Below are 57671 nucleotides of genomic sequence, written 5' to 3' on the forward strand. Positions count from 1 at the left end.
AACCATTTCGTTCTTTTCACTCATGCATGCCCGCTTATTGGCATCTTTGATGCCAACTGCCGGCGCGTGATTTGGGGAAGCGAGCGATAGTGAGGCCCGGCAACGTTCAGCTCTTTTTGTTACACTGCTTCCAGTGATTAACAATGAAATCTATTATTGATCAATATATTCTATGCCAAAACTATTAGAAATTTATGCAGACGAGGCTTGGACTCAACAGGACCCGCTATATCGATATCATTGCTTTTTTGGTGGAATAATGGCGCCTCCAGAAACCATGGTTGATTTAGAGAATGGAATTAGAAAATTAAAGAAAGCGTATAAATTTAGGAAAGAAATAAAGTGGACTCGAACATCTCCACAAACTGAAACTTTTTTTATAGAGCTGATCGGTCTGTTTAAGAGGTTTATGTTAGCTGAGAGTACTAATCTAAAGTATCGGCAATTATTTCTTGATAGATCAATCTCTTATAGGGGAGAGCCAGAAACTACTCTCAAATCTCAATATAAGGTGTATTACCAATTTATAAAACATAGCTTTGGATTGCTATATGCAGATATACCTATTCATCTAATAATTAATCTTGATACTCACTCTAGTCATATGCATAAAGCAAGATTAATAGAGTTTGCAGACCAATTACCAAGAATTTTAAGAAAAGAAAAATCTCTTAAATTGGATATAAGGTTTGTTGATAGTACTCAATCTTTAGCATTACAGTTGTGCGATCTGTTGATGGGAGCTTCTGGGTATTATGGTAATAATTTGTATAACTTAAGAAAAGAGAATCAAAAGAGAATCTCCAAAAATCAATCAGCTAAAAAACGAATAGGAAAAGAGGTTTACGATACTCTTTGGATTATAAATAACAGAACAAGAGGTAAAAAAGCTTTTAATTGGTTTGAGACAACAGGGATTGATGGGGATAAAGCCAATCACTTCAAGCATAAGTTACGTATTTGGAAATTTGAGGCACATGAATCAATCGATAGGCCTGAATGGAGTGATAAAAACTTTCCAGGCATAAAAGCCCCTAGAGTTATCTATCCTAAGAAATGACAAAGGACATCTGATTAGATGTCCTTAAAATAGTATCGACGGCGTGTCATTGCCATAATGTTAATACTAGCTCTTATTGCTAAGAGTCTTAAAAGCCCCTTATGGGTTCATATACAATGTTATACGATTTAAACCAACTTGCAACTTTTTCCTTCGCTTCCTGAAAGCGAGTCTCATCTAATTTATTCATTACATTAATCTTACCTTTAGCGTTATATGTTTTTATTAGACTTAACCGCTCAATGGAAACTACAGTTATATAATTGCATTTGATATAGGATGATTTAGCACTATCTAGATCGGTTGGCGTCGGACATTCAACTTGAAATTCAGCCTGATTTCCGAAACTTTTTTTACTACTTATAGGCAAGACAGTAACCAATTTGGGATTATAACGATCTTTAAATAAAACGAGTACAGGTCTCTTTTTATTAAACTCAGGGACCTTATTTCCTGAAAAATCGCATATTAAAATACTGCCTTTTTTAGGTTGATATCTTAATCCTTTAGCCATCCCGGTCCTCTAAGCAAGTTTATAAACGAATAACTTTATCTCTTATAATGGTATGTTGACACACTTTATCTATTTAATTCTATTGAAGATATTAGAAATATAACAGACCATAAGTGTAGATCATTATTAGGTAAATTGTATTTTTGTATTCGGTTCCATAAGAAGTTTTTTGGGGCTGCAGGAGCCAACCATTTCGTTCTTTTCACTTATGCATGCCCGCTTATTGCATCTTCGATGCCAACTGCCGGCTCGTGGTTTTTGTGAACTTGGCAACTCGATCAACATTGGTTTAATAATCCTTATTTGATATATCTAATTGAATATAAGTAAGTTATATTGTGCTTTTGTTACCGTCGAAAGTGCTACCTTGAATAATAGAAGAGGCGTTTATGAACTTTATCCCTCAGTTGGTGCAATTTAAAGTACAGCAGGAAGAGAGCCTTGTTTGGAAATTATTACGAGCCGATAATGCACCCTATATTTTAGCTTTTATAAGCGCGCTTTTTTCGGAGGATAAGGAGATTTCTTATACGCAAGCCCGTTTAAAGTTAGATCACTATATTAAAGAAGGGCTACAGCAAAATTTTTGGAATGTGGGCGAACAGAGTGCTAGCGATTATTTACGAGCCTGGATCTATGAAGGTTGGTTGAGAGAATCGAATGATCATCTACTCACTACAGATGCGAGTGAAATTGCGCTTCGTTTTGTCTATTCACTACAAGAACGACGCTTAGGAACAACAGCCTCCCATTTTCGAATTGTGCAAGAAGCTGTACGGGACTTGACTATTACTTTGACGCAAAATGTAAAGGAACGTATTGCGTTGTTGCAAGCGGAGCAAATTGCATTACAGCGAGAAATAGATGATTTACAGCAATATGGTATTGTGCCATTAAAATCAGAAGAGAAGCGTGAAAAAATCTTAGAAGTCTTCTATTTAGCATCCCAATTAACGGATGATTTTCGCAAAATAGAGGAGGAGATTCGTCAATTAGATCAATCCATTCGGATGAAGATGATTGAACAAAATCGGACTAAAGGGGAGATTTTGACACAAATTTTAGAGGCTGAAGAGACACTATTTAATAAAACAGAAGCGGGCAGTTCTTTTGAGAGTTTTTATAAGTTGCTTTGCGATGCTCATCACTTTAATGAATTTCGATTACAACTACGCCATTTAGTAAAAAGTGAGCTAGGGCAATATCTTAAACCGACACAACAAAAATATCTCTATTCATTAGCACAAGTGTTAAGCCGCGAAGGAGAGAGAGTCCGGTCGATTCGACGTAAAACGACAGAGAGTTTAAGAACTTTTATTGAACATGATCTCTATGAGGATAATCAAGCAGTTGCAAAGCTAATAATGCGATTAGAGCGGCGATTGTTGCAATTAAAGAGTGAGGGAGTCGATGTGCGAAACCATCTATTACCGCTCTCTCTTCCTACCGGTATCCCCGTTATTACAAGCCCGATGTCGATGCGCCTGCGTACTCCTGATGAGGAGATAGAAGTGGGTAATATCGTAACTCAAAAGAATAGCCGTACGGTCAGTGCTACCATACTCAATTATCTAGAAACAGTGAACATTCTTGAGCTTGCGCAGAAAGTGAAGTCGCTATTAATAGAACGAAATACGGCATTAAGCATTGGTCAAATTTTAGAAGACTTACCACCCCGCTTTGGTTTAGAAGAGGTGGTTGCACATATTAGAATAGCAAGGCGCATTGGTGCTCCACAACTACCCCTACAAGAATCTGTCAGGGTAGCCGATCAATATGGGGATTTTGTTTTAAAGCTTCCTAAAATTGTATTAAGTGCCACACAATTTCCCGATGACTTTAATGAATGGATGGTTTAGTAATGACAATTGAAGAGCAAGATTTTTTTAGAGAGCTATTGGCAGATAAAGACGCTAGACAGCGCAAGGATCAGGAATTAGATGAAAGATCGGATGAAGGATCGGATGAAGTTGCATTAGATAAAGAGGTCTCATTTGAGTCTACAGCTGATAGACAATCATCCCAATGGGAGGATGCAGATGGTTTAGAGACAGCTGAACATGACCTTCAATCAATGTTGCTCCCCTCAGAAGTTCGTCGTGCATTGATCTATTTAATGCGTAATGGCGCCGTGTTTGATCAAGATAAACCCCATATTTATAAGACGTTGGCCCAATATGAGCGGGAAATACGACAGCATTTAGCAAATTTTTGTCTACAGATTATTCATGATTCTCAACAGAAGTATCTCTTCCTTGCGGATTATGATGGGGATACTGAAGAGGAAACCTTCCCCTCTTTGATTAGTAAAAGAACATTATCCCTCTATGACACGCTTATTCTGCTCATTTTACGCAAACACTATCAGGAGCGAGATCGTGCTGGAGAAGCTGTGATTATGATCGATTTTGAGAAGATTTTAGATGAACTACAACCCTTTATTGGTCTCATCTCTAATGAAAATCTTGAACGTAAAAAAATCTCAGCGCGGTTAGAGGAATTTACAAAACGTCGATTATTGCAAAAGGCAAGTGGTACGGATGAGCGCTATCAAATTACCCCCATTATCTGTTATGTGGTCAATAGTCATTTTTTGACAGAATTATTATCTGCTTATGAAGCAATTGCTCAGCAAACAGATCAACAGCCTGAAGAATTAGAAGTTGTTGATACCAAAGATGTAAGAAACTCAGATAAAAATCCTATAACTTTGGTGCAGAGTACTTTTGATATACCAGAATATGCAGAAAGTGAAGAGGTTCCAATAGATAAAGCCCTGTTTAAAGAGGATTGATAGAGATGACAAATTATGATCTTTTAGGAAACTCTCAAGTATTACTGACTGAATTATCCGTTTGTAATTGGGGATCTTTTACAGGGATACATACTGCACATATCAATTCTGGGGGAACGTTAATTACCGGCGATAATGGTGCTGGAAAGTCCACCTTAATTGATGGATTGATGGCACTTTTAGTTGCGCCAGGTAAAGCGGCATTTAATATTGCCGCCGCGCAAGGGGATCGTACCGATCGCTCGCTTTTGACCTATATGCGTGGAAGTTTTGGGGCAGATCACGATGGGAGTACAACGAAGACTAAAAATAAACGAAATCGTGGGGTTATCTCAGGCTTACGAGCACTCTATCGTTTTACAGATGGCGCTGAAATTACAATGGCAGCGCTCTTTTGGACTTCAAGTAGCAGCAATGATATGAGTGATGTTAAAAGGCTCTATATCGTCGCTCGGCAAAATATTACGCTAGAAGAGATATTAGCCGAATTTGAGAATGAGAACATCCGCAGATTAAAACAATTCTTAAAAAATCATCCTGCAATTTTATATGCTGATAATAAGTTTGGGGATTATCAAAATATCTATCGAAGCTGCTTACATATGGATAATCAAAATGCGCCGGGATTACTTTCTCGAGCATTAGGCTTGAAGAAGGTCGATGATTTGACAACCTTGATTAGAGATCTTGTATTAGAGCCGATTAATCTTCGAGAATCTGGTCAAAAGATTGTTGAGGATTTTGAGAATTTAAAAGCTCTATATGACACGATTGTGGATATTGAAGCACAAATTAAGCACCTTAATCCATTAGTTGAATATGATCAGCGGTTACAAACTGGAAAAGTACGAAAAGAGGAATTGTTAGAATCTCTTACGATACTACCTATCGCATATGCTAAAACCCAAGTAAGCATCTTGCAGGCAGATATCACTCAATTAATGGCTGAAGAGAAGGGGGCAGAAAGTGCTTTACGGGCATGTATCGATCAGTTAGATCAACAACGCTCATCACTAGAATCACTCAACTTGAAATATCATCAAGCAGGTGGTGGGCAACTTTTAACACTTAAGCAGCAATTAACTCAGACAAATAGAACCTTCAAAACGCAGCAAACTCAGGCCGCACATTATCAAAAATGGTGTCAGAGCTTAGGGATTGATGATACTTTAACGCGCTCTCAATTTGAGCTTCATCAAGCAAAATCGGTGGAGATGCTTGATCATATATCGCTAATGATTGAAGCGTTACAAGAGGCTGTTACGGAGGTTGCGATTGAGCTACAAAATCATCAGCAATCGGCCGAAAGATTACAGGAAGAAATCACTCAGTTAGCGGCATCCCCTGATTCTAATATTGATAGTCGATATCAGTCAATGCGTAGAGAGTTAGTATCGGCATTATCTCTTTCGGTTGAGGATTATCCTTTCATTGGAGAGTTGATCGATGTTAAAAAAGAAGAGAAAGAGTGGCAAGGCGCTATTGAGCGTGCATTAGGTGGGCTTCGTACAACACTTTTGGTTCCTGAAAGAAACTATCAGCAGATTACCGCCTGGTTAAATCAACATCATTTAGGGCTACATGTTCGGGTACAAGTAGTGCGTGAAGCTGATGATCAAATGAGTGAATTCAATCAACAAGGATTCTTAGCGAAGTTGATCTGGAAACAACATGCTTATCGAGGTTGGTTACAACAATTTTTACAGCGTTTTGATTTAACATGTGTCGATTCGGTCGAGCATTTAAATGTGACTGTTAACTCAATGACACAACAGGGATTAATTCAGCGACAAAAAGGGAGATTTGAGAAGCAAGATCAGCAAAAGGTGATGGATCAACGCTATTGGAATATCGGGTTTAATAATAAGATAAAGTTGATGCTTTTAAAGAAGACGCTCGACGAACAGATCACCTGCATAAAAGCTACAGAAGAAGAGAAGCAATCCCGGCAAAAAGCATTAAGAGAGGCACAAAATAATCATACTATTTGGCAAAAACTCTCGGAGATTCTCTGGGAGCAGATCGATATGGCTAAATCTCAAGCAGAGATAGCACATCTAACCTCATTAATTGCAGAGTTAGAAAATGAGAAAGGAGGTCTTGCAAGTATTCAGCACAACATTGATAACGTGAAAAAAGAGATTCAAACGTTAGAGCAGCGTCGGGAGTCATTGATCCGAAAAGGTGGGGAATTAGCGCAACAAAAGAGTGAGAAACAGCGGCAGTATCAGGGGTATCAGCAAGATGCCACAATGGAGATGAGCAAGGATGGATTACAATTATTGACCCCCTATATCGAGCGATATTCCTTACAAGATAATGTTGCTTTTAAGCAGATAAAATCAGAGATTGAGCAACATTTAACGAAGATTAATGATCTGATTCATAACACGAGTCGTAAGGTTGAGGGGATTATCACGAGCTTTATGGTGAAAGATCAATGGCGTTCTTTTTCATTAGAGTGGCCAGTGGGATTAGAGGCGCTTTCTAATGCTTTAATATATTTAGAGGCATTAGAAAAAGAGGGATTACCTGCACATAAACTACGTTTTAAGGAGCGATTGAATCAACATACAACGCAATCCTTAGCGGATTTTAATAATATGATGCGAGGCTCATTAGAGGAGATTGAAGATCGCATTCAGGTGATTAATCGAGTGCTAGCAAAAACTGAATTTCGGGAGGGGAGTTTTCTACGGTTAGGATATAAACGGGAGCGAATCGCCACATTACAAATATTTCAACAAAAATTAGATAGCGCCCTACACCTCATGCTAACGGAGAGAGAAGATGGTCATGAAGCCCGTTTTGTCGCACTTAATGAAGTTATTGTGATTTTAGATCGTGCTTGTAATATTGCGCCTAATACGCAAGAGAGTATTAAATTGCTAGATACCCGTTATCAGCTCTCCTTTTATGCATCAGAAATTGATCGTGAGAGTGGTGAAGAACGTGATGTGTGGGAATCTTCAAGTGGTAAATCAGGGGGTGAAAAAGAGGCATTTGCGGGTACAATCGTCGCGGCAAGTTTAGCTTATGTATTAACGCCAGAAGGAAGTGAGTTTCCTGTATATAGTACGGTGTTTCTTGATGAAGCGTTCTCTAATACTGCAGAAACGGTAAGTCGCCGAGTTTTGAGGGTATTTAAAGCATTACAATTGCATATTAACCTGATCACACCTTATAAAAATATTACGATTGCGCGAGAGTCTGCAAGTTCACTCTTAATTGTTGAGCGGGATAATGATCAACATGAGAGTCGTATTTTAGAATTAACTTGGGAAGAGTTAGATGCGCAGCGACAACAATTATTACAAAAGCGGGTAAATGATGAGATGGCGGGTCATTAGAGATGCTCCACGAGAAAAGCGCATTATCGCATCTATTATCTAATAGAGTTATCAATCGAGCTATCAATAGAATTATCAAATAGAGTAGGTATTGTGTATGCAAAAGGCACGATCGTGGGGTGTTTTACCTGAAACATTAATTAAGCGATTATGGCAACAAGAGTGGCAAAATAAGGGCCGCTTGAAATCGAGGTTGTTAGATTCGGAGTTTACCCTTATTGAAGTGGGCTTAAAGCCGCCGACAGAACAGATTATTTTACAGGATGTGTCGGCATTTCAAGCGTTTGTCGAGGCATGGCGGGAATGGGATGGAAAGATTGAAGTTATTCGAAAAACGTTTCATTATCCTCGCATTGGAAAACAATCCATTCCTATTAAAATCCGTATCTCTTCTCTTTTAGAGTTAGCGACTTTTCTAGGTGAGGAGGCGCTAGAGTTATTGGAAAGTTGGCGTACTACGATCGGGCGTTTTCTCTATGAGTTAACCCTGACAGATCAAACGCCTTCTTATGCGCTTTTTAGCGCTATTGTTAATTCCATAGAAGCACTCACAGCGCTCTCTCCTTTAGATCAAGAGAACATGTTAACGTTATTACCTCAATTATCTTATCGCATGGGAAGAGGGTGTTATCTTCGAGCGCTCAATGTGACCGGCATCGATACGAAGTTCATTGAAAATAATGAGACCTTAGTGGCAGCGTTATTAGCTGGGATCTATCCTTCAGCATCGTTAGACCTTAAGTCTACAACTGAAATCTCTAAAGAAGTGATTGGAGATATTACAAAAATAGGGCTCTATCAGTGGTTAGATGTGAAACAGACACCTAAAGATTGGTTATTAGTACGCTTGCTCTGCCCACAATTACAAGCGCAGTACCAAGGTTTAGATCTCTTAAGATTACCGGCAGCGGTATTAAGGGCACAAATCTTTGAGGTGAACCATATTCTGATTATTGAAAATGAACAGATCGCATTTAGCCTCCCTAATTGGGATGATCTATTAATTATTGCCGGCACGGGGAAGAATCTCAATTGGTTAAGTGCGCTATGGTTACAGGGTAAGAGGGTTGCTTATTGGGGAGATATTGATCTTGATGGTTTAAGTATGCTTAGTCAGGCTCGATCGCTCTTTCCCGAGATTACTCCTTTGATGATGGATGTATCGATTATTAACCGATATCGTAATTATATGGTGCCGGGAAGTCAGCAGTTGATCTATGACCCTCCTTTTTTAACTCCTGAAGAGGGAGTGCTGTTTCAACAATTGCGCACCAATTATTACGGAGCTTCTCGTTTAGAGCAGGAGCGCATCTCTCAAGATGAGATTATCGCTACAATTCATGATTGGATAAATGAAAAGAGTAATCTGTAGTAATCTCCGGCAACTCAACAGCTCTTTTGTTTCAATTTTGGGTGACAAATTTTAGGCAAAAAAAAGCCGAGCTCTTAAAGACTCGGCAAAATAACCACCAAAGGAGGATATGGAGGAGAACGTCTGATTGCTCAAACGTCACGCATATAGTAGTGCTTTTTTTAAAGGTTGTCAAATAATATCTTAAGCAAAAGATAAAAAATTTAGAAATATTTTCAAATTAGCAGTTTTTGTGAAAAAAGTAGCCATTTTTGCGGGAATATCGACGTAAAAAGCGATAAGTGAGCAGAAGTAGGAAGAGAAAACGTTTTCAAAGAGAGATCTTGAGATATGAAAAAAGACTCTAATTGATTAATATTTAATCATTATTAGAGCCTTTTTAGACTGAGTACATTGATCAATTAGTTAACCAATGAGCCAACTAATCAATCGGGAAAATTACATGCCGGCAATAACGGTATTGAATCCGCCATCAACAAAAGTGATCTCGCCCGTTACACCTGATGCAAGATCAGAAGAGAGGAATGCAGCAACATTACCCACTTCTTCAATGGTGACACAACGACCGATCGGCGCTGCTGCTTCAAATGCTGAGAGCATGCTCTTAAAGTCAGCAATTCCTGATGCTGCTAGAGTACGGATCGGTCCTGCTGAGATCCCATTAACACGAATACCCTCTTTACCCAATGCTAATGCCATGTAGCGAACATTTGCTTCAAGTGATGCTTTGGCTAAGCCCATCACATTGTAGTTTTGTACTGAACGCTCACTTGCAAGGTAGGTTAATGTTAAGAGTGAAGCATTTTCACGAAGGTAAGGGCGTGCAGCTTTTGCTAATGCGGCAAAGCTATAAGAGGAGATATCGTGAGCAATTTGGAAGTTCTCTCTTGTTACGGTATCGAGATAGTTACCATCGAGCGACTCTCTAGGTGCAAAGCCTACAGAGTGGATCACAATATCAAAGCCATCACTCCAAACATCTTTGAGTGATGTCATCAATGCTTCAATCTCACTATCACTTGCCACATCACATGGGAGGACGATGTCAGAGTCGAGCTCTGCCGCCATCTTTCTAACACGATCTTCTAAACGCTCACCATGAAAGCTAAATGCAAGCTCTGCACCTTGCTCACGCATCGCTTTTGCGATTCCCCAAGCGATTGAACGATTCGAGGCGAGACCGACGATTAATGCACGTTTACCTTTTAAAAAACCCATATTAAATCCTTTCTGCTTCTGTTTGATTATTGTTGCTGATCGATAGCGTATCGAAGCGCATCAAAGAATCAAAACGATATAAAAATAGTATAAAACACCATAAAAAAGCGTGTAAAGATCTGCCACTTTGCGACAGATTAAATAGCACCATATTACCACGAATCTTTGTAGGGGCATTGTGCTATTTCTCCCAAATTCCAGGAAGAATCACTACGATTATTATATTTAAGAGCGGTTTACCCTCAATAGTTAGGGCGCTATGAGTGTGATTTATCGATATTTGAGTATTGAGTATTGGTTTATTTTTGGGAGAAGGTTAGGGGGCGGATCGATGGTTTCAGTGATCTATACGAGAGCCTTAAGTGCGCTGCATGCGCCGGAGGTACGTGTTGAGGTTCATATTAGTAATGGCTTGCCGGCATTAACGATTGTGGGGATGCCGGAGACAGCGGTCAAAGAGAGTAAAGATCGGGTCGTTGCCGCTATTGTCAATTCTGGTTTTGAGTTCCCTAATCGTAAAATTACTATCAATCTCTCTCCGGCGGATCTTCCTAAAGAGGGTGGGCGTTACGATCTGCCTATTGCTCTAGGGGTATTAGAGGCTTCAGGGCAGTTACAAAATTCACCTAAAGCGTATGAATTTGTCGGTGAGTTGGCGCTTACCGGAGAGTTGCGACCTATCACAGGGTTATTGCCTACAGCCATTCAGGTGATGAAGCGCGAGGGGCGCTTAATTGTCCCATATGATGGGGCAGAGGAGATCGGTTTTCTGGGTTATCAACATTTTTTGATGGCGAAAAATCTCCGTGAAGTGGTCGATTTTATCGATGGGAGAGTCAAATTAGCAGAGCCACCTGTTCTACAGATTCAATCAGAGACCCCTATTCCCGATTTTTCAGAGGTTAAGGGGCAATTTTTTGCCAAACGTGCATTAGAGATCGCCGCAGCCGGTGGACATAATGTTCTTTTGATCGGCCCACCGGGTACGGGAAAGACTATGCTCGCCTCCCGTTTTGCCGGCATTTTACCAAAGATGACGCGAGAGGAAGCGATCGAAAGCGCGATGATCGCCTCTATTAGTCGGCAGGGATTTAGAGCGGAGCAATTTGGTGTTCGTCCATATCGAACACCCCATCACACCTCTTCATCTGTTGCCTTAGTGGGGGGCGGAACTTATCCAAAGCCAGGGGAGATCTCTCTTGCACATCACGGCATTCTCTTTCTCGATGAGTTGCCAGAGTTTAATCGCACGGTGTTAGAAGTATTGCGAGAGCCTCTTGAATCGGGGATGATCCATATCTCAAGAGCGATGCAACAGGTGGAATTCCCCGCCAAATTTCAATTGATCTCAGCGATGAACCCTTGTCCTTGTGGCTATTTAGGAGATCCTGTTCATGAATGTAGCTGTAGTGATTATGCGATTGCTCGCTATAAGGGGCGAATATCAGGGCCGATGTTAGATCGGATCGATCTTCATGTGGAAGTGCCTCGTATCTCCACAGAAGAGCTCCAAAGTAGTAAGAGAGGGGAACCCTCCTCAGAGATCAGAAAACGGGTTGAGGTTGCAAGAGCGGCACAATTAGCGCGACGTGAGAAGATCAATGCTGATCTTACCGTCAATGAGATTGAGTCTGACTGTCCCCTTGGAGAAGGTGAGTTGAAATTATTGGAGATGGCGCAAAAACGGCTCAATTTCTCCCCACGGAGTTATCACCGTATTTTACGAGTGGCGCGAACAATTGCCGATCTTGAGGAGAGCGAAAAGATCAGTAGCCGACATTTAACGGAGAGTCTCGCTTTTCGAGCGCTTGATCGCGGTTATCAAAAGAGCCCTTAGCTATAGATTATCCGTATTAATTTCTCGCTCTTTAAGAGATCCCTTTCGCTTGTGGGGCAAAGGAGGATATACTAGAGGGCTATTGAGCTCTATTTTAGTAAATTTTGGTGAGTATTGATGGGTGGTAAGAAAATACTATCGATCAGCACTTCACGCAGTAGATAACCGATCAGATCAAGCGATCGAAGGAGATTTAAGTTGAGTCAGTCACTTGTAGCGCCTACACAATCTATCGAAGAGGTGGTAGGGAAGATTGTTAATGGCTTTCAGTTTTTAGATGATTGGACCGCCCGTTATGAATATCTTATCGATTTAGGGCGCGCAATGCCTCCCTTTCCCGATGATCAGCGTATTGAAGAGAATCGCCTCTATGGTTGCCAAGCACAGGTTTGGTTGCTCTCTCAATATCATGAAGGGCGTCTCTATTTTCAAGCTACGAGTGATTCTGCTATTGTTTCGGGGCTTTTAGCGTTGCTTCTTCGTGTCTATTCAGGCCGTACACCGCAGGAGATCATCGATCATCCCCCAGAGTTTATCCGTGAAATTGAGTTAGAGCAGCATCTTTCGCTTTATCGTGCCAATGGTTTAGCGCAGATGATGAAGAAGATTCGTCTGATCGCTGAGCAGACCTTAATCGAAGAGGAGCATGGCGCCCTTTAAGGTGTCAAGAGGGGCAAAATGCGCTATCCATTTGAGATAACAAAGAAGGGGGCGAATACCCCGCTTCAACTCCCTGCGGAGATCTTGGCACAATTGGAAGAGAGTGATCGAGAAGAGAATCGATTTATCTGGGATGGTAAAGCCTTTTTTTGGCGTGATTTAACCGCTGGCGACCTGAAAATTGACTTCTTTTCAAAGAAGATGCGCTATCGTATGCAACATCTCAATAAAGCGCAAGAACCGCTTCTTCGAGCTTTAGGGTGGAAGAGTAATGAGCGTAAAAATGTACTTGATCTTACGGCGGGATTAGGGCGAGATTCTGCGCTTCTCTTCTTTGCCGGCTTTAATGTCACGATGTTTGAGCGCAATCCTGTTTTACAGATTCTTTTAAAAGTGGCGTTAGAAGCGGTGCCGATGGCAGAGTTCCCGCAGCAGTGGCGTCTAAAAGAGCAAGATGCAATTGAGTATCTAACCCATTACAGACTTTATCGTGCGGATGAAGCGCAAGATAGCATGGGTGAGAGCCTGGGGAAGATTGAAAAAGATCAGACTGATGGAGATCCGATTGAGTTGATCTATCTCGATCCGATGTATCCTGAGCGGAAGAAATCAGCCTTAGTGAAAAAAGAGCTTCGTATTATCCGTGAACTGGTAGGAGATGATCCCGATAGTGAAGCACTTCTTGAGGCAGCGCTAGAGAGTGGCGCTGAACGAGTGGTTGTGAAGAGGCCGAAAGGTGCTCCTTTTGTGGGGGAGAGAAGCCCCCATCATTCGGTGGAATCCCCCAATACACGTTTTGATGTTTATCTTAGAACGCTTCATGCGGGGTAGGGAAGAAGCTCATTTCAGGGTGATTAAAGCGTATAGGGCATAGGATCAAGGTCGATTAGCAGAGAGTAATATTGATATAGGTATTGATTGGTATAAGTATTGATGCCGTTATTGATACAGATATCGATATACATATTGATACAAATAGGGATTTAAATAGTGATATCAGCGTGGTGCTATAGATCTAGTTATTGAGTAGGAGTGAAGAGGAGAGAGATGAGTCGCGAAATTACCGATTTAGTAGCAGTGAATGAAGATTCTACCTTGAAAGCCTCAAGTCGTAGTGCAAGACGAATTCCGATCTATGATATTCCCATTGTTAAAGCGGAATTAGAGCGAGCGGATGAAGTTTTAGGGTTGCGTAATTTAGAGCCGGCAGTGAGTCTCTTCGGTTCTGCACGATTAACGAAAGATGATCGGAGCTACCAATTAGCTTTTGAGATTGCCAAAGCGCTCTCAGAGCGGGGCGTTTCTATTATCACCGGCGGTGGACCCGGCGTTATGGAAGCAGGAAATAGGGGGTGTCAGGCAGGGAAGTTAGGAACTTCAATCGGTCTTAATATTAAGCTACCTCGTGAACAGTCGCCGAATATCTACCAAGATTTCTCGCTCCATTTTGATCATTTTTTAACGCGTAAGACGGTATTTTTGGCCTACTCCGAGGCTTTTATCTGTGTGCCCGGTGGATTTGGAACACTCGATGAGTTGATGGAAGCTTTAACCTTGATGCAGACTAAAAAGATGATCGAAAAACCGATCATTTTAGTAGATCGACAATTTTGGCAGCCACTTCTCGATTGGTTTGGAAATGAGCTTCTCTCTCAAGAGATGATTATCGCGAAAGATCTCGATCGCGTGACGCTAGTCGATAGTGTGGAAGAGGTTTTAGCGGCCTTAGCGCCTATCTATAAAGAGCTCTCTTCAGAGGAAGCGAATTAAAATCTTTCTCTTCTTAAGAAAATTCGTGGAGCTGCGGGAAACGACCATTTCATTCTTTTCGCCGGTGTATGCCCTCGGGTCGGCATCTTTGATGCCAACTGCCGCGCGTACTTTATGGAAGTATGCGATAGTAAGATCCGGCAACGTTCAGCTTTTTTATTTCAAGAAAAGAGTCAGCGATGGAGAATCGCCTCTTGCCGGCATGCAACTTATGGAAGTATGCAGTGGTGATCTTCGGCAATTCATCAGCTTTTTGTTTTGATCAATCACAATATTGTTCTTAAGAAAATTCGTGGAGCTGCGGGAACCGACCATCTCAATCTTTTCACCGGTGGCATGCCCGCGGGTCGGCATCTTTGATACCAACTGCCGGCGCGTAGTTTATAGAAGTAAGTGATAGTAAGATCCGGCACCGTTCAGCTTTTTTATTTCAAGAAAATAGTCAGCGATGGAGAATCGCCATTTGCCGGCATGCAACTTATGGAAGTATGCAGTAGTGATCTCCGGCAATTCATCAGCTCTTTTTATTTCAATTAATTTTAATTAATTTCAATTAATCATTCTTAAGAAGGTCTGTGGAGCTGCGGGAACCGACCATTTCATTCTTTTTATAAGTGCATGCCCGCGGGTCGGCATCTTTGATACCAACTGCCGGCGCGTACTTTATGGAAGTGCGCGATAGTAAGATCCGGCAGCGTTCAGCTTTTTTATTTCAAGAAAAGAGTCAGCGATGGAGAATCGCCATTTGCCGGCATGCAATTTGTAGATGTATGCAGTGGTGATCTCCGGCAATTCATCAGCTTTTTTTATTTCAATCAACAATCTAATAAAGAGCAATAAAAAAATGCCACCATTGATACTCTATGGTGGCATTTTGATATCTATAGATCTTTATGACAAGTTACAAATGAGCGTAACTTTGCTTCATTTTGCTTTTTAATTAGTTTGCTTTATGAAGAATCTGTTTTACTAAGAGTTGAATTTTCTCTTGTGGAATGTGTAAGTTAGGTGCCATTGGAATAGGACCCCAAACACCTGAACCACCGTTGGTGACTTTCTCAACAAGATAGGTTTCAGCACCATCATCATCTTTATACTTTTCGTATACTTCATCGTAGCTTGGGCCAATTAATTTGCTATCTTGACGATGGCAAGCAAAGCAACCTGAAGCTGTTGCAAGCTCAGGGTCAACCTGTGCAAAAGTTGGAACTGAAAGTGCTGCGAATGAAGCGGCAATAAGAAGAATTTTTTTCATATGAATTTCCTTTTAATTGAATGATTCATCACTGAAGTCTATTGTGACTCTGCTAGTAACTATTGTGATCGAATGCCTCTGCTCGGAGCGGATCCACAATAGATGTTGCCATAAATCACATCCATATAACTTCTATTCTACCAGAATCATCCACTATTCTACCGTTAAATGGGAGTATTTACTCTATATTTTTGTATATCAATTTTCAACTAATTAGGCAGATGATCGGAATCATCTGCACTTTAAGAAGTTTTAAGTAGCATTAAGAAACTTTAAGCTGCTCTTAAAAACTTTTAAAATTTATTTTTTAGTATCCCCTTTTTTCGGAATCTCCCAATTTTCCACATGAATCGCCTCTAAGCGATTACGAACTAAGGTATGATCTTTAACATCTTTAGGAACAATAGAACCCGCGGCTGTTGCTGCATGATTACCAATTTTAACGGGGGCTACTAAGGAGCTATTTGAACCGATAAAGGCATGATCACCAATAATGGTCTGATGCTTGTTTGCTCCATCGTAGTTACAGGTAATGACGCCGGCACCAATATTACTCTCCTTGCCGATCGTAGCATCCCCTAAATAAGCAAGATGAGAGGCTTTTGCCCCATCAGCAAGGGTACTATTTTTAGTTTCGACAAAGTTACCAATGCGGGTATTATCCCCTAATTTACTATTCTCTCGAATGCGCGCAAAAGGACCGATAGAGGCATTCGCACCGATTGATGCATTCTCAATAACAGAGTAAGGATGAATAATGGTGTTATCACCAATAACGACATTTTTTAAGACGCTACCAGTACGGATTACAACATTTTTACCTAAAATGACTTTACCTTCTAAAATCACATTCGCTTCGATATGGCAATCGAGGTCATTCTGAACGCGTCCACGAATCGTTAAAGAGTCGGGATGATCGATCGTAATACCATTGAGCATGAGTTGTTTTGCCATCTCTTGCTGATAGTAGCGCTCAAGATTAGCCAATTGAATACGATCGTTAACGCCCTGGATCACTGCCGGATCTTCCTCGATGGTATGGATCGTGATTCCATTTTGGACTGCGAGTTTTGCAACATCGGTGAGGTAGTACTCATTTTGTTGATTATCATTACCGATCTGTGGAAGCGCCTCTTTTAAGAAGTTTTGGCAGATGGCGAAGATTCCGGTATTGATTTCTTTGATCTCTTTTTCGGTCTCATTGGCATCTTTCTCTTCAATAATCGCAATCATATGATGGTTATGATCACGAATAATACGGCCATAACCGGTAGGATTATCAACAGAGGAGATCAACCAGTTGAGGCGCGTATTTTCGGCATTTTTGACGAGCTCTTCCAATGTTTCTGCACGGATCAGTGGTGTATCGCCATAGAGTACGAGAACGGTAGAGTCTTCAATGGTGTAGGGTAGCGCATATTTCATTGCATCCCCAGTTCCTTCAAAGGTCTCTTGTTTTGCCCAAGTGATATCTTCATGGTGGGTGAAGGCCGCTTGTAGCTCTTCTCCGCGGTGACCATAAACAACAATTAAACGATCGGGATTGAGCTTTCTTGCACTCTCTAAAACATGTTCAAGCATCGGCTTGCCTCCAATTTTATGGAGAGGCTTGGGGAGTGCTGATTTCATTCTAGAACCTAAACCTGCCGCTAGAATGACGATGGAAAGCTTTTTCATATCCTAAATTCCTTTTCTTTTGATAGCTCTTATTGATCAATAAGATTGTTCAAATAATACAATGATATATCGTAGAGATATGGCAAATGATATTGTATCTCTCGGCTCTATAGACTTTTTTCGGCTCAACAAAAAGGTTTAATTGAGCCTATCGACCATGATGCCGACCCGATATCGATCTCCCCATTTTAATCTTTTACGCTGATCACTTCAGGAAATTTTCGGCAAAGCGGGATAAGATCAATCTTTGCCGGGAATCTCTGTTATTAATTGAAACCAAAAGAGCTGTTGAGTTGCCGGATCTCACTATCGCACTCTTCCACAGACCACGCGCCGGCAGTTGGCATCGAGGATGCCGAATGGCGGGCATGCACCGGTAAAAAGAACGAAATAGTCGGCTCCCGCCTCTCCATAAACCGTTTTAAGAACAATTCATCAAAATAGCAAAGGCTGAACGCTGCCGGATCTCACGATCGCGCTCTTCCACAGACCATGCGCCGGCAGTTGGCATCGAGGATGCCGAATGGCGGGCATGCACCGGTAAAAAGAACGAAATGGTGAGTTCCCGCCTCTCCATAAACCGTCTTAAGATCAATTCATCAAAATAGCAAAGGCAGAACGCTGCCGGATCTCACTGTCGCGCTCTTCCACAGACCACGCGCCGGCAGTTGGCATCAAAGATGCTGAATAGCGGGCATGCACCGGTAAAAAGAACGAAATAGTCGGCTCCCGCCTCTCAACAGATCCTCTTAAGAATCATAAGAATGATTAGCTGAAATTAATTGCAACAAAGAAGGCTGTTGAGTTACCGGAGATCACCATCGCGTGTTTCTATAAATCGCGCGCCGGCAGTTGGCATCAAAGATGCCAAACCGCGGGCATGCATCGGTAAAAAGAACGAAATGGTCGGTTCCCGCCTCTCCATAAACCGTCTTAAGAACAATTCATCAAAATAGCAAAGGCAGAACGCTGCCGGATCTCACTATCGCACTCTTCCACAGACCACGCGCCGGCAGTTGGCATCGAAGATGCCGAATGGCGGGCATGCACCGGTAAAAAGAACAAAATGGTCGGTTCCCGCCCCTCCACGAATTTTTTTAAGAACAATATTATGATTGATCAAAACGAAAAGGGGATGAAAGGTGCCGGCACCGCATACTTTCATAAGTTGCACGCCGGCAATTGGTGATCTTCTTGCTATTAGCTGAGAAGATCGATTAGGCGGCTGATGGCATTGATGCGAAGTTCTGGGCTCTCAAGGGGTAACTTGTAACGTAGGGCCTCTTGTCCTTGAAGTTGATAAAATTGGGGTTGCTCCTGAATTAGGCTGATTAATTTTGGCGTATTGATACGAGGCTGTTCTCCAAAGAGAATGCGTACCCCTTGGGCATTCGCTTCGATCTTCTTTAAGTTGAGCGGCTTTGCTCTTAACTTAAGTTCTGCGATTTTGAAGAGTCGTTTTGTCGCATCAGGAAGAAGACCAAAACGGTCGATCATTTCGATCTGAATCTGATCGAGCGCATCAATACTCTTCGCACTAGCGATCCGTTTGTAGTAGGAGAGACGGATCGCAACATCAAAGATAAAGTCCTCTTGAATCAATGCCGGCGCACCGATAGTGATCTCTAGGCCTTTGTTGAAGGGATCTGCCACATCGAGTTTTCCACCCCGTTTAATCATCTCTGCCGCTTCACTTAAGAGCTCCATATAGAGAGAGAAGCCGATCGCATTGATCTCACCACTTTGCTGATCTCCTAAGAGTTCTCCGGCACCTCGTATCTCTAAATCATGATTGGCTAACATAAAGCCGGCACCTAACGTATCGGTCGTGGCAATCGCTTCAATCCGTTTTTTCGCATCACTGGTCATTGCAGCTGCTTCCGGCACGATAAGATAGCAGAACGCACGATGATGAGAACGACCAACACGCCCCCGAATCTGATGAAGTTGCGCCAGTCCAAGATGATCTGCACGATTGATAATTACCGTATTGGCATTGGGAACATCGATCCCCGATTCAATAATGGTGGTACAGAGAAGGATATTGATACGATGATGGTAGAAATCGAGCATCACTTTTTCTAGCTCATTCTCATGCATCTGCCCATGCGCCATGCCGATAGAGATATTGGGCATTAGCGCGGCAAGTCGCTCGGCAACGAGCTCAATACTTTTAACCTCATTGTGGAGAAAGTAGACCTGTCCACCCCGTTTAAATTCACGCATACAGGCTTCAACAATCAACTCATCACTCCACTCATTGACAAAGGTCTGTACCGCGATACGATTTTCGGGAGGCGTTGCAATAATGGAGAGCGCTTTAAGCCCTGTTAAGCCCATATTGAGTGTGCGAGGAATGGGGGTTGCGGTCATCGCCATAAAGTTCACCTCTGCTCTTAAAGCACGAAGGCGTTCCTTCTGTTTGACCCCAAATCGATGCTCTTCATCGATAATGACTAAACCTAAATTGTGAAAAAGGGTATCTTCTGAGAGCAGGCGATGGGTGCCGATAATAATATCGATCTCCCCTTTTTCTAGGCTAGCTAAGATCTCGCGAGTCTCACGACTCTTGCGGAAACGGGAGAGCGCGGCAATCTTAATGGGCCAATCGGCAAAACGATCCTCAAAGGCGGTGGCGTGTTGCTCAGCAAGAAGGGTTGTAGGGGCTAATATTGCGACCTGATAACCATTCATTGCCGCCATAAATGCGGCACGCATTGCCACTTCTGTCTTTCCAAAACCGACATCACCACAGACAATACGATCCATTTTTCCCGCTTCAAGATCACTTAAAACGGCATCGATCGCTCGCTGCTGATCGGGCGTTGTCTTATAGGGGAAGCTCTCGGCAAAGGCAGGATACTCTTCTGGCAGTGTCATCCCCTTACCCGATTGCGCCTCTCGGCGAGCATAGATATCGAGGAGCTCAGCAGCAGTATCATTCGCCTTTTCAGCCGCTTTTCTTCGAGCCTTATCCCATTGATCAGAGCCTAACTTATGTAGCGGTGCGCTACTCTTCTCACTGCCTGAATATTTAGAGAGGAGATCGAGCGAGGTGACGGGAACATAGAGCTTGGCATTATCTCTATATTGAATCACCACAAGTTCGGTATCATCGATAATATCCATGCCGGCATAACGACCAATCCCATGATTGATATGGATAATGGGATCACCGATCTCTAATGTGTCGAGATTCGTTAACATCGCCTCAATATCGGCCACTTTTCCTTTTGCACGATACTCACGGGGTTTAACGCCGAGAAACTCTGCCTCTGTCACCATGCGGAAAGGGGGTGTTTCATTAGAGAAACCTTGACTGAGAATGCCCGTTAAGAGCATGAGGGGTGCCGGTTTACTAAATGCCGCTTGTAGGGAGGGTGCCATTACCGGTGTGATCTCTTCATTAGCTAAACGATTGAGAAGATTTTCACGGCGACCGGAGGTTTCAGCGCAGAGAAAGAGGGGGCTTTTCCCCGAATCTGCTTGTGTCTTTAATGCTTTAAGATCGATCGAAGGTTGAAACTGCGTGGTAAAGCGAAGATCGACCTGTGGATAGTGACTAATGAGGCTCTCCGCCCCTTTCGGGGTGAGATAGAGGCGCGTTGGGGGAAGAATCGGTTTGAGATGATCGTGGCGATAGCGTTCAAATCGAGTCTCGATCAGCTCTTGAAAGCGAAGTGCTTCTTGCTCGACATGAGGATAGAGAATGAGCGAAGTCGTCGTCGGGAGATAGTCGAAAAAGGTGGCGCTATTATCAAAGAAGAGGGGCATATAGTTTTCAATGCCGGAGGGGAGATTCCCCTTGATTGTCTCTTGATAGATATGAGATTTGCCTAAAATAGCAGGATCATCGGTAAAGGTAGATTGGTATTTTTGGGCAAAGGTCTCCAAACCTTTGGGGCTCATATCGAGCTCTCGTGTTGGTAGAAGCGATAATTTCTCAAAGGTCTCAATAGTATCGCCATTTTCTGGATCGAAGGTGCGAATTGAATCGATCTCATTGTCGAAAAAATCGATTCGGAGCGGCGATTTCTCCCCCATTGGAAAGAGATCGAAGAGTGAGCCGCGCGCAGAGAATTCACCCGGAGAGAGAACATTGGAGACAGCGAGATAGCCCGCCGCTTCTAAGTTGAGACGAAACTGTTCGCGATCGATAATATCGCCTCGTTGAAAGAGGAGAACATTTGCATCGAAGAATTCGCGAGGGGGAAGGCGCTCAAGGAGAGTGGGGATCGTGATAATCACAATCTTGCGATTGCCGGACTTCAGATGGAAGAGAAGGGAGAGCCGCTCGGAGATGATATCGATCTGAGGAGAGAAGGGATCGTAAGGGAGTGTTTCAGTATCGGGAAAAATCGCCGCTTCACCCCCAAAAAAGGTGCAATCTTGCGCAAGATTCTCTGCCTTACGCATATCATTAACAATAACCACCAAGGTTTGATCGCTACTCTTTGCTGAGTTGACCAGGTTGAGAGCAAAATGAGCGGGGTTTTCAATCTCCCACTCAATAGTACGTTTCTGCACGGGGATAGAGCGAGAGGGGAGGGCAATTTTTTTCATAACTTAAGCGCGCTTTTTGTTAGATTGTTTCTCTTTTTTAGGAAGTTGAATAATCTCAGTGCCGGAGAGCTTATCATGCCAGGCGAGGCGAGTTGGGGAGACAAAGACCCATAAAAAGCCTAAGCCCAGTGGAATCCAGCTAATGATCGCGGTAAGCAGGCGAAGAATGGCTCGTTGAGCTGTAATAGGACGCCCATCGATCTGTTGAATACGTAGACGCCATGCGCGCATGCCGGTTGTATGGGCATCCCTTAACCAGAAGAAGAGAAAGTAGATAAAGGGGAGCAGCGCAAAGAGTGTTCGTTGAAGGGGAAAGAGGGGATGACCCGCTTCAATAGCATTGCCACCATTAAAAGGCAAGAAGATCACAGCAATTACCATCTCGAGCGCAAAGATCGCGAGAATATCGTATAGCAGAGCGCCGAGTCGGCGGTGGAGTAGGGCACGGGGATAGGTTGTCATCTACAACTCCTCATAGATTGATCGATTGAGAGATCGAAGTCTTAGTAGGCGACTTTAAAACAAGATCATCTCGAGAGACTTTTAAATCATGGATTAAAAAATGGCTACTATTTTAACATGCCTATTGCAGAATTGCGGAGGGGATTTCGCCGTTGCATTTTTATCAGTGATGGGTCAATAGTAAGGAGTAGCCATGAATGAATCAGTAATGAGTTATCAATAAGTAATCAATGAGCCATCAGTGAGGAGGAGTAATATGAAGGAAGAGATGATAAGAGAGAGGATGATGAAGGAGGAGCGAGTGAGATCGGAAGAAGCGCGAAACCTGAAGATTTTACAATTAGTGGATCAGATTGATCAGCCATCGATCTTTGCTGATTTTGCCGCTTTAAAAGCATTAACCGATTCTGATCAGCCCTATACGCGCCGTGCATTTACCGATCAGTATCTAGCTGGCAGAGCATGGCTCGTTGAGCGATTAAGTGCATTAGGTTTAACGCCTTACTATGATGCCATTGGCAATCTTCGGGCGCGTTTAGAGGGGGAGCGAGCAGAGACAATCTACTTCGGGTCCCACACAGATACGGTGCCGGGTGGAGGACTCTATGATGGTATCTTAGGGGTGATTGCCGGGATCTCAGTACTACAAAGCATCATTGCTTCCGGAGCAAAACCGCAATACTCTCTAGAACTAATCGATTTTTTAGCAGAGGAGAGTAGTGATTGGGGGCTCTCTTGTATCGGCAGTCGAGGCTTAGCCGGTGTTTTGCATGATCAAGATTTAGCACGAAAAAATCCCTACACCGATGAAGTGTTAGCAGATGCTATTGTCAAAATGGGGGGAGAAGCGCCCTTCCAGAGTGATCTTCTTTCACCAAAGTCGGGAAGTTGTTTTGTTGAACTCCATATTGAGCAGGGACCTCTCTTAGAAGCATTGGATGGGGAGGTGGGCATTGTCTCCGGCATTGTGGGAATCGATCGTGTGGAGCTCAATATTAGTGGGAAGCAGAATCACTCCGGCACAACCCCGATGACCTTAAGAGAAGATGCTCTTGTGGGGGCATCAGCATTGATCACGAGGATTCATCAATTAGCGACTGAGATTGCAGCAGAGGCTGCGCTTGAAGAAGGTTATTTTGTAGCAACCTGTGGCAGACTCATCATCACGCCTAATGCGATCAATGTTGTGCCGGGCGCTGCGCAACTAGTAGTGGATATCCGTTTTTCTAGGACGCAATATCGGGATCGTTTTTTAGAGGCGTTAAAGGAGCAGCAGCGCCACATTGAGAAGCAGTATCGGCTCTCAAGTAAGTTGACGCGACTCTCTACTACAGAACCTGTTCTTTTCGATAGAGCTCTTCAGACGCAGGCAACCTCTTGGGCCGAGCGGCTGGGATATCGATCTCATTCGCTCTTAAGTGGTGCCGGACATGATGCCGCTTTTATGGCGATGTTGATGCCAACGGTAATGCTCTTTATCCCATCGGTCGATGGATTGAGCCATCATGCTCAAGAGTTGAGTCATGAGGCAGATATTATTCGGGGAATCTCCCTCTTTTCTGCGTTGATATTAGATTTAGCGCTCTAAATTTGAAGATGATTTCAATATCTTGTTATCTCTACTAAGATTTCTAACCTCACGATTTTAGGAAGTGTTTCTATCTTCCTTCGTCTTCCTTCCATCTTCCTTTCATCTTTCTTCATTATGGGGTATATAGGAAGAAGAGAAGGGCGAAATAGGCGCCCTTTAGGAAGATCTGAGCGAAAAAGCTCGATCAATTTCAGTTTAAAGGGATGAGAAGAAGAGTGGAGTGATATCGATGAATGAAGGTGAGCGAAGAGGCGTTTCAACAGATTTTCAAGAGGGAAACATTCAAGAGGAAGATTCGCAAGCGCATTGTGTTAACAGGCATCGTGCTCAAGCAATTTTGCAAGAGATCGAAGGCTGGAAAGAGGAGGCGAGAGCGATCCGTCACGCTTTCCATCAACACCCAGAGTTGGGATTTGAAGAGTCAGCGACAAGCGCGAAAGTGGTCGAGCTCTTAACAGCTTATGGTGTTGATAAGATCGATCTCTCCTTTGCAAAGACGGCAGTAATTGCTACTATTGCCGGCCGTTATGAGGGGCCGATGATTGGTCTTCGAGCAGATATGGATGCATTGCCGATAGTAGAGCAGAATCAATTTACCTATCGCTCTGAATATCCCGGCATTATGCATGCATGCGGTCATGATGGACACACTACGATGTTATTGATGGCGGCAAAATATCTTGCTCAATATCGAAATTTTGCCGGTACGGCGATCTTGATCTTTCAACCTGCGGAGGAGGGAAGAGGAGGTGCTGAGCAGTTAGTTGTTAAAGAGAATTTTTTAGCGCGTTACCCTTTAGATGCGATCTACGCGATGCATAATTGGCCCACATTGCCGGCGGGAACCTTTGCCATTAAACCAGGTTCGATTATGGCAAGTTCAGATCGAATCTTTATCACTATAAAAGGGCAGAGTGGTCATGCCGGGCTTCCGCAGTTGACACAAGATCCTCTTCTTGTCGCAACCCATATCTATCAAGGGATTCAGGGGTTAGTTGCAAGAACTGTCGATCCCCTTTCCCCATTAGTGGTAGCGATTACCCAGATTCATGGTGGAGAGACGACCAATGCGATTGCCGGCAGTGCCGAGATGGCGGGGACGATTCGCACTCATGATGAAAAATTGCGCCATAAGATCATTGCACAATTGCATCTCTTAGTAGAGAGTATGGGGCGCGCTTTTGGGATGGAGGCAACAATGCGTTTAGGGCCGATTAGTCATCCTGTTACAGTGAGTAGTGAGTTAGAGGCGGCTAGAGCGATCAGTGTCGCAACGGAGCTTGTAGGTGCAGATCAGGTCAAACTCGATATTGAGCAGCAGATGACAAGTGAAGATTTTGCCTTCTATCTTGAACGGGTGCCGGGCTGTTACCTCTTTATCGGTAATGGCACGGTAGCAACAGAAGCGGGTGCACCGATCGGTTTGCATCATAGTCATTACGATTTTAATGATGATATTACCCCTTTAGGGGCCAGTTTTTTGGTAGGTTTAGTTGAGTCCTATCTTCCATCGAAATGATGTTGGAGAGGGAGTAGATGAAGTGGATTATCAGTCTGAATTGTCAGTATCAATTATTAGTATCAGTATCAGTTTTAGTATAAGTTGCTAGTTTTAAAGGGAATGAAGAATGATCGAAGTCTCTCTACTTCGATCCTCTTTTTCAGACTTTTTCAGACTTTTTAAGTTTGGTAGAAATTAGAGATAGATCAATAAAGGAGATCGATGATGACAACCTTGTGGGATGAAGATGCCGATGAGGTCAAAAAGAGCATCAATTGTGTACTCAATCGTGGGGGCGAGCAGATTGCCCTGAAGAAGAGTGCCATTGGATGATGTAGATAGATGAAGTAATTTAAGGAGAGCGCGAATGCAGAAGAATTTAGAGCGGCCTATTGTGACGGCAGAGAAGAGAAGTTGGTTTGATCGAGTGGAATCATTTGGGAATAAGATCCCTAATCCGCTCTATCTATTTGTTATTTTTTGTCTCTTAATCGCGGTACTATCCGCAATTTTAAGTGGTATTAACCTAGAAGTGATCCATCCTGTGACGAATGATGTGGTCTCTATTCGCAATCTCATTAGTGGAGAGGGTTTAGTCTATATTTTACAATCAACGGTGAGTAACTTTATCGACTTTAAACCGCTCGGTTTAGTACTCTGTATGATGATTGCTGTAGGTCTTGTGCAAGAGGTTGGGTTAGCTGATTCAGCGATTAAGGCGCTTCTACTCAATGCGCCGCGCCGTTTTGTGACCGCTTCTATTTTTATTGTTGGTATCGTTGGCAATCTCGCATCAGATGCAGCATTTGTCCTTGTTCCACCTTTAGCCGGGATTATCTTTGCAGCAACTAAGCGGAATCCTATTGTGGGTATTTGTGCCGGCTTTGTTGCTGTTGCGGCAGGGTTTACCGCGAATATCTTTATTGCCGGGACAGATGTGCTTCTCTCCGGTGTCACCAATGAAGCCTCTAAGATTATCAATGGTGTTGAGATTACACCTGCGGCAAACTGGTATTTTATGTTGCTCTCTGTCCCTTTCTTAACCATTTTGGGGACTTGGATTACAGAAAAGATTATCGAGCCACGTTTTCCTATTACGGCAGATTACAATGATAATTTAGCGCCGGCAGGGGGAGATGATTATCAGGTTACTGCGAAAGAGAAGCGGGCTCTAAAGATTACAGGATTGTATGCCTTACTCTTTGTTCTACTCTTAATTGCAACGATCTATCCAGAGGATTCTCCCTTAAGAAATGGCAATGGTGGTCTTGTACCATCTCCTTTCTTAAGTGGCATGATTCCGATTATTATGACCTTCTTTATCAGTTGTGCGATTGTCTATGGGATCTTTGCCGGCACGATTCGCCATTTTGATGATCTACCAACGCTATTAGCCAATGCTTTAAAAAATGTGGGGGGATATATTGTTCTCGTCTTCTTTATTGCCCAATTTATCGGTTGGTTTAATTGGACCAATCTTTCGATGTGGCTTGCGGTCTCGGGGGCTGATTTTTTAGCAGAGATAGAGTTACCCAATGTTGTGATGCTAGGGGCATTGGTGATTTTAGCCGGGTTAATCAATCTTGTTGTCTTTAGTGGTTCTGCTCAATGGGCGATGATGGCGCCGGTATTTGTCCCGCTCTTAATGTTAGTCGGCGTAGAGCCAGAAGCGATTCAGATGGCATATCGTATTGGGGATTCCACGACCAATGTGATCTCGCCTACAAACCCCTATCTACCGATGGTATTAGCATTGATCGCACAATATAACGCGAAAGTTCGCTTTGGCACTTTTCTCTCTATTATGTTGCCTTATTGTTTGATCTTTATTAGTAGCTGGACAGTTCTCTTTTTAATCTACTATAGCTTAGGGCTACCGCTAGGACCGATGTAATCATTCTTAAGAGGGGCTGTTGAGAGGCGGGAACCTACCATTTCGTTCTTATTACTAATGCATGCCCGCGGTTCGGCGGTTTCAGCGCCGAGGGGAGTGGAATTTATTTAGAGTAGATCAGTCGCCAATTGCCGGCAGTTAAGGATTGCCTCTTGCCGGCATGAACCTTATGGAAGTATGCAGTGGTAATCTCCGGCAACTCAACAGCTCTTTTGTTTTGATCAATCATAATATCTATTCTTAAGAGAATTCGTGGAGGGGCGGGAACCTACCATTTCATTCTTTTTACCGGTGCATGCCCGCGGTTTGACATCTTTGATGTCATTTGCCGGCACGTGATTTTGGGAAGTGTGCGATAGTGAGATCCGGCAACGTTCAGCCTTTGCTATTTTGATGAATTGTTCTTAAGAAGGCTTATGGAGAGGCGGGAATTCACCATTTCGTTCTTTTCACCGGTGCATGCCCGCGGTTTGGCATCTTTGATGCCATTTGCCGGCACGCGGTTTTAGGAAACGCGCAGTGGTGATCTCCGGCAACTCAACAGCCCTCTTTGTTTCAATTAATTTCAGCTAATCATTCTTGTGATTCTTAAGAGAATCTGTTGAGGGGCGGGAGCCAACCATTTCGTTCTTTTTACCGGTGCATGCCCGCGGTTTGGCATCTTTGATGCCAATTGCCGGCGCGTGGTTTTTAGATGTACGCGATGGTGATCTCCGGCAACTCAACAGCTCTTTTTGTTCTAAGAAAATAGTGGGTGATAGAAGATCGCCAATTGCCGGCATGCAAATTATGGAAGGATGCAGTGGTAATCTCCGGCAACTCAACAGCCTCTTTTTGTTTTGATCAATCATAATATCTATTCATAAGAGAATTCGTGGAGGGGCGGGAACCGACTATTTCATTCTTTTTACCGGTGCATGCCAACGGACCGGCATCGATAAGATCGAAGGGATTATTGATGGTGAATAATTGCCGTTTTACTATAACCACTCTTTGTTTTGGTGACTTCGATACGTGCCGGCAATGTCTGCTTGAGCTCTTCTACATGGGAAATCACACCGATCATACGTCCAGAGGCTTGTAGCTCGATGAGAACATCGATTGCCTGCAGAAGGGACTCCTCATCAAGTGCTCCAAATCCTTCATCAATAAAGAGGGTATCGATAGAGACGCCACCTTTATGGGATTGAATCACATCTGCCATCCCCAAAGAGAGACTGAGCGAAGCTTTAAATTTCTCTCCGCCTGATAAGGTCTTAACATCGCGATTTTCTCCGGTATAAGCATCATAAATATTGAGATCAAGCCCACTTTGAACATTGCGCGCAGCAATATCTTCGGAACGAATAAATTGAAACTGACCATGACTCATCTGATAGAGTCGGAGATTTGCCGCATGAATAATCATTTCAAAATATTCGATGAGAATAAAGCGCTCGAGCGAGATTCGGCTACTATTTTGTCCGCGGACAAGATCATAAACCTCAACTGTTTTTTCATGACGCGCACGTGTCGCTTCTAAAGCGCTACTGACCTCATTAATCCCGGTAATCGTCTGCTTTATCTGGGTGATAAGTTGCTGATTTTTATGGAGTCTGCTCTGCAATTCTGCAAGCTTCTCTTTATCGCTACCTACTTTTCGCTCAAGCTCGGAGAGCTCGATCGGTGCTTTTCCGGTAAGAGCAAGAGAGAGGGCATTGACCTTCTCATGGGCAATGAGCGCGCGTCGTTCAAACTCGGCCACCTTTTCACGATTGTCAAAGAGATGAGGGATCTGCTGTTGCGCTGCAATAAATTGAGCTTCATCAGCCTCTTCAGTCCCATCATCACTCTTTTTGATAAAAGAGGCTTGGATAAGTGCCTGAGTAAAATCCTCTTCTGCCTTTTTTGAGCCTTGAGAGAGCTTCTCTTTTTCTATCTGATGTTGCTCTAGCTTCTGAGAGAGAAGCGCTCGCTCTTTTTCTGCTTCTTGTAATCTTTTTTCTGCTAATTTGAGTTGCGTTTTGAGCGTTGTTAAAGCGCTTTTTTGCTGATCAAGATAGGTTCGATAGGCTTGTGGATCACGCAGCTCTTCAGGGATATTTTGGAGTATCGATTTGAGCGCGCTCTCCATCTCTGTAAGGTAGTTTCTCTTCTCTTGATAAGATTCCCTTACTTGGTCGAGTTCTCTTTGATGTTGCATTAAAGCAGTTTCAATCGCTTCAAGCTCGGGGCGTAACGTTCGTAATAGCTGTAATGATCTTTGGCTATTATCAAAGGCAGATTGTACTTTTTGCCGATTAGAGGCAAGTGATGAAACCATCATTTCGTAGGTCGAGATCTGTAGGGCTAGAGGCGCTATCTCATCACGCTCTTGTTGGCTGAAAGTGATCATTTTTTGCCACGACTCTTCAAGATCTTGAGAAGCTTGTTGAACTCTCTCTTCTAGCTCTTTCTCTCTATTGAGTAGTTGATCATATCGTCGCTGAGCATCGATCAGATTCTGATTGGCCATCTCAAACTGATGTTGTGGATTGATGGAATCTTCACCTGCTATATGAGCATCTATTCCATCGATTTTATTTGGATGCTGGAGGCTGCCACAAACAGGGCAAGGTTTGCCATCTTCAAGCGTATGGGCAAGCGTTAAAGCTTGTTGCTGATAAAATTTTGCAGCCGCATCTTTCTGCTCTTTTTGCGCATTTTCAAGCGCAGTAGCTCTTCTTGTTTTCTCTTCTTCGAGTGATAAGAGCGTTGCTTGCTCGTGCTTCTGCTTCTCAAGTAATGTTGAGAAATGTTCAAAGTCGCGATGCAGTTGTTGATATTGTGCTATAGGATCGCTACCGGTTTCAGCATTTTTTATTCTCTGCTGCCAATCACTCTTTTTGGTCTGCTCTTCGCGAATGAGATCGCTTAAACGGTTGATCTCTTGTTGAATCTGAGTGATCTGCTCTCGGCTCTGAGAGATCGTGGTCTGATATTGGGCTAGCGCCTCAATCTCTCTTTCTCGACTCTCAAGAAGGGTCACCTCCTCACTCAGCGTCGTGATAAGATCTTCTTTCTTCTGTGCAAGTTGATGTTGTTCTAGCGCATTTTGATGCTCTACTTCCGCCACTTTGAAGCGCTCTTGCGCTGCTGCTAATGCCTTTTGGGCTTCAGTGTACTCTCGACGTAACCGAAAGGCATCATTGGCAAATTTTTCCATCGATAATGCTTTTTCCGCAAGAGCGACAGAATGTTTTAAGCTGTCAATCGCTAATTGTTGTGCGCTAAGGGTTTGAAGATTTTTTTGTGCATCCTCTAACTCTTGGAATTTTGCATTGAGCGCTCGGCTCTCTATCAGTCGTTCCTGCTCTGCTTCGATGATGGTTTCTTGTTGCGTGATCTCTTTGCGAATTGTGCGCTCTTCTGCTTGATAAAATGCCGCTTCTACACCTAAACCTTCAAGCGCTTGAAAGCTATTGATCTGAATTTCACTCTCCTCTTGAAAATGTTCGAAGAAAGGGGATTCCCGCGGTGGTAGTTGCCGATAGATCGATTGGATCAGGGCGTTATAACCAGATTGAATCTCTCTGACCTTCTCTTTAGAGTGATCGGCGCTCATTTTGAGATTCTCAACAACGGTTTGATAACGTTCAGTATTGAAGACAGTGCGTAAAATCGCCTCTTTATCGGTGGTCTTGGAGGTTAGAAAGCGCTGATACTCCCCTTGTGGAAGCATAACCAGCTGATTGAATTGGTCTCGATTGAGCCCTAATAGCTCCTCAATTTTAGGGTTGACCATATTGGGGATCTGCCGTTCAACGAGTGGGATCTCTGCAAAGAGATCACTTTGAGGACCATCATGGTTAAGCGCATATAACTCCGCCTTTCCTTGGGTAATTGTCTTGTTACCCGTTTTGCGGTAGGGAAGCTGACGAAAGATGCGATACTCTTTCCCCTTGAGCTCAAAAATAAGCTCGGCAGTCGTCGGCTCATCATCGATCGCAAAATCACTTCGGAGTGAGAGAGTGGCATCTTGACGATCAAGACCGCTCGCTTCACCAAAGAGCGCATAGGAGATGCCATCAAAGATCGTTGTCTTGCCGGCGCCGGTTTTCCCGGAGATCACAAAGAGATTATGAGGAGCAAGTTTACGAAAATCGATCACTTCCGTTCCATGGTAAGGGCCAAATGCGGTAAGGGTTAATTGAATGGGGCGCATGGGATTCTCCTCTACTCTCTCTCTGTCTGTTGGATGGCATCGGCAAAAATCTGTAATGACTCGGCATCGGGTTCTCTATCGAGCAGGGCACGATAGAAGCCGGTAAAGAGGGAGAGATCATCCTCTCGCTCTCTTTGAGGTGTCTCAAAATGTTTCTTGTGAAACATCGGTGTCTCTATCGGTAATCTCTGAACATGCATTGCATTGGGGAAAACGGTACGAATTTGCGCCATCGGTTGGAGTACCGGCGTCTCATCTAAAAGGGTGACAAAGCAGTAATCTTCACTTTGAGGCATCTGGAGAATCTCTTTGAGATATCCTTTCACTTCACGCAACTCCCGGCGGGGAGTAAAAGCGACCTTCTCAACGGATAACTCCCCTTTAGCACCGAGTTCAATCTCCAAGATCGCTTTTTGATGATTGGCCTCTGATTGAGAATATTTTAAGAGGGAGCCTGCGTATTGTATGCGCTCATCTTTGATGTAGTGCGCTTGATGGAGATGGCCGAGCGCTACATAATCAAAGATCTCAAAGTGCTCGGCAGAGACATACTCACTACCACCAATGGCGAGCGGACGTTCTGAATCGGAGGTGAGTCTCTCTTTTGAAGAGGAGTGGATCACAAATGCATGAAGAATGAGAATATTACGAACAGTAGGATCATATTGCGCTTCGATTTTGGTGACGATCGCTTTTAAGGCGCTATCGTGATCGGTGATATGCTCATCTTGTAAAATATGGCGTACGAGAGAGGGTTCTAAGTAGGGAATCGGGTAGAAATGGACTTCTCCCCATTGGTCCGAGAGAATGATCGGTTGAAAGGTAGGGTCGAGCTCTGTGATTAAAAAGCAGGATTGACTCTGGAGAAACTCATTACCAAATTGGAGGCGCTTAGGGCTATCATGATTGCCGGTAATGGCGATAATAGGAATGCCGGCTTTCAGGGCGATATCACGTAGAAATTGATCGAGCAGTTCGATAGCTTCAACTGGCGGGATGGCGCGATCGTAGAGATCTCCGGCAATGATGATCAGATCGGGGCGCTCTTGCTTAATATAGGTGGTTAACTGCGCTAAAATAGCACGCTGATCCTCGGTCATATAGATTCCATGGATCAGTTTGCCAAGATGCCAATCGGCGGTGTGTAAAATTTTCATGCCGTCTCTATTCCTCTCTCTCTTTTCTCTTTCTTTTCTCTTTCTTGCAATTGATGCTCTCTTTTTTTTAAAAATATCTTATAAGAATTTGATTATAACGAGCTTAATAAAGAGTCGATATGTTAGAATAATTTTATAAAATGATTATCGATATTGCGATATTGAAATATTGAATATCTATCAATAGGTCTATCAATAACGTTTATCGATAATTTTTCAGTTATCGCTGTTAGGGTAACAATGGGATCGCGCCTCTATTGACGCTCTAAGGCAATGACTCAAGCTTAGCATATTTGTGGGAAGGAGTTCGCTATGACAACACGGCCGGATCAAGTCTATCAGCAGAATCAGAGTGGTAGAATTACATTAACCTTTTTTTTCATCTTTAATCTCTTTGCGTTAATCACCTATATTATCGGGTTTACGCTTCTCAATAAGTTGGTAGCCGATGGGAATAATGCGGCTATGGAGTTGAGTAAGATCGTTCCCTTTTCAACAATCACCTTCTCCGCTATTTTACCGCTTGGGTTGATTTTAGGCTTCTGGATGAGTGGTTTTGCGAAGCAAGATTTAGGGGGACTCTTCCGCTTAACGGCCTTAAAACGAGGATTTATCTTAAGTTTCTTCTATCTCTTGGTGATTGTCGGCATTATCTTCTTTATCGATGAGCCCATTGCGCAGATGTTAGGTATTAGTTCTTTCTCCTACCGGATCTTTATCATTGTTCCCATCGGTGCTGTTTTAGGGGCGATCTTTGCTTATATCTGTGCTGCTATTACGATTAAATTTTCAAAAGTGGCAAAAGCATATGATGAGAATCCTAATCGTAAGCCAGGGCGTATTGAAGAGCCTAACTAGTTGTTAGACGTTATGAGGATCGATCAGGAGATCTGATTTTGTAATGTTCAAAGAAGAGAGTGGAATGCTCACCTTATTGTAAGGTGAGCATTTTTTATCGTTGTTTTATCGCTATCTTGAGGCTATTGGATAGCTGTTTGTTATTTGTCCGTTATTGGGTTGTTATTGTCACTATTTGGTTGTTGTTTGGTTGTTGCTTGCTTGTTACCTGATCGTTATTTGATCACTATTTTGTTGGTAGAGAATCCTTTGTGCGATCTCTTGTAGCGACTTCAGGGGAGAGTTGTGTAAGATATGCGCCGTAGAATTGAAATGATGACTGAATGTTAGAAGGAGTGATATCACAATGAAGAGAGTGAAAAATTTAGATAAAGAACGCCATGAAGAGGATGCCGAATCTTGTCGATATACGATTCAACCGCTATCTGACGAGGAGATCGAAAGTGCCGGTGCACTACTTTATCAGCGATTAGCAGAGATCAACCATGGGGTTGGAAAGGTGCTCTACTCGGCAACGCTTCCGGAGACTCTCCAGTTTTTACGTGAAACATCAATTCTGTTAGGTGCTTATGTTGAAGGTGAGTTAGTTGGAATCCTTGCCGCTGAAGAGGATGCGATAGAACGTATAGCTGTTGATAAGGAGTGGATTCGTCTTGGCATCGGTTCAGCATTGATAAGCGCGGCAGAAGAGCAGGGCGCAAGCTATATCGATATCTATCGAGATAATGAGGGCGCGGTGAAATTTATTGAGGCATTGGGATATGGGATCTATGATCTAACAGAGCCTGAGGCGGGAGATCTCTTAGCTGAAGTGCCCTATGCGATGATGCACTTTATGAAGTAGGGAAGATTATTTCCAAGGATCGGTAGTGCGAAAAGAGAGAGCGAGAAGATGATGTTCCCGCTCTTTTTATTGTCTCTTTTATTGTCTCTTTTTGTTATTTCTCGATCGTCATCTCGATAGACTCCATCTTAATCTGTAGCGATCGATCTTAATTATCGGCTCATCATCTCCGCATGGTGAAGAGTCTTTTTAAGGAGCTTGATAAAGATATCTCGCTCCTCATCCGATAAGTGTGTGATAAGGGAGTTCTCTAGATCGATATGGGTAGGTGCTACTTTCTCAATCAGCGCTTTTCCCTCTTCTGTGAGCGTTACAATAACACCTCTTCGATCTTTAGGATCGGTGGAGCGTTCAATGAGACCTTTGGCTTCTAGGCGAATCATACGATTAGAGAGTCCCCCAGAGGAGACAAAGATCAACTCTTGGATACGACCAGGAGTGAGTTGATGATTCTCTTCTCTAAGGAGAACAGCCAAGATATTGAAGTCCCCAAAATTGATGCGATAGCGTGATAAGTTTTCGTCAATCATCTTATTGATGAAAGAGTCCATTCGTACAATCCGTCCGATAATTTCGGTGCCGGTAAAATCCATCTGTTGAAGTGGGGTTGCTTGCCATTTCTCAATCACTTGATCAACAAGATCAGGAGGGGTGTTATCACTCTCTATAAGAGTACTTTCACACGCTTGTTCTTGGGGCTCTTTGGGCATTATTTCGCTCCTTATGTAACTTTAATCCCGAAAATTTTAGGTTCCGTATTGATCGATCTTCTACTATCGGATGCAATAAATAATCGTTATAGAATATCGTTATAGAATCATGATCTATGATTGATGATCTTTAACGATAGGGCAATTATAACGTTTTTTCACTTTTTTGGCAGTGGCGCTCAAGTGCAATCTCTTATGAGAAGGATATCGTTTTTAGCAAAAATATGGTATCTTTCTACAAAGATTCTTCCGACAAAGAAATTTGCGGAAGTTTTTTTATGATAAAGGGGAATTGAGAGGAAAGAGATCGATGCAGAGAGTTGTTGTAGAAGAAAACTTGAAAGAGTATGGAGATCAAGGGGAGCGCAGAGCAATCCGTGGGGCGCTATTAACCTTCCATCAAGATCCCTTTTTTTATCCCCTTGAGGAATCATATCGCTATGAGTCAGATGCGATTGTGGTGATGGAAGGGGGGATGATTGTTGCGGTTGGTTCAGCAGATCAGTTACTATCTACATTAGAAAATACTCCGATTACCCACTATCGCGATCACCTTATTTTGCCGGGATTTATCGATAGCCATGTGCATTATCCTCAAACAGAAATTATCGCTTCTTACGGTGAGCAGCTGATCGATTGGCTTAATCAATATACCTTTATCGCTGAACAGAAATTTAAAGATCGGACTCATGCCGATCAAGTGGCGAAACGCTTTTTGCAAGAACAGCATCGTAATGGCGTCACCTCTTCGACGATATTTTGTACTGTCTTTCCAGAATCAGTTGATGCGATTTTTAGTGAGGCTGAGCGCTACAATATGCGCGTTATGGCTGGAAAGGTCTGTATGGATCGCAATGCGCCCGAAGCCCTCTTAGATACTGCTCAAAGTGCTTATGATGAATCGAAAGCGCTTATTGAAAAGTGGCATGGGCGTGGACGGGCAGAGTATGTTATTACGCCACGATTTGCACCAACATCCACTTTTGAGCAGTTAGAGATGGTCGGTGCGTTAGCTGCAGAGTATCCCGATACATTGATTCAATCCCATATCTCTGAAAATCTCGATGAGATTGAGTGGGTTCGTTCGCTCTTTCCTAAGGCACTCGACTATGCGGATGTTTATGATCAGTATGGTCTATTGCGAGATCGTGCGATCTACGGGCATGGTGTCCATTTAACAGAGCGGGAGCTTGCGATTCTTCATGAGCGTGGTGCGGCTGTAGCACATTGCCCCACCTCCAACTTCTTTTTAGGCAGTGGCGCTTTCAATCTCCAACATGCCAAAGCAGAGGCGCGTCCTATTAAGGTCGGTTTAGGGACTGATTTAGGTGCGGGGACGAGTTTCTCTATTTTGCAGACGATGAATGAGGCCTATAAAGCGGCTCAACTCAATGGGGTTCCCTATTCATCACTACATACATTCTATCTTGCAACTCGTGGGACAGCCGAAGCGCTTCAGCTTGAAGAGAAGATCGGTTCAATTGCTCCTGGGATGGAGGCTGATTTGACAATTTTAGATCTTAAATCAACTCCGATCATCGAATATCGTATGCAATCTGCTTCTTCATTAGAGGAAGCGCTCTTTATTCAGATGATGATGGGGGATGATCGGGCAATTGCTGCCACCTATATTGCAGGAGAACCAGTTTACACTGCCTAACGTCTCTTTGAGGTACTGATGATCTCTCTCCAAAATTGAATCGATACCTCGACGAACAGTGGGCTGTAAAGTGCCGGTAGCCGTAATAAGCTGCCGGCTTTTTTATTCTAGTAAGAAGCAATCTAGGAAGAAGAAACCCAGGAAGAAGCAATTCGATAAGAAGGAATCTGGTAAGTAGTAATCCGGTAAGAAGCAATCGGATAAGAAGTAATATTAAAAAAGAATAATTAGGAGATGATAGAGAATGATAGAGAGAGAAAAAGGGAGAGGGAGATAGAGATAGAAAAAGTTTGACTATTTTTCGCTCGTTTTTTGGGGATATGATTGAGATAGAGTATCGAAAACGAAATAGTGCTGGTTACTCTTTTTAGATCTTGATCATCTTCTATTTTAATATCTGTTAAGAGCATTTTTTGATACTGTTTTTGCTCTGTTCTACTTCTCTTTTTGGCTACGGAATGATCTTAATATCTCTCCCTATTGCTCACTTTAACCAAAGAGTTAAAGCGAATAAGAGTGGTAAAGTCGGTGAAAAGATAGGGGTAGGAAGTAAAGGCGATGAAAATTTTTACTCTGCTCAATTTTTAAAAGATAGAGCCTACAGAGATCTACTCTCTTAGATCATTTTTTGAGAAGGGGAGAGCAGTGCTTTAGTGAAAGAAGAGAAAGGTTGGGGAAAATATTTTAGTTGCTTTCTCTTTTTCTCTGCGATATAGCTATCTCTTAAGCGCCTAAGTTTATGTTTCTAATTTTTTGGACTTAGCGTGATTACTTTTTCATATCTCGATCCTGCGATTTGTGCGCCTCTAAGTGTAGAGAGCGCTTTTTTAGAGCGGATCGAATATGCAACCAATAAAATTTAGGAGTTCTTTTAAATGACTACCCAAAACTGGAGTTTCGATACTCTACAAGTTCATGCCGGCCAAGTGGTTGATGAAACCAAATCGAGAGCCGTTCCAATCTACCAAACCTCAAGTTATGTTTTTGATGATTCGCAACATGCTGCAGATCTCTTCGGGCTTGCAAAGCCGGGTAATATCTATACTCGGATTATGAACCCTACAACAGATGTGCTTGAAAAGCGTGTTGCAGCATTAGAAGGGGGCGTTGGTGCATTAGCGACAAGCTCTGGCATGGCCGCAATTCTCTACGCTGTTTTAAATGTGGCAACCCCTGGTGATGAGATTATCACCTTAAGTACGATCTATGGGGGAACCTATACCCTCTTTAATAATCGCTTACAATCTCAGTTTGGCATCAAGGTTCACTTTGTTGAGCCGGAAGATTTCGCAGGATTGGAGAGCTTAATTAATGAGAAGACAAAAGCGATCTTCTTTGAGAGTATCGGCAATCCAGATATCAATATTCCCAATATTGAGAAGATTGTTGAGATTGCACAAAAGCACCAGATTGTGACGATTGTTGATAATACCTTCGGAACCCCCTATCTGATCAATCTCAAATCCTACGGTATCAATGTGATTGTCCACTCATTGACAAAGTATATTGGTGGCCACGGCACCTCAATTGGTGGCGCAATTGTCGATAATGGTAATTTTAACTATAAAGATAATCCGCGTTACCCTGGATTTAATACTCCCGATGCCGCTTATCATGGTTTGCAATATGCCGATCTTGGTGAACAGGCCTATATCTTAAAGGCGCGTGTTGAGCTATTACGAGATACCGGAGCCTGTATTAGCCCCTTTAATGCATTCTTAATTCTTTTAGGTGCTGAGACCTTAAGTCTTCGTGTAGAGCGCATGACTGAATCTGCCCTGAAGATCGCAAAGCATCTTGAAAAACATCCGGCTGTCGCTTGGGTAAAACATCCTGGATTACCCTCAAGTGAATATTATGAGCGAGCGCAGCGTTATTTCCCGAAAGGTGTCGGCGCCATCTTCACGTTTGGTGTAAAAGGGGGGAAAGAGGCGAGCATTAAATTTATCGATAATTTAGAGATCTTCTCTCTTCTTGCCAATGTGGCTGATGCGAAGAGCTTAGTGATTCATCCTGCGGGAACAACTCACTCACAGCTCGATGAGGAGGGGTTAAAACTTGCTGGCGTACTGCCTGAGTTGATCCGTCTCTCTATCGGTTTAGAGGATGTTGATGATCTGATTGCAGATATTGATCAAGCATTAGAGAAATCACAGCAAGCATAAGGCTTAATAGGGTATTGATGATCGATGCTTATTCTCTTATCGATAGATTGTTAGAGGTGATACGAGCGTTAAGAGCGACAAGCGGTAGATGATCAATACAAAAATTAAAAGAGCTGTTTATCACTATTAAGCAGCTCTTTTCTCATTGGTAAAATAGATTATTGATATGTTGTTTTGAGATGTTATTGAGGTGTTACCCCATCGCTTTAACATTGAGAAATGGAATATGAGGAGGCTAAATGCCGGTTAAAATTCCTAACGCGCTACCTGCTTACCAGGTATTGAAAAATGAAAATATCTTCGTCATGGATGAAGATCGTGCTGTCGCACAAGATATTCGTCCTTTAAAAATTGCGATTTTAAATTTAATGCCACTTAAAGAGGTGACAGAGACACAGCTTTTGCGGGTATTAGGTAACACACCATTGCAGATCGATCCTGTCTTTATTGCAACAGAGAGCTATCAGCCTAAAAATACCGATAAAGCGTATCTAGATACCTTCTATCGTACTTTTGAGGATATTAAAGAGGATGCATTTGATGGTTTTATTATTACGGGTGCTCCGGTGGAGACGATCCCTTTTGAGGAGGTGCAGTATTGGCAAGAGTTAACGGAGATCATGGAGTGGGCGGATAAAAATGTCTTCTCGACACTCTATATCTGCTGGGGCGCACAAGCAGGGCTCTACTACCGTTATGGTGTTAATAAGCATCCCCTAGAAAAGAAATGTTTTGGAGTCTTTCCCCACGAGGTTACTGCCCAAAATGTGAAGCTTTTAAGAGGGTTTGATGATCAATTTTATGCGCCCCATAGCCGTCATACCGAGGTGAGAAGGGAAGAGATTTTAGAACATAATGATCTGATGATCCTAGCGGAGTCGGCAGAAGCAGGGGTTCATATTGTTGCCAATAGAGATCTGCGCCATGTCTATGTTATGGGGCATGGTGAATATGATCATGACACATTAGATCGTGAGTATCGCCGTGATTTAGAGCGGGGTGATAAGATCGATCCGCCTAAAAATTATTATCGTAACAATGATCCATCAGAGGCGCCGCTTGTCACTTGGCGTTCTCATGGTAATCTTCTCTTTGCTAATTGGTTGAACTACTGCGTCTATCAGGAGACACCATTTGATCTGCTCTCCCTTAAAAAGCGTTAAAGAGGGGGAGTCAGACCAGTAGAATGGATTCGTAGTGTTTGCTAAAAAGAGTTAGGGGATATTCTCTGAGAGTGAGATCCTGACATTGGAATCCTAAAGTCGAAACCCTAGAATCGAAATTATGAATCATCAATTATCAATCATCAATCACCAATTATCGAGAGAGATGAGAGAGGTAAGAGAGATAGCCAGGAAAATGGGTTATCTCTTTTTTTATAAAAAAGCGTAAAGTAAAAATAGATGACGATATCGATAGGGGGATTGATGGGGCATCGAGGAGATCATTAATTGAATGGGGTCTATAGATCGCTACTATAATCGGCACTATAAAATATTCTATAAAGTAGTGTATTATAACGATCTCTTATTAATAAATTTATGTAAATAAATACCTATAATGGTGAGGTAAAATCAAGATGAAAAGACATCTTATTGCAGTAGGGATCTGGATGGCGCTCTTTCCAGAGGCAGTTGTTGCTTCTGAGGAGAAGTCGTTACAAATTCGTATTGATCTTAATAATGTTGATGCGATTGGGTCGCTATTTGATGGAGGAGAGCTTCCTGAGCAACCCTTATCTGAGCAATCTCTATCTGAGATAACTACTGTTACTGAGATGGTTTCAGCGCCGAAAGAGTCAGAAAATATCCCCGCTTTAGAATTGCGTTCGCAAGTAGCAGAGAGCGCGCAAGCGCCTGTTGAGATTGTAGAAGAGATAAGCTCTTCAGATCCTCAATTATTGATGGAGGATCTTGATGAGTCGGAGGAAGAGGTGGCGCTCGTTGCTGAAAATTTTCAGCGATTTACAATGCCAACAGAAGCGATCGATTATAGTGCGCGTGCTAATTACTGGGCAGAAAAAGCAGCCAAGGCAGGGGAGAAATACCCTTATCAAGCACGGGTCAGTAATAATATCTTAAATCGCTTTCAACAACGTTTTAAAGAGCAGTTTAAGGAATCAATAGATAGCTCTTCGCTTCTTGTGAATCAGAAAGGATTGACCCCGAAGGGGGAGGCGCTCTATCAGCTTCTCTTAGCAAGTGAGGAGGAGGGGCTCTTGCCACAACTCTACCATGTTGGGCGTATTCAAAACCTCCTTCAAGCAGACCCCGCTCTCTATCAGGCCGAGATCAATGAGCTTTTGCAGGTAGGGATGTTAGCCTATATCCGCGATATGGTTGTAGGAATGCCGGAATTGAAGAAGCGGGATCCTGACTGGTTATTAGAAGGGCGAAAAGTGGATGCTCCCGAGGTTTTAATAACATTGATAGAGAGTGATGATCCTCAAGCGGTAGCGAATAAGTTACAACCTGCTTATCCTGAATATCATAATTTGAAGCGAGCACTTCGAGCCTTTAAGGCGAAAGAATTTGATCAAGAGCCGGCACTGATTGCAAAAGGGCCTACTATTAAGCCTGGCATGAGTGGAGAGCGTGTGATTCAGATGCGTGATCGCCTCAATTACCAGGGGTATGATGCAGGTGATGCTAATTATTACGATGCGAAAATGGGAGAGGCGGTTAAAGCATTTCAAAAGACCCATCTTTTAGAGCCAGATGGAGCCGCTGGAGCAAAGACGATTACCGAATTAAATCGCTCTAACCGTGATCGTATCGAGCAGATTCAGATCAATATGGAGCGTTGGCGCTGGATGCCGGCAACAATGGGGGATCACTATGTCGCTGTCGATATCCCTGGTTTCCGTTATGCTGTTATTAAAGAGGGTAAAGAGGTTCTTAATGCTCGAACTGTAGTGGGGCGGGGCGCTCGTAAGACGCCGGTCTTTATGTCACCGATGAGCTATATTGTCTTTAGCCCCTATTGGCATGTTCCACGATCGATGGCTGTCAATGACTTTCTCCCTAGATTGAAACAGAATCCTTATGCATTGAATCGCTCAAAGATTCGAATCTTTCGCAATGGGGTAGAGATTGATCCCGGAACGGTAGATTGGTCACAATATAGTCGTAATAACTTTCCTTTTCAGTTACGGCAAGATCCGGGGGATCATAACTCTTTAGGTCGCGTTAAATTTATGTTCCCGAATGAACATGCAATCTATCTACACGATACCCCTTCAAAATATCTTTTCGATAAAACATCACGAGATTTTAGCTCAGGGTGTGTGCGGATAGAGAATCCAGAAGAACTTGCTGAGTATTTTTTAGGCGAGGCTGGGTGGGATCAAAAACGGATAAAGTCAGCATTTAAGCGCTCTTCGGAAGCACATGTCAGTCTAAGTAAGGATAAAAAGATACCTGTCTATACTTTATACATGACAACGAGAGTAGAGAATGATAGTATTTCTTTCCGTGCTGACATCTACAGCAAAGACAAAGTGCTCCTAGAGTCACTCAGTAATCTTTCGAAATGATGTTTACACTGTTAGCCAAAGTTCAATTTAATTGTTTAAGAGCCACTTAAAATCGATTAGAGATTGTTTGAAAAAGATTTTAAGGAGTGATAAAAAAATAAGCAAAAATTAAATTGACACATTGAAAACACAATGTATAATGATGGCTTCTCTGGTGGAGTTCCCGAGTGGTTAAAGGGACTAGACTGTAAATCTGGCGGCTATGCCTTCGTAGGTTCGAATCCTACCTCCACCACCAAATTTTAGCTTCAAAAATGAGTTTCGCGGGTGTAGTTCAATGGTAGAATCTCAGCCTTCCAAGCTGATTGTGTGGGTTCGATTCCCATCACCCGCTCCATTTCTGCTCATATAGCTCAGTTGGTAGAGCGCGTCCTTGGTAAGGACGAGGTCACCAGTTCAATTCCGGTTATGAGCACCATTCCCCTTCCGTGTAATTAATCTAATCAAGAAGAGTGATATTATGTCAAAGGAAACTTTTAGTCGTAATAAGCCGCACGTCAATGTCGGTACAATTGGCCACGTTGACCATGGTAAAACTACATTGACAGCTGCTTTAACAAAAGTAGGTAATGAGTCTGTAGGTGCAAACGTTCGTGCATATGATCAGATCGATAATGCGCCGGAAGAGAGAGAGCGTGGTATCACGATTTCAACTTCGCACGTTGAATATGAGTCTGAGAATCGTCACTATGCGCACGTTGACTGCCCAGGACACGCAGACTATGTTAAAAACATGATCACCGGTGCGGCACAAATGGATGGGGCAATCCTCGTTTGTTCAGCTGCTGATGGTCCGATGCCACAAACACGTGAGCACATCCTTTTATCTCGTCAAGTAGGTGTTCCATATATCCTTGTTTTCTTAAACAAAGCAGATATGGTTGATGATCCTGAATTGATCGAGTTAGTAGAGATGGAAGTTCGTGAGCTTCTTGATGCATACGATTTCCCAGGTGATGATACGCCAGTAATCGTAGGTTCTGCGCTTAAAGCAATCGAAGGGGATGAGTCTGAAATCGGTGTTCCTGCAATTAAAAAACTTCTTGCAGCATTAGATGAGTGGATTCCTGAGCCAGTACGTGAAATCGATAAGCCATTCCTTATGCCTATCGAAGATGTGTTCTCAATTTCAGGTCGTGGTACAGTTGTAACTGGCCGTGTCGAATCTGGTATTGTTAAGACTGGTGAAGAGCTTGAGATTGTAGGAATTCGTCCAACTCAGAAAACAACTTGTACGGGCGTTGAGATGTTCCGTAAGCTTCTTGATCAAGGTCAGGCAGGTGATAACGTTGGTGTTCTTCTTCGTGGTACAAAACGTGAAGATGTTGAGCGTGGTCAAGTATTAGCAAAACCAGGTTCAATTAAGCCACACACAAAATTTGAAGCAGAAGTATATGTATTATCTAAAGAAGAAGGTGGTCGTCATACTCCATTCTTCAAAGGATACCGCCCACAATTCTACTTCCGTACAACTGACGTAACAGGTGCAGTTGAACTTCCGGAAGGTGTAGAAATGGTAATGCCTGGCGATAACGTCAAGATGGTTGTTGAGTTAATCAACCCAATCGCGATGGATGAAGGTTTACGTTTCGCAATCCGTGAAGGTGGTCGTACAGTTGGTGCAGGTGTTGTATCTAAAGTTATTGCATAATTACTGCTAGCAGTATTTGGGTCAATAGCTCAATTGGCAGAGCGACGGTCTCCAAAACCGTAGGTTGAGGGTTCGATTCCTTCTTGGCCCGCCAAAATATAAAGCAGTCAGTTTTGTTTCTGACTGCTTTTATTTTATCTAATCAAAATTATCTAGTATAATGCCGGTTTAATGTGCATGAATGAGAAGTAATAAGATGAAAACAAAGAAAAAGCCTGTAAAGGTGAATGAGCAACCCGCAGTTGCAAAGAGAGCCTCACAAACTAAAGGGCAAGAAGTTAAGAGCGGTAAAGGTTTAGTCTGGCTTGCAGTATTAGTGGTATTGGCAGGGATCTTTGTCTATTACTACTTTGAGGGCATCAATATGCTCTACTCTTTTGGCGCGTTGATCGCTGGGTTGGCTGTTGGTGCGGGGATCTTTTTTGTCTCTCCAACAGGGAAGAACTTAGTGGTCTTCTTTAAGGAGTCGAGAATGGAGTTGCGCCGAGTAGTATGGCCAACAATGGATGAGACTCGTAAAATGACACTACTTGTCATTATCGTTATGGTCGTGACGCTACTCTTTTTGATGTTTGTTGATTTTATTATTAAGAACATCATCTCATTTATATTGTCATTTTCGTAGGAGAGAAAGATGCATTGGTATGTGATACAAGCTTATTCTGGGTACGAAGGACAGGTAGTTCGTGCACTACATGAATATATTGCAAGAGAAGGACTTGAATCTAAGTTTGGTGAGATTTTAGTGCCGACTGAAGAAGTAGTAGAAGTTAAAGATGGTAAGCGTCGTAAGAGTGAGCGTAAATTCTTTCCGGGCTATGTCTTAGTTCAAGCAGATATGGATGAAGAAGTTTGGCACTTAGTTAATAGCGTTCCGCGAGTGATTGGGTTTGTTGGTGGTAAGAGTGATCGTCCAAGTCCTATCTCTGAGCGTGAAGCAAACCATATTTTAAATCGCATTGCTCAGGCTGAAGAGGGTCCTAGACTGAAAGTTCTCTACGAGGTAGGGGAGGAAGTTCGCGTTATCGATGGTCCATTTAATGAGTTTAATGGTACTGTTACTGAAGTTGATTCAGATAAAGGGCGAATTAAAGTCTCTGTGATGATCTTTGGTCGCGCAACCCCTGTTGATTTAGAATTTAGTCAGGTTGAGAAGCTGTAGTTTAATATCTCATCACTGAAAAGTAAGCAGTTAAGGAGAGTGTTGAAATCAAGGTGTTAATAATAATTTTAATTTCTTGATTTTAACGCTCTCTTCTGTTTTTGGGAGTATTTTGAGGTTTGTTTTATCCACCTCTCTTTTGAATAAATAGTTGTAGTGCTTGATAAAGAATGGTACAATACCGAGTCTTTTAAAACTTGGGGAGCTGAAGAGCGTTTAACCCATACAATTAGGAGTATCGCCAAATGGCAAAGAAAGTAATGTCTTATATCAACCTGCAAGTAGCAGCAGGTAAAGCGAATCCATCACCACCAATCGGTCCGGCGTTAGGTCAACATGGTGTGAATATCATGGAATTCTGTAAAGCGTTTAACGCAGCAACACAACAGATGGAACCTGGTATGCCAATTCCAGTTGTGATTACAGTCTATAATGACCGTTCATTCACATTTATCACAAAGACTCCACCAGCAGCATATCTTTTAAAGAAAGCAGCAGGTATCAAATCAGGTAGTCCAAAACCAAATACACAAAAAGTTGGTAAAGTGACTCGTGCGCAATTAGAAGAGATTGCGAAGACTAAAGAGCCAGATTTAACTTCAGCTGACTTAGATGCTGCAGTAAGAATCATTGCAGGAAGTGCACGCTCAATGGGTATCGAAGTGGAGGGTGTGTAATATGGCTAAGTTAACTAAGAAAAGAAAAGCTATTTTAGAGTTAATCGATTCAGAAAAAGTATATTCTTTAGAAGAAGCGGTTGAAACACTTAAAAAAGTTCCTGCGGCAAAATTTGAAGAATCATTCGAAGTTGCTATTAACTTAGGTGTTGATCCACGTAAATCAGACCAAGTTGTTCGTGGCGCGACAGTTATGCCAAACGGAACGGGTAAAGATGTTCGTGTTGCAGTATTTGCACAGGGTGCAAACGCTGAAGCTGCTAAAGAAGCGGGTGCGGATGTTGTTGGATTTGAAGATCTCGCAGAGAGCATGAAGGGTGGCGATCTCAACTATGATGTTGTTATTGCAACGCCAGATGCGATGCGTGTTGTAGGTCAATTAGGACAGGTCTTAGGTCCTAGAGGTCTTATGCCTAACCCACGTGTTGGTACAGTAACGCCAGACGTGGTGACCGCTGTTAAAAATGCAAAATCAGGTCAAGTACGTTTCCGTACTGATAAAGCGGGGATTATCCACGCTGCAATTGGTAAGGTAAACTTTGATGCAAATGCAATCAGAGAAAATCTTAAAGCACTTATTACTGAGTTGACTCGTTTGAAGCCAGCTTCAGCAAAAGGTGTATACCTTAAGAAGTTAACAGTATCGACCACTATGGGTCCTGGTATTACTGTTGATTTAGCTTCGGTATAAACAAAATAGAGAATGTGAACTTATCTTTTAATTTTGAGTAGCTCCTCTTTAGGAGGAGCTGGTTTTAATTAAAGGTGAGTCGAAGACCGTAGATTCCCTTCGGGTTTAATTGTCTAGATAGTCAAGTTTTACGCTATCGAGATGGTCTACGTAGACGGTGGTTCTAGATTAGGGTTACCGTAGGGCCAAACTTAATTGTTTGGGTGTTGTAACAGGTAAGTAATTACCAGATATGTAAAGGTGAAAAATGAGTTCTTTGCAAAGTAAACAAGTAGTGGTGGAAGAGGTTAGTGGGTTAGCAAATAATGCGCACTCTCTAGTTCTTTCTGAGTACCACGGGCTTACGGTAGCTCAGATTACATCTCTTCGTAATGCGGCAAGATCAGCAGATGTTGATATCCGTGTTGTGAAAAATACATTAGCAAGACTTGCATTGAAAGATACTCAATTCGAAGATGCGATCCCAAGTCTTGTTGGTCCGATCATCATGGCTTTCTCTATGAACGAGGAAGATCCAGTTGCCGGCGCACGTGTTATTCACAATTTCCTTAAGGAAAAAGAGAATGAGAAGTTAGTAGTTAAAGCAATTGCCCATGATGGCGAAGTCCATGATGGATCTGCACTGAAAGCAATCGCGTCACTCCCAACGAAGGAAGAAGCGATCTCAATGTTCTTAGCAGTATTGAAAGCACCAGTTCAGAAACTTGCAGCAACATTAGCTTCTGTAAGAGACAAGAAAGAGGCAGAAGCAGCTTAATCGCTCTGCTAACAATTCTTAATTTAGAATCGTTAACTAATCAAAATTTTAAGATAATTTTAGGAGTTATATTATGGCAATCTCACACGAAGATATCCTTAATGCAATTGAAGAGATGAAAACTGCAGAAGTTATGGAGTTAATCTCTGCAATCGAAGAAAAATTTGGCGTAACAGCAGCAGTTGCAGTTGCAGCTGGTCCTGCAGGTGATGCTGGCGCAGCAGCAGACGCTCAAACTGAGTTTGATGTTGTAATGACGGCTGTCGGCGACAAGAAAATCAACGTTATCAAAGTGGTACGTGGTATCACAGGTCTTGGTCTTGGTGATGCTAAAGCGCTTGTTGAAGGTGCACCTGCAACAGTTAAAGAGCAAGTATCTAAAGAAGAAGCTGACAAGATCAAAGCTGAGCTTGAAGAAGCGGGCGCAACTGTTGAACTTAAATAATCAGGCTATAATTAAAAGAGATGTACAACTATCTGCCTGATATTACCAGGTACTCTTTTAATTAAGAATGAAACATAAAGGCTAGGGTTACGACTCTAGCCTTTACTAGCTTCTAAAAAATATTTTTCAAGCGTATAAATTAGGCCTTTTGGCCAAAGGATTAATTTATATGTTTACACTCCCCATCTCATGAGGAATACATTGCATGGTCTATTCGTTTACAGAAAAAAAACGCATCCGTAAAGACTTCGGAAAGCAGATTGAAGTTCAGGAAGTCCCTTTCCTTCTCGCGACACAAATTGACTCTTACGAGAATTTTTTGCAAGAGCATACCCCTAGACGCGAGCGTAGAGATCAAGGATTGCACGCGGCGTTTAAATCGATCTTCCCAATTGAAGCTATCAAAGCTAAAACAGCAACATCTAACGGCTTTCGCCTCTCTTTAGAGTATGTGGATTATCACATTGGCGAGCCCGAATTTGATGTTCGCGAGTGCCAGATGCGTGGAACGACCTATGCAGCGTCGTTGCGTATTGGGATGCGATTAAAAATTTCTGATTTAGAAACCGGTGAAATTAAAGAGATCCGTGAAGCGGATATCGATCAATTTGGTCGCGGTGGTGTCTATTTAGGTGAAATTCCTTTAATGACTGAAAATGGTACATTTGTGATCAATGGTACTGAGCGTGTTATCGTTTCTCAGCTCCATCGTTCACCCGGTGTCTTCTTCGATCATGATAAAGGGAAAGGACACTCGTCTGGTAAATTACTTTTCTCCGCAAGAATTATCCCTTATCGTGGTTCTTGGATGGATTTTGAGTTTGATGCAAAAGATCTCGTTTATGCTCGTATCGATCGCCGCAGAAAATTACATGCGACAATCATCTTAAAAGCTTTAGGCCTCTCTGACGCTGAGATCTTAGCTGAGTTCTTTGAAACGAATAAGTTCTTAATTAAAGGGAAGAAGCTCTTCCTTGAGCTAGTTCCTGCTCGCCTCCGTGGTGAGATGGCCGCTTTCGATATTATTCTCGATGGCGATGTATTAGTAGAGAAAGGGCGTCGTGTAACAGCTCGTCATATTAAACGTCTTGAAGATGCGGGTATTGAAGAGTTAGAGGTACCATTTGAGTATCTTGTAGGTAAAGTCTTATCGCAAGATATTATGGATGAATCTACCGGTGAGCTCTTAGCATTAGCCAATGATGTTATTACAGCTGAGACATTAGAAAAATTTGTTGCTTATGGTATCAATGAGATTCCTGTGCTCTTCACGAATGATGTCGATCGCGGTGCTTATATCTCAGATACTTTACGTGCTGATACAACGAAGAGTCAATTAGAGGCGCAGATCGAAATCTACCGAATGATGCGTCCTGGTGAGCCACCTACAAAAGAAGCTGCTGAGAATCTCTTTGCAAGCCTCTTCTTCACAAGTGATCGTTATGATCTCTCTGCGGTTGGTCGTATGAAGTTCAACCGTCGTCTCGGTCGTGATAGCGATACCGGCGAAGGCACACTCTCTAATCAAGATATTTTAGATGTCTTAAAAGAGTTGGTTGCTATTCGCAATGGACATGGACAGGTAGATGATGTTGACCATTTAGGTAACCGTCGTATTCGTTCAGTAGGTGAGATGGTTGAAAACGTCTATCGTATTGGTTTAGTCCGTATCGAAAGAGCAGTTAAAGATCGTCTTCTCTTAGCGGAAGCTGAGGGTTTAACACCACATGATCTCATCAATGCTAAACCTGTAGGTGCGGCAATCAAGGAGTTTTTCGGATCTTCGCAGTTATCTCAATTTATGGACCAAAACAATCCATTATCAGAGGTGACTCATAAGCGTCGTATCTCTGCATTAGGTCCAGGTGGTTTAACACGTGAGCGTGCAGGCTTTGAAGTCCGTGACGTTCATGTAACTCACTACGGCCGTGTTTGTCCTATCGAAACACCGGAAGGTCCTAACATCGGTCTTATCAACTCACTTGCAAGTTATGCACGTACCAATAGCTATGGTTTCTTAGAGACACCATATCGTAAAGTGGTTGATGGACGTGTGACAGATCAGGTTGATTATCTCTCAGCTTATGAAGAAGCAAATTATGGTATCGCGCAGGCGAATGCAAAATTAGATGAAAATGGTGCTTTTGTTGAAGAGTTGATCGCTGCTCGTTCAGGTGGGGAGTTTACGCTTCTTACAAAAGAGCAGATTAGCTATATCGATATCTCGCCTAAACAGATTGTTTCTGTAGCAGCAGCATTAATTCCCTTCCTTGAGCATGATGATGCGAACCGTGCTCTCATGGGATCAAACATGCAACGTCAAGCAGTTCCAACACTCAATGCTGATAAACCACTTGTGGGTACAGGTATGGAGCGTATCGTTGCGCGCGACTCAGGAGTCTGTGTTGTTGCGAAGCGTGGGGGAGTTGTTGATTATGTTGATGCAACAAGAATCATTATCCGTGTTAATGATGATGAGACAGTGGTAGGTCAATCTGGGGTTGATATCTATAATCTCACAAAATATCAGCGCTCGAATGCAAACACCTGTGTTAACCAAAAAGTATTGGTAAAAGAGGGTGATATTGTATCGCGTCAAGATATCTTAGCAGATGGACCATCTACGGACTTAGGTGAGCTTGCTCTCGGTCAAAATATGTTAGTAGCGTTCATGCCATGGAATGGTTACAACTATGAAGACTCCATCTTGATCTCAGAGCGTGTGGTTAAAGAAGAGCGCTTTACAACGATCCACATTGAAGAGTTAACCTGTGTTGCTCGTGATACAAAATTAGGGCCTGAAGAGATCACCTCCGATATTCCTAATGTTTCTGAATCAGCACTCTCTAAACTTGATGAAGCAGGTATTGCTTATATCGGCGCAGAAGTTAAATCTGGCGATATCTTAGTGGGTAAAGTATCACCGAAAGGGGAGACCACTTTAACGCCTGAAGAGAAACTGCTTCGCGCTATCTTTGGTGAGAAAGCTTCTGATGTTAAAGATAACTCGCTTCGTGTTCCTTCAGGAATGGATGGAACGGTGATCGATGTTCGTGTCTTCACCCGTGATGGCATTGAGAAAGATAGCCGTGCGAAAGAGATTGAAGATCGCGAACTCCGTGGTGTTCGTAAAGACTTAAATGACCAACTTCGTATTCTTGAAGATGACCTCTTTGAGCGTGTAAGCAAAAGCTTGATTGGTGCTGATGTTGCTGCGGGTAATAAGGGCATTAAAGCAGGTGATAAGATCACTGAAAGGTATCTTCAAGGTATAGAGCGTGAAAAATGGCTCGATCTTAAAGTGAAATCTGAAGAACTTGCTGAAGAGTTGGTGAAACTTAAAGCGCTATTAGATCAGCAGCGTAAAGAGTCGAATAAGAAGTTTGAAGAACTTCGTGCGAAATTGACCCAAGGTGATGAGTTAGCTCCTGGTGTCTTGAAGATGGTGAAGGTCTATCTCGCGGTTAAACGTCGTATTCAACCTGGAGATAAGATGGCAGGTCGTCACGGGAACAAAGGGGTTATCTCCATGATTGTTCCAGAAGAAGATATGCCTTATATGGAAGATGGGACACCTGTTGATATCTGTCTTAACCCACTTGGGGTACCTTCTCGTATGAATATCGGGCAGATCCTTGAGACCCATTTAGGTTGGGCGGCACATGGTTTAGGTTTGAAGATCGATAAGATGCTCAAATCTCATGCTGAAGTACAAAAACTTCGTAGCTTCCTAGACGAGATCTACAATAAAGATGAGAGTGCTCAACAGATTGATCTTGATAAGTTCAGCGATGATGAGATCTTAGAGCTCTGTGGAAATCTCCGTAAAGGGGTTCCGATGGCAAGCCCTGTATTTGATGGTGCTTCAGAAGAAGAGATGCGTCGTATGCTTCGTTTAGCAGATCTTCCAGAGTCTGGTCAAATTACCCTTTATGATGGTCGTACAGGGGATGCTTTTGATAGACCGGTAACTGTAGGTTTTATGTATATGCTCAAACTTAACCACTTGGTTGATGACAAGATGCATGCTCGTTCAACAGGACCATACTCACTTGTAACGCAACAGCCATTAGGTGGTAAAGCACAATTTGGTGGTCAGCGTTTCGGAGAGATGGAAGTGTGGGCACTTGAGGCTTACGGTGCTGCATATACCCTACAAGAGATGTTAACAGTAAAATCAGATGACGTTGCTGGCCGTACAGCGGTCTACAAAAATATCGTCAATGGTGAGCATAACATCGAAGTGGGAATGCCTGAGTCATTTAACGTACTGATTAAAGAGATCCGTTCTCTAGGTATCGATATTGACACAGTCAATGATGGGGATGATGAGTAATCATCATCTCTTCTCTAAGTACTGCGTCGTAGAGACATTTCTTTAAATATACATTGGAAGATAACGAATGAACTTATTAAATTTATTTAAGACGGAAGATAAAGGCGGTTTTGATGCGATCAAGATCGGTTTAGCATCGCCAGAGAAAATTCTTAGCTGGTCTTATGGTGAAGTCAAAAAGCCAGAAACGATCAATTATCGAACCTTTAAGCCAGAACGTGATGGTCTCTTTTGTGCGAAAATTTTCGGACCTGTAAAAGATTATGAGTGCTTATGTGGAAAGTATAAGCGTTTAAAACATCGCGGTGTGGTGTGTGAAAAATGTGGCGTTGAAGTCACACTTTCAAACGTTCGTCGTGAACGTATGGGGCATATTAGCCTTGCATCACCTGTGGCACATATTTGGTATTTAAAATCATTGCCAAGTCGTATCGGTCTTCTTCTTGATATGACGCTTCGTGATATTGAGAAGATCCTCTACTTTGAATCTTTTGTTGTGATTGAGCCGGGCATGACACCATTTGAGCATGGTCAGATCTTAACGGATGAAGAATTCTTAGATGCGATCGAAGAGTATGGCGATGAGTTTGATGCACGAATGGGTGCAGAGGCAATCTTAGAGCTTCTTAAAGCGCTAGATCTTGAAGAGGAAGCTTCACGTCTTCGTGAAGAGCTTCAAGAGACGCGCTCAGAGACGAAGTTCAAGCGTCTCTCAAATCGTCTAAAACTGGTTGAGTCATTTATCTCATCAGGTAACAAACCTGAGTGGATGATCTTAACAAATCTTCCGGTATTACCACCGGATCTTCGCCCACTAGTTCCACTCGATGGTGGCCGTTTTGCGACATCAGATCTTAATGATCTCTATCGTCGTGTCATTAACCGTAACAATCGTCTACAGCGTCTTCTTGAGTTAGAAGCGCCCGATATTATTGTGCGTAATGAGAAGCGTATGCTTCAAGAGTCAGTAGACTCTCTACTCGATAATGGTCGTCGTGGTCGTGCAATCTCTGGAGCGAATAAGCGCCCATTGAAATCACTTGCCGATATGATCAAAGGTAAGCAAGGTCGCTTCCGTCAAAACCTTCTTGGTAAGCGTGTTGACTATTCTGGTCGTTCTGTAATTGTTGTGGGTCCGACACTTCGACTACATCAGTGTGGATTACCAAAGCAGATGGCGCTTGAGCTCTTCAAACCATTTATCTTTTCACAATTGATCCAGCGCGGTATTGCTACAACGATTAAAGCGGCAAAGCGTATGGTTGAGCGTGAAGTACCGGAAGTTTGGGATATCTTAGAACATGTTATTACAGAGCATCCGATCCTTCTTAACCGTGCACCGACCCTTCATAGATTAGGGATTCAAGCATTTGAGCCAGTATTGATCGAAGGTAAAGCAATTCAGCTTCACCCATTAGTCTGTACTGCATTTAACGCCGACTTCGATGGTGACCAGATGGCGGTTCACGTACCTCTATCGATTGAGTCACAATTAGAAGCGCGTGCCTTGATGATGTCTTCAAACAACATCCTTTCACCGGCAAATGGTGAGCCGATCATCGTTCCTTCTCAGGACGTTGTTTTAGGTCTCTACTATATGACGCGTGAGCGAATCAATGCGAAAGGGGAAGGAAGAGTCTTCACAGATACTGCTGAAGTTCATCGTGCTTATGTCTTAAAAGAGCTTGATGTTCATGCAAAAGTTTCTGTTCGTCTTCCGATCTCAATGTTTGAGGATGCCAAAGAGGGAGAGACTTATCGCCGTGTTGAATCGACAGTAGGTCGTATTCTCTTAACGGATCTTCTTCCTGAAGGGCTTCCATTCTCTTTAATTGACAAAGTTTTAACAAAACGCGAGATCTCCAACTTAATTAACAGTTGTTATCGTCGCTTAGGTCTTAAAGATACCGTTATCTTTGCTGATAAATTGATGTATACCGGCTTCTACTATGCAATGCGTTCAGGCTCATCAATCAGCTATGAAGATATGGTGATCCCGCCACAGAAGCAAGAGATTATTGAGCGTGCTGAAGCGGAAGTTAAAGAGGTTCAGTTACAATACTCACAAGGTTTAGTGACCAATGGTGAGCGTTATAACAAAGTCATCGATATCTGGTCGCGCACCAACGAAGAGGTTGCAAAAACCATGATGAATAACCTCGGTAAAGATGAGGTTGTTGATGAGAAGACAGGCGAAAAGGTTGAGCAGACTTCATTTAACTCGATCTTTATGATGGCAGACTCTGGAGCACGTGGTAGTGCGGCACAGATTCGTCAGCTTGCAGGGATGCGTGGATTGATGGCAAAACCGGATGGTTCGATCATCGAAACACCAATTACGGCAAACTTCCGTGAAGGTCTCGACGTTCTTCAATACTTCGTCTCAACGCATGGTGCTCGTAAAGGTCTTGCTGATACGGCATTGAAGACAGCAAACTCAGGTTACTTAACACGTCGTCTTGTTGACGTTGCACAAGATCTTGTAATTGTTAATGAAGATTGTGGTACAACAGATGGTCTCTTAATGACACCGATCGTTGAAGGTGGGGATATTGTTGAACCATTACGTGATCGTGTATTAGGACTTGTTGTTGCCGAAGATGTCTATATTCCTGGAACGGATGAGGTTCTTTTCCCAGCAGGAACTCTTCTAGATGAAGCTGCTGTTGATCTTCTCGATGAGAAGGGTGTGGATGAGTTAATCGCTCGTTCACCTATTACGTGTGAAAATCGTCATGGATTGTGTGCAAAATGTTATGGTCGTGACTTAGGTCGTGGTCACCTTGTTAACCCTGGTGAAGCCGTTGGGGTTATTGCTGCTCAGTCGATCGGTGAGCCGGGAACACAGTTGACGATGCGTACGTTCCATATCGGGGGTGCGGCATCAGGTTCTGCAGCTGTTTCTAATGTTCAGGTGAAGACGAAGGGAACATTGAAGCTTGTCCGTATGAAGACGGTTCGTAATAAGGATAATAACCTTGTTTCGATCTCTCGTTCAGGTGAACTTATCATTATGGATGAGTTCGGACGTAACCGTGAACGCTATAAAGTTCCTTATGGTGCGACGATTGTTGTTGATGAAGGTGGTAGTGTTGAGATCGGTGATGTTGTTGCAACATGGGATCCACATACAATCCCCGTTATTGTTGAGGTTTCAGGTTTTGTCAAGTTTGTTGATTTTGAAGAAAATATCAACGTTCAGAAACAGACAGATGATATTACCGGACTCTCTAACTTAATTGTTCTCGATTCTAAGCAACGTAATACTGGCGGAAAACGACCATCAATCTATGTTGTTGATGAAGCAGGTAATGAGCTCAATATCCCAGGAACAGATGTAACAGCAATGTATACACTTCCTGTTGGTGCGATTCTTAACCTCAATGATGGTGATGCTGTCTCCATCGGGGATGCGTTAGCGCGTATTCCACAAGAGTCGTCAAAAACACGTGATATTACCGGGGGTCTTCCACGAGTTGCTGACCTTTTTGAAGCGCGTCGTCCGAAGGAAGCTGCGATTCTTGCTGAGACAACAGGTATTGTTAGCTTCGGTCGTGAGACAATGAGTAAACAGCGTCTTATTATCACAGACTCAGCAGGCGTAGCTCATGAAGAGTTAATTCCTAAATGGCGTCATGTTAACGTCTTCGAAGGGGAGACTGTTGAGAAGGGTGAGATCATCGTTGATGGTGAGTTAAGTGCACACGATATTCTTCGTCTCTTAGGGGTGAAAGAGCTTGCGGCATATTTAGTAAAAGAGATTCAGGATGTTTATCGTCTCCAAGGGGTTAAGATCTCTGATAAGCATATTGAAGTCATTATTCGCCAAATGCTCCGTAAAGTGGAGATTCTTGAGGCGAATGACAGCTCCTTTATTAAGGGTGAGCAGGCAGAATATGTGGCAGTTCTCGAAGAGAATGATCGCTTAGAGGCAGAAGGTAAAGTTCCAGCAACTTACCAACCTGTTCTTCTCGGTATCACAAAAGCATCGCTTGCAACAGATAGCTTTATCTCTGCAGCATCGTTCCAAGAGACAACGCGTGTCTTAACTGATGCATCGATTCGCGGCTTGAAAGATCATCTCCGTGGTCTTAAAGAGAACGTTATCGTAGGTCGATTAATTCCTGCGGGAACGGGCCTTATCTATCATCAAGAGCGTCGTAATGCAGCTAAGTAGTCACTGGTTGATTTAGACTATTGATCGAGCGCTCCTTTAGGGGAGCGCTTTCTCATTCACAATATAAGAGGAAATATCGCGTGTCTGTTTCAAAGCGTAAATTAATAGCTTCAAGAAAATCGGCAAGATTCTTTTTAATTCAAGCACTCTATGAGTGGCAAATTGCACAGAGTTCTCTCAATGAGATCAGTGCTAATTTAGCAGCCGATAATGAGAAGTTTGCTCAAGCAAATAGTGAGTACTTCCACGAGCTATTACAAAATATTGTCCAAAAGCGATCTGAGCTTGATAATACCATTGCACCATTTTTAGATCGTGATGTAACGCAGGTTGATCCGATTGAGCATGCGATCTTATGGTTAGGAACTTATGAGTTGCAATATCAACTCGATATTCCTTATAAGTCAGTGATCAATGAGGCAGTAGAACTTGCTAAGCAGTTTGGCGCTGAGGGAAGTCACCGTTATGTGAATGGTATTTTAGATAAAATCGCTAAAACTGTACCATTACGCAATGGTGAGAAATAGAAGAGTCTTTAGAAAAGAGCCCACAGTATACGGGAAAGATAATATAAGAGCTTGAGAGATATGTTCGATCTGCTTTACTTTATGCTTAAGCTTGAGTTAATAGGTGAAAAGGCATAAAATTGATCTACAGCAACTTTTTGTCAATGAGATCTTTATTGATAAGTTGATAAATAGAGGCATATCGATCAGAGCAGAGAATGGTGATTGAAGTGAAATCGCTATTGATCGATCTAATGTGGCTCAATAGATAGCACTCTAAGATTAGATTGAAGCCCAAAGGCCTATTTGCTTTTGGGCTTTTTTACAGCAACTATCGCTTAAGGTGTTTGAGATAAGCGGAAAGGCTCTAATCCTGTTATTATGTAAAGGGGTATTGAGGCTCTCTCTTAAGGGTATTAGTAGTATTAAAAGTATTAAAAGTATTAAAAGTCTTAAGAGTAAATTGAAGGAAGTTCATTTCATGGAAAGCTCGTAGATAAGCAGATAGAAACAGAGATCGCTTATCGGGAGTGATCTATGATATGGGATATGAGAGGCTCAATATCAGATCAAAATGAAAGAAAGGAGAATAAGAAATGGCATTTGAATTACCAAAATTACCTTATGCATTAGATGCGC

At 42.8% G+C, this 57671-nt stretch carries 45 protein-coding genes and 4 tRNA genes (1 of these 49 running past the window's edge); 35 read left to right on the top strand and 14 right to left on the bottom strand.

Annotation, left to right across the window (positions count from 1 at the left end; genetic code table 11):
* The first annotated feature begins 172 nt into the window (after positions 1-172).
* Entirely contained in the window at positions 173-1060 is an 888-nt protein-coding gene (locus AC0SAP_RS08640) for a DUF3800 domain-containing protein (protein ID WP_473383882.1), read from the top strand.
* An 88-nt stretch (positions 1061-1148) separates the two neighbouring features.
* On the opposite strand, the gene AC0SAP_RS08645 is transcribed toward AC0SAP_RS08640, so the two are convergent.
* Entirely contained in the window at positions 1149-1574 is a 426-nt protein-coding gene (locus AC0SAP_RS08645; protein WP_286481415.1) for a type II toxin-antitoxin system PemK/MazF family toxin, read from the bottom strand.
* Positions 1575-1963: 389 nt separating this feature from the next.
* Between AC0SAP_RS08645 and AC0SAP_RS08650 the strand changes: the two genes are divergently transcribed.
* The 4 genes from AC0SAP_RS08650 (at position 1964) to AC0SAP_RS08665 (ending at position 9090) form a co-directional block, all read left to right on the top strand.
* Positions 1964-3433: a DUF3375 domain-containing protein gene (locus AC0SAP_RS08650; protein WP_473383883.1), complete on the top strand. Its 1470-nt coding sequence runs from the start codon at positions 1964-1966 to the stop codon at positions 3431-3433.
* A 2-nt stretch (positions 3434-3435) separates the two neighbouring features.
* Positions 3436-4368 carry a DUF4194 domain-containing protein gene (locus AC0SAP_RS08655; RefSeq protein WP_473383884.1) on the top strand — a complete coding sequence of 311 codons (933 nt, stop codon included), beginning with the start codon at positions 3436-3438 and terminating at the stop codon, positions 4366-4368.
* Positions 4369-4373: 5 nt separating this feature from the next.
* Positions 4374-7718 (top strand): ATP-binding protein, encoded by a 3345-nt coding sequence (locus tag AC0SAP_RS08660; RefSeq protein ID WP_473383885.1) that lies wholly within the window; start codon positions 4374-4376, stop codon positions 7716-7718.
* A 97-nt stretch (positions 7719-7815) separates the two neighbouring features.
* The gene (locus AC0SAP_RS08665; protein WP_473383886.1) at positions 7816-9090 is read left to right on the top strand and encodes a Wadjet anti-phage system protein JetD domain-containing protein; all 1275 of its coding nucleotides are present in this window, start codon (positions 7816-7818) and stop codon (positions 9088-9090) included.
* A gap of 438 nt (positions 9091-9528) precedes the next feature.
* On the opposite strand, the gene AC0SAP_RS08670 is transcribed toward AC0SAP_RS08665, so the two are convergent.
* A complete protein-coding gene (locus AC0SAP_RS08670; RefSeq protein WP_473383887.1) occupies positions 9529-10308 on the bottom strand; it encodes an enoyl-ACP reductase FabI in 780 nt (259 codons plus the stop codon).
* A 331-nt stretch (positions 10309-10639) separates the two neighbouring features.
* On the opposite strand from AC0SAP_RS08670, the gene AC0SAP_RS08675 reads away from it, so the two are divergent.
* From AC0SAP_RS08675 to AC0SAP_RS08690, 4 genes are all read left to right on the top strand, one after another.
* Positions 10640-12145, top strand: coding sequence for a YifB family Mg chelatase-like AAA ATPase (locus AC0SAP_RS08675; RefSeq protein WP_286481409.1), 1506 nt, complete (start codon positions 10640-10642; stop codon positions 12143-12145).
* A gap of 198 nt (positions 12146-12343) precedes the next feature.
* Entirely contained in the window at positions 12344-12805 is a 462-nt protein-coding gene (locus AC0SAP_RS08680; protein WP_198959046.1) for a SufE family protein, read from the top strand.
* An 18-nt stretch (positions 12806-12823) separates the two neighbouring features.
* Entirely contained in the window at positions 12824-13636 is an 813-nt protein-coding gene (locus AC0SAP_RS08685; RefSeq protein ID WP_473383888.1) for a class I SAM-dependent methyltransferase, read from the top strand.
* A 216-nt stretch (positions 13637-13852) separates the two neighbouring features.
* A complete protein-coding gene (locus AC0SAP_RS08690) occupies positions 13853-14575 on the top strand; it encodes an LOG family protein (protein WP_473383889.1) in 723 nt (240 codons plus the stop codon).
* Between the two features lie 663 nt (positions 14576-15238).
* Here AC0SAP_RS08690 and AC0SAP_RS08695 read toward each other — a convergent pair.
* The 3 genes from AC0SAP_RS08695 to glmU form a co-directional block, all read right to left on the bottom strand.
* Complete coding sequence (locus tag AC0SAP_RS08695) at positions 15239-15394, bottom strand: hypothetical protein (protein WP_473383890.1); 156 nt, start codon at positions 15392-15394, stop codon at positions 15239-15241.
* Positions 15395-15515: 121 nt separating this feature from the next.
* The gene (locus AC0SAP_RS08700) at positions 15516-15830 is read right to left on the bottom strand and encodes a c-type cytochrome (RefSeq protein ID WP_286481404.1); all 315 of its coding nucleotides are present in this window, start codon (positions 15828-15830) and stop codon (positions 15516-15518) included.
* Between the two features lie 300 nt (positions 15831-16130).
* Positions 16131-17507 (bottom strand): bifunctional UDP-N-acetylglucosamine diphosphorylase/glucosamine-1-phosphate N-acetyltransferase GlmU, encoded by a 1377-nt coding sequence (gene glmU / locus AC0SAP_RS08705; RefSeq protein WP_473383891.1) that lies wholly within the window; start codon positions 17505-17507, stop codon positions 16131-16133.
* Positions 17508-17795: 288 nt separating this feature from the next.
* On the opposite strand from glmU, the gene AC0SAP_RS08710 reads away from it, so the two are divergent.
* Positions 17796-17951 carry a hypothetical protein gene (locus AC0SAP_RS08710; RefSeq protein WP_473383892.1) on the top strand — a complete coding sequence of 52 codons (156 nt, stop codon included), beginning with the start codon at positions 17796-17798 and terminating at the stop codon, positions 17949-17951.
* On the opposite strand, the gene AC0SAP_RS08715 is transcribed toward AC0SAP_RS08710, so the two are convergent.
* Positions 17929-18084: a hypothetical protein gene (locus AC0SAP_RS08715; protein ID WP_473383893.1), complete on the bottom strand. Its 156-nt coding sequence runs from the start codon at positions 18082-18084 to the stop codon at positions 17929-17931. The genes AC0SAP_RS08710 and AC0SAP_RS08715 overlap by 23 nt on opposite strands.
* 223 nt (positions 18085-18307) lie before the next feature.
* Here AC0SAP_RS08715 and AC0SAP_RS08720 point away from each other — a divergent pair, with 223 nt between their 5' ends.
* A complete protein-coding gene (locus AC0SAP_RS08720) occupies positions 18308-18463 on the top strand; it encodes a hypothetical protein (protein WP_473383894.1) in 156 nt (51 codons plus the stop codon).
* A gap of 26 nt (positions 18464-18489) precedes the next feature.
* Here the strand turns inward: AC0SAP_RS08720 and AC0SAP_RS08725 are convergent, their stop codons facing one another.
* The 3 genes from AC0SAP_RS08725 to AC0SAP_RS08735 are packed head-to-tail and all read right to left on the bottom strand — an operon-like array spanning position 18490 to position 22532.
* Positions 18490-18681, bottom strand: a complete 192-nt coding sequence (locus tag AC0SAP_RS08725) for a hypothetical protein (RefSeq protein ID WP_473383895.1) — start codon at positions 18679-18681, stop codon at positions 18490-18492.
* 26 nt (positions 18682-18707) lie between these two features.
* Positions 18708-22070 (bottom strand): transcription-repair coupling factor, encoded by a 3363-nt coding sequence (mfd, locus tag AC0SAP_RS08730; RefSeq protein ID WP_473383896.1) that lies wholly within the window; start codon positions 22068-22070, stop codon positions 18708-18710.
* Positions 22071-22073: 3 nt separating this feature from the next.
* The gene (locus tag AC0SAP_RS08735) at positions 22074-22532 is read right to left on the bottom strand and encodes an RDD family protein (RefSeq protein WP_094567453.1); all 459 of its coding nucleotides are present in this window, start codon (positions 22530-22532) and stop codon (positions 22074-22076) included.
* Between the two features lie 256 nt (positions 22533-22788).
* Here AC0SAP_RS08735 and AC0SAP_RS08740 point away from each other — a divergent pair, with 256 nt between their 5' ends.
* From AC0SAP_RS08740 to AC0SAP_RS08750, 3 genes are all read left to right on the top strand, one after another.
* Entirely contained in the window at positions 22789-24120 is a 1332-nt protein-coding gene (locus AC0SAP_RS08740; protein WP_473383897.1) for a hydantoinase/carbamoylase family amidase, read from the top strand.
* Between the two features lie 232 nt (positions 24121-24352).
* Positions 24353-25642, top strand: a complete 1290-nt coding sequence (locus AC0SAP_RS08745) for an amidohydrolase (RefSeq protein ID WP_473383898.1) — start codon at positions 24353-24355, stop codon at positions 25640-25642.
* Positions 25643-25991: 349 nt separating this feature from the next.
* Positions 25992-27518 carry an AbgT family transporter gene (locus tag AC0SAP_RS08750; protein WP_094567450.1) on the top strand — a complete coding sequence of 509 codons (1527 nt, stop codon included), beginning with the start codon at positions 25992-25994 and terminating at the stop codon, positions 27516-27518.
* A gap of 103 nt (positions 27519-27621) precedes the next feature.
* On the opposite strand, the gene AC0SAP_RS08755 is transcribed toward AC0SAP_RS08750, so the two are convergent.
* The 4 genes from AC0SAP_RS08755 to AC0SAP_RS08770 form a co-directional block, all read right to left on the bottom strand.
* Positions 27622-27747 carry a hypothetical protein gene (locus AC0SAP_RS08755; protein ID WP_473383899.1) on the bottom strand — a complete coding sequence of 42 codons (126 nt, stop codon included), beginning with the start codon at positions 27745-27747 and terminating at the stop codon, positions 27622-27624.
* 340 nt (positions 27748-28087) lie between these two features.
* Entirely contained in the window at positions 28088-28342 is a 255-nt protein-coding gene (locus tag AC0SAP_RS08760; RefSeq protein ID WP_473383900.1) for a hypothetical protein, read from the bottom strand.
* A gap of 128 nt (positions 28343-28470) precedes the next feature.
* Entirely contained in the window at positions 28471-31701 is a 3231-nt protein-coding gene (locus AC0SAP_RS08765) for an AAA family ATPase (RefSeq protein ID WP_473383901.1), read from the bottom strand.
* 11 nt (positions 31702-31712) lie between these two features.
* A complete protein-coding gene (locus AC0SAP_RS08770) occupies positions 31713-32858 on the bottom strand; it encodes an exonuclease SbcCD subunit D (RefSeq protein WP_473383902.1) in 1146 nt (381 codons plus the stop codon).
* A gap of 312 nt (positions 32859-33170) precedes the next feature.
* Between AC0SAP_RS08770 and AC0SAP_RS08775 the strand changes: the two genes are divergently transcribed.
* Together AC0SAP_RS08775 and AC0SAP_RS08780 are read left to right on the top strand one after the other, a co-directional pair.
* Entirely contained in the window at positions 33171-33716 is a 546-nt protein-coding gene (locus tag AC0SAP_RS08775) for a hypothetical protein (RefSeq protein ID WP_473383903.1), read from the top strand.
* Positions 33717-34062: 346 nt separating this feature from the next.
* Complete coding sequence (locus tag AC0SAP_RS08780) at positions 34063-34560, top strand: GNAT family N-acetyltransferase (RefSeq protein ID WP_473383904.1); 498 nt, start codon at positions 34063-34065, stop codon at positions 34558-34560.
* Between the two features lie 152 nt (positions 34561-34712).
* On the opposite strand, the gene AC0SAP_RS08785 is transcribed toward AC0SAP_RS08780, so the two are convergent.
* Positions 34713-35270, bottom strand: a complete 558-nt coding sequence (locus AC0SAP_RS08785) for a MarR family winged helix-turn-helix transcriptional regulator (protein WP_286481390.1) — start codon at positions 35268-35270, stop codon at positions 34713-34715.
* A 310-nt stretch (positions 35271-35580) separates the two neighbouring features.
* Here AC0SAP_RS08785 and guaD point away from each other — a divergent pair, with 310 nt between their 5' ends.
* The 19 genes from guaD to AC0SAP_RS08880 form a co-directional block, all read left to right on the top strand.
* The gene (guaD, locus tag AC0SAP_RS08790) at positions 35581-36930 is read left to right on the top strand and encodes a guanine deaminase (RefSeq protein WP_473383905.1); all 1350 of its coding nucleotides are present in this window, start codon (positions 35581-35583) and stop codon (positions 36928-36930) included.
* An 875-nt stretch (positions 36931-37805) separates the two neighbouring features.
* Positions 37806-39095 (top strand): O-acetylhomoserine aminocarboxypropyltransferase/cysteine synthase family protein, encoded by a 1290-nt coding sequence (locus tag AC0SAP_RS08795; protein ID WP_473383906.1) that lies wholly within the window; start codon positions 37806-37808, stop codon positions 39093-39095.
* Between the two features lie 239 nt (positions 39096-39334).
* Entirely contained in the window at positions 39335-40258 is a 924-nt protein-coding gene (metA, locus tag AC0SAP_RS08800; RefSeq protein ID WP_473383907.1) for a homoserine O-acetyltransferase MetA, read from the top strand.
* Between the two features lie 416 nt (positions 40259-40674).
* The gene (locus AC0SAP_RS08805) at positions 40675-42630 is read left to right on the top strand and encodes a L,D-transpeptidase family protein (RefSeq protein ID WP_473383908.1); all 1956 of its coding nucleotides are present in this window, start codon (positions 40675-40677) and stop codon (positions 42628-42630) included.
* Positions 42631-42783: 153 nt separating this feature from the next.
* Positions 42784-42868 (top strand) — tRNA-Tyr (locus tag AC0SAP_RS08810).
* A 25-nt stretch (positions 42869-42893) separates the two neighbouring features.
* Positions 42894-42967 (top strand) — tRNA-Gly (locus AC0SAP_RS08815).
* A gap of 5 nt (positions 42968-42972) precedes the next feature.
* A tRNA-Thr gene (locus AC0SAP_RS08820) sits at positions 42973-43048 on the top strand.
* Between the two features lie 42 nt (positions 43049-43090).
* Positions 43091-44281 carry an elongation factor Tu gene (gene tuf, locus AC0SAP_RS08825; protein ID WP_473383909.1) on the top strand — a complete coding sequence of 397 codons (1191 nt, stop codon included), beginning with the start codon at positions 43091-43093 and terminating at the stop codon, positions 44279-44281.
* 18 nt (positions 44282-44299) lie between these two features.
* Positions 44300-44375 (top strand) — tRNA-Trp (locus AC0SAP_RS08830).
* Positions 44376-44477: 102 nt separating this feature from the next.
* On the top strand, positions 44478-44906 hold the full coding sequence (gene secE / locus AC0SAP_RS08835; protein ID WP_473383910.1) for a preprotein translocase subunit SecE: 429 nt from the start codon (positions 44478-44480) through the stop codon (positions 44904-44906).
* 9 nt (positions 44907-44915) lie between these two features.
* Positions 44916-45443 carry a transcription termination/antitermination protein NusG gene (gene nusG / locus AC0SAP_RS08840; protein WP_198959042.1) on the top strand — a complete coding sequence of 176 codons (528 nt, stop codon included), beginning with the start codon at positions 44916-44918 and terminating at the stop codon, positions 45441-45443.
* A gap of 245 nt (positions 45444-45688) precedes the next feature.
* On the top strand, positions 45689-46120 hold the full coding sequence (gene rplK / locus AC0SAP_RS08845) for a 50S ribosomal protein L11 (protein WP_094567438.1): 432 nt from the start codon (positions 45689-45691) through the stop codon (positions 46118-46120).
* Between the two features lies 1 nt (position 46121).
* Positions 46122-46811: a 50S ribosomal protein L1 gene (rplA, locus tag AC0SAP_RS08850; protein WP_286481384.1), complete on the top strand. Its 690-nt coding sequence runs from the start codon at positions 46122-46124 to the stop codon at positions 46809-46811.
* A 247-nt stretch (positions 46812-47058) separates the two neighbouring features.
* Positions 47059-47568 (top strand): 50S ribosomal protein L10, encoded by a 510-nt coding sequence (gene rplJ, locus AC0SAP_RS08855; protein WP_286481383.1) that lies wholly within the window; start codon positions 47059-47061, stop codon positions 47566-47568.
* A gap of 73 nt (positions 47569-47641) precedes the next feature.
* Positions 47642-48013, top strand: coding sequence for a 50S ribosomal protein L7/L12 (rplL, locus tag AC0SAP_RS08860; RefSeq protein ID WP_473383911.1), 372 nt, complete (start codon positions 47642-47644; stop codon positions 48011-48013).
* A 205-nt stretch (positions 48014-48218) separates the two neighbouring features.
* Positions 48219-52349: a DNA-directed RNA polymerase subunit beta gene (gene rpoB, locus AC0SAP_RS08865; RefSeq protein ID WP_473383912.1), complete on the top strand. Its 4131-nt coding sequence runs from the start codon at positions 48219-48221 to the stop codon at positions 52347-52349.
* A 67-nt stretch (positions 52350-52416) separates the two neighbouring features.
* On the top strand, positions 52417-56526 hold the full coding sequence (rpoC, locus tag AC0SAP_RS08870) for a DNA-directed RNA polymerase subunit beta' (protein WP_473383913.1): 4110 nt from the start codon (positions 52417-52419) through the stop codon (positions 56524-56526).
* A gap of 80 nt (positions 56527-56606) precedes the next feature.
* On the top strand, positions 56607-57053 hold the full coding sequence (nusB, locus tag AC0SAP_RS08875) for a transcription antitermination factor NusB (RefSeq protein ID WP_094567432.1): 447 nt from the start codon (positions 56607-56609) through the stop codon (positions 57051-57053).
* A 575-nt stretch (positions 57054-57628) separates the two neighbouring features.
* On the top strand, positions 57629-57671 hold the 5' end (the start) of the coding sequence (locus tag AC0SAP_RS08880; RefSeq protein ID WP_094567431.1) for a superoxide dismutase. 536 nt of this gene lie beyond the right edge of the window; only the first 43 of its 579 coding nucleotides appear in the window; its start codon is at positions 57629-57631; its stop codon lies beyond the right edge, outside the window.

Source organism: Ignatzschineria sp. PL_is040 (genome assembly GCF_055813795.1).

Coding starts and splice junctions, on each gene's coding strand:
- AC0SAP_RS08640 (WP_473383882.1), top strand. CDS start 173: ATGCCAAAACTATTAGAAATTTATGCAGACGAGGCTTGGACTCAACAG.
- AC0SAP_RS08645 (WP_286481415.1), bottom strand. CDS start 1,574: ATGGCTAAAGGATTAAGATATCAACCTAAAAAAGGCAGTATTTTAATA.
- AC0SAP_RS08650 (WP_473383883.1), top strand. CDS start 1,964: ATGAACTTTATCCCTCAGTTGGTGCAATTTAAAGTACAGCAGGAAGAG.
- AC0SAP_RS08655 (WP_473383884.1), top strand. CDS start 3,436: ATGACAATTGAAGAGCAAGATTTTTTTAGAGAGCTATTGGCAGATAAA.
- AC0SAP_RS08660 (WP_473383885.1), top strand. CDS start 4,374: ATGACAAATTATGATCTTTTAGGAAACTCTCAAGTATTACTGACTGAA.
- AC0SAP_RS08665 (WP_473383886.1), top strand. CDS start 7,816: ATGCAAAAGGCACGATCGTGGGGTGTTTTACCTGAAACATTAATTAAG.
- AC0SAP_RS08670 (WP_473383887.1), bottom strand. CDS start 10,308: ATGGGTTTTTTAAAAGGTAAACGTGCATTAATCGTCGGTCTCGCCTCG.
- AC0SAP_RS08675 (WP_286481409.1), top strand. CDS start 10,640: ATGGTTTCAGTGATCTATACGAGAGCCTTAAGTGCGCTGCATGCGCCG.
- AC0SAP_RS08685 (WP_473383888.1), top strand. CDS start 12,824: ATGCGCTATCCATTTGAGATAACAAAGAAGGGGGCGAATACCCCGCTT.
- AC0SAP_RS08690 (WP_473383889.1), top strand. CDS start 13,853: ATGAGTCGCGAAATTACCGATTTAGTAGCAGTGAATGAAGATTCTACC.
- AC0SAP_RS08700 (WP_286481404.1), bottom strand. CDS start 15,830: ATGAAAAAAATTCTTCTTATTGCCGCTTCATTCGCAGCACTTTCAGTT.
- glmU (WP_473383891.1), bottom strand. CDS start 17,507: ATGAAAAAGCTTTCCATCGTCATTCTAGCGGCAGGTTTAGGTTCTAGA.
- AC0SAP_RS08715 (WP_473383893.1), bottom strand. CDS start 18,084: ATGGAGAGGCGGGAACTCACCATTTCGTTCTTTTTACCGGTGCATGCC.
- mfd (WP_473383896.1), bottom strand. CDS start 22,070: ATGAAAAAAATTGCCCTCCCCTCTCGCTCTATCCCCGTGCAGAAACGT.
- AC0SAP_RS08735 (WP_094567453.1), bottom strand. CDS start 22,532: ATGACAACCTATCCCCGTGCCCTACTCCACCGCCGACTCGGCGCTCTG.
- AC0SAP_RS08740 (WP_473383897.1), top strand. CDS start 22,789: ATGAAGGAAGAGATGATAAGAGAGAGGATGATGAAGGAGGAGCGAGTG.
- AC0SAP_RS08745 (WP_473383898.1), top strand. CDS start 24,353: ATGAATGAAGGTGAGCGAAGAGGCGTTTCAACAGATTTTCAAGAGGGA.
- AC0SAP_RS08750 (WP_094567450.1), top strand. CDS start 25,992: ATGCAGAAGAATTTAGAGCGGCCTATTGTGACGGCAGAGAAGAGAAGT.
- AC0SAP_RS08755 (WP_473383899.1), bottom strand. CDS start 27,747: ATGATTGATCAAAACAAAAGAGCTGTTGAGTTGCCGGAGATTACCACT.
- AC0SAP_RS08765 (WP_473383901.1), bottom strand. CDS start 31,701: ATGCGCCCCATTCAATTAACCCTTACCGCATTTGGCCCTTACCATGGA.
- AC0SAP_RS08770 (WP_473383902.1), bottom strand. CDS start 32,858: ATGAAAATTTTACACACCGCCGATTGGCATCTTGGCAAACTGATCCAT.
- AC0SAP_RS08775 (WP_473383903.1), top strand. CDS start 33,171: ATGACAACACGGCCGGATCAAGTCTATCAGCAGAATCAGAGTGGTAGA.
- AC0SAP_RS08780 (WP_473383904.1), top strand. CDS start 34,063: ATGAAGAGAGTGAAAAATTTAGATAAAGAACGCCATGAAGAGGATGCC.
- AC0SAP_RS08785 (WP_286481390.1), bottom strand. CDS start 35,270: ATGCCCAAAGAGCCCCAAGAACAAGCGTGTGAAAGTACTCTTATAGAG.
- guaD (WP_473383905.1), top strand. CDS start 35,581: ATGCAGAGAGTTGTTGTAGAAGAAAACTTGAAAGAGTATGGAGATCAA.
- AC0SAP_RS08795 (WP_473383906.1), top strand. CDS start 37,806: ATGACTACCCAAAACTGGAGTTTCGATACTCTACAAGTTCATGCCGGC.
- metA (WP_473383907.1), top strand. CDS start 39,335: ATGCCGGTTAAAATTCCTAACGCGCTACCTGCTTACCAGGTATTGAAA.
- AC0SAP_RS08805 (WP_473383908.1), top strand. CDS start 40,675: ATGAAAAGACATCTTATTGCAGTAGGGATCTGGATGGCGCTCTTTCCA.
- tuf (WP_473383909.1), top strand. CDS start 43,091: ATGTCAAAGGAAACTTTTAGTCGTAATAAGCCGCACGTCAATGTCGGT.
- secE (WP_473383910.1), top strand. CDS start 44,478: ATGAAAACAAAGAAAAAGCCTGTAAAGGTGAATGAGCAACCCGCAGTT.
- nusG (WP_198959042.1), top strand. CDS start 44,916: ATGCATTGGTATGTGATACAAGCTTATTCTGGGTACGAAGGACAGGTA.
- rplK (WP_094567438.1), top strand. CDS start 45,689: ATGGCAAAGAAAGTAATGTCTTATATCAACCTGCAAGTAGCAGCAGGT.
- rplA (WP_286481384.1), top strand. CDS start 46,122: ATGGCTAAGTTAACTAAGAAAAGAAAAGCTATTTTAGAGTTAATCGAT.
- rplJ (WP_286481383.1), top strand. CDS start 47,059: ATGAGTTCTTTGCAAAGTAAACAAGTAGTGGTGGAAGAGGTTAGTGGG.
- rplL (WP_473383911.1), top strand. CDS start 47,642: ATGGCAATCTCACACGAAGATATCCTTAATGCAATTGAAGAGATGAAA.
- rpoB (WP_473383912.1), top strand. CDS start 48,219: ATGGTCTATTCGTTTACAGAAAAAAAACGCATCCGTAAAGACTTCGGA.
- rpoC (WP_473383913.1), top strand. CDS start 52,417: ATGAACTTATTAAATTTATTTAAGACGGAAGATAAAGGCGGTTTTGAT.